Source organism: Anoxybacteroides tepidamans, assembly GCF_014201465.1.
In the GTDB taxonomy this organism is placed as follows: domain Bacteria; phylum Bacillota; class Bacilli; order Bacillales; family Anoxybacillaceae; genus Anoxybacteroides; species Anoxybacteroides tepidamans.
This window is the reverse complement of the sequence record NZ_JACHEP010000016.1, coordinates 1-57,671: the sequence shown is the minus strand read 5'-3', so window position 1 is coordinate 57,671 and position 57,671 is coordinate 1. Positions and strand designations below refer to the sequence as shown.

The 57,671-nt window shown below is 42.9% G+C and carries 50 protein-coding genes and 3 pseudogenes; 43 read left to right on the top strand and 10 right to left on the bottom strand.

Going from position 1 to position 57,671, the window contains the following annotated elements; genetic code table 11:
- The first annotated feature begins 145 nt into the window (after positions 1-145).
- The 7 genes from HNQ34_RS12555 to xylB all read left to right on the top strand — a co-directional run bounded on the left by HNQ34_RS12555 (position 146) and on the right by xylB (position 9,015).
- Positions 146-841 carry a GntR family transcriptional regulator gene (locus HNQ34_RS12555; protein ID WP_183255085.1) on the top strand — a complete coding sequence of 232 codons (696 nt, stop codon included), beginning with the start codon at positions 146-148 and terminating at the stop codon, positions 839-841.
- 55 nt (positions 842-896) lie between these two features.
- Complete coding sequence (gene uxaC, locus HNQ34_RS12550; RefSeq protein WP_183255083.1) at positions 897-2,300, top strand: glucuronate isomerase; 1,404 nt, start codon at positions 897-899, stop codon at positions 2,298-2,300.
- A gap of 18 nt (positions 2,301-2,318) precedes the next feature.
- Positions 2,319-3,434 carry a mannonate dehydratase gene (gene uxuA / locus HNQ34_RS12545; RefSeq protein WP_183255081.1) on the top strand — a complete coding sequence of 372 codons (1,116 nt, stop codon included), beginning with the start codon at positions 2,319-2,321 and terminating at the stop codon, positions 3,432-3,434.
- A complete protein-coding gene (locus HNQ34_RS12540) occupies positions 3,410-4,255 on the top strand; it encodes an SDR family oxidoreductase (RefSeq protein ID WP_183255078.1) in 846 nt (281 codons plus the stop codon). Before uxuA ends, HNQ34_RS12540 begins: the two co-directional genes overlap by 25 nt.
- Before the next feature lie 203 nt (positions 4,256-4,458).
- Positions 4,459-6,066, top strand: a complete 1,608-nt coding sequence (locus tag HNQ34_RS12535) for a glycoside hydrolase family 43 protein (protein ID WP_183255076.1) — start codon at positions 4,459-4,461, stop codon at positions 6,064-6,066.
- Positions 6,067-6,173: 107 nt separating this feature from the next.
- A complete protein-coding gene (xylA, locus tag HNQ34_RS12530) occupies positions 6,174-7,499 on the top strand; it encodes a xylose isomerase (protein ID WP_183255074.1) in 1,326 nt (441 codons plus the stop codon).
- 16 nt (positions 7,500-7,515) lie between these two features.
- Complete coding sequence (xylB, locus tag HNQ34_RS12525) at positions 7,516-9,015, top strand: xylulokinase (protein ID WP_183255071.1); 1,500 nt, start codon at positions 7,516-7,518, stop codon at positions 9,013-9,015.
- 162 nt (positions 9,016-9,177) lie between these two features.
- Here the strand turns inward: xylB and HNQ34_RS12520 are convergent, their stop codons facing one another.
- Entirely contained in the window at positions 9,178-9,555 is a 378-nt protein-coding gene (locus HNQ34_RS12520; RefSeq protein ID WP_183255069.1) for a MaoC/PaaZ C-terminal domain-containing protein, read from the bottom strand.
- Between the two features lie 159 nt (positions 9,556-9,714).
- On the opposite strand from HNQ34_RS12520, the gene HNQ34_RS12515 reads away from it, so the two are divergent.
- The 8 genes from HNQ34_RS12515 (at position 9,715) to HNQ34_RS12480 (ending at position 20,064) form a co-directional block, all read left to right on the top strand.
- Complete coding sequence (locus HNQ34_RS12515) at positions 9,715-10,110, top strand: DnaA N-terminal domain-containing protein (protein ID WP_183255066.1); 396 nt, start codon at positions 9,715-9,717, stop codon at positions 10,108-10,110.
- Between the two features lie 139 nt (positions 10,111-10,249).
- Positions 10,250-10,993 (top strand): uroporphyrinogen-III C-methyltransferase, encoded by a 744-nt coding sequence (cobA, locus tag HNQ34_RS12510; protein ID WP_183255052.1) that lies wholly within the window; start codon positions 10,250-10,252, stop codon positions 10,991-10,993.
- Between the two features lie 210 nt (positions 10,994-11,203).
- Positions 11,204-13,633 carry a nitrite reductase large subunit NirB gene (nirB, locus tag HNQ34_RS12505; protein WP_183255050.1) on the top strand — a complete coding sequence of 810 codons (2,430 nt, stop codon included), beginning with the start codon at positions 11,204-11,206 and terminating at the stop codon, positions 13,631-13,633.
- A gap of 12 nt (positions 13,634-13,645) precedes the next feature.
- Entirely contained in the window at positions 13,646-13,951 is a 306-nt protein-coding gene (nirD, locus tag HNQ34_RS12500; RefSeq protein WP_035019520.1) for a nitrite reductase small subunit NirD, read from the top strand.
- 15 nt (positions 13,952-13,966) lie between these two features.
- Positions 13,967-16,108, top strand: coding sequence for an assimilatory nitrate reductase catalytic subunit NasC (gene nasC / locus HNQ34_RS12495; protein WP_183255048.1), 2,142 nt, complete (start codon positions 13,967-13,969; stop codon positions 16,106-16,108).
- Positions 16,109-16,248: 140 nt separating this feature from the next.
- Positions 16,249-17,466 (top strand): nitrate/nitrite transporter, encoded by a 1,218-nt coding sequence (locus HNQ34_RS12490; RefSeq protein ID WP_183255045.1) that lies wholly within the window; start codon positions 16,249-16,251, stop codon positions 17,464-17,466.
- Between the two features lie 116 nt (positions 17,467-17,582).
- Positions 17,583-19,367: a sensor histidine kinase gene (locus HNQ34_RS12485; RefSeq protein WP_183255043.1), complete on the top strand. Its 1,785-nt coding sequence runs from the start codon at positions 17,583-17,585 to the stop codon at positions 19,365-19,367.
- Positions 19,345-20,064: a LytR/AlgR family response regulator transcription factor gene (locus HNQ34_RS12480; protein ID WP_221277415.1), complete on the top strand. Its 720-nt coding sequence runs from the start codon at positions 19,345-19,347 to the stop codon at positions 20,062-20,064. Before HNQ34_RS12485 ends, HNQ34_RS12480 begins: the two co-directional genes overlap by 23 nt.
- Positions 20,065-20,587: 523 nt before the next feature.
- Here HNQ34_RS12480 and HNQ34_RS12475 read toward each other — a convergent pair.
- Positions 20,588-20,770: a hypothetical protein gene (locus tag HNQ34_RS12475; RefSeq protein ID WP_183255113.1), complete on the bottom strand. Its 183-nt coding sequence runs from the start codon at positions 20,768-20,770 to the stop codon at positions 20,588-20,590.
- The gene (locus HNQ34_RS12470; protein WP_246364166.1) at positions 20,706-20,885 is read right to left on the bottom strand and encodes a Fur-regulated basic protein FbpA; all 180 of its coding nucleotides are present in this window, start codon (positions 20,883-20,885) and stop codon (positions 20,706-20,708) included. The genes HNQ34_RS12475 and HNQ34_RS12470 overlap by 65 nt, the downstream gene beginning before the upstream one ends.
- Before the next feature lie 187 nt (positions 20,886-21,072).
- Here HNQ34_RS12470 and HNQ34_RS12465 point away from each other — a divergent pair, with 187 nt between their 5' ends.
- The 18 genes and pseudogenes from HNQ34_RS12465 (at position 21,073) to HNQ34_RS17945 (ending at position 37,383) form a co-directional block, all read left to right on the top strand.
- Complete coding sequence (locus HNQ34_RS12465) at positions 21,073-21,372, top strand: MerR family transcriptional regulator (protein WP_183255039.1); 300 nt, start codon at positions 21,073-21,075, stop codon at positions 21,370-21,372.
- A gap of 92 nt (positions 21,373-21,464) precedes the next feature.
- A complete protein-coding gene (locus HNQ34_RS12460; RefSeq protein WP_183255036.1) occupies positions 21,465-22,949 on the top strand; it encodes a Na+/H+ antiporter NhaC family protein in 1,485 nt (494 codons plus the stop codon).
- 278 nt (positions 22,950-23,227) lie between these two features.
- Positions 23,228-24,682, top strand: a complete 1,455-nt coding sequence (locus tag HNQ34_RS12455) for a hybrid sensor histidine kinase/response regulator (RefSeq protein WP_312856131.1) — start codon at positions 23,228-23,230, stop codon at positions 24,680-24,682.
- Between the two features lie 218 nt (positions 24,683-24,900).
- Positions 24,901-25,617 carry an EAL domain-containing protein gene (locus HNQ34_RS12450; RefSeq protein ID WP_183255034.1) on the top strand — a complete coding sequence of 239 codons (717 nt, stop codon included), beginning with the start codon at positions 24,901-24,903 and terminating at the stop codon, positions 25,615-25,617.
- A 463-nt stretch (positions 25,618-26,080) separates the two neighbouring features.
- The gene (locus HNQ34_RS12445; protein WP_183255032.1) at positions 26,081-26,959 is read left to right on the top strand and encodes a hypothetical protein; all 879 of its coding nucleotides are present in this window, start codon (positions 26,081-26,083) and stop codon (positions 26,957-26,959) included.
- 605 nt (positions 26,960-27,564) lie between these two features.
- The gene (locus HNQ34_RS12440) at positions 27,565-28,290 is read left to right on the top strand and encodes a LytR/AlgR family response regulator transcription factor (RefSeq protein ID WP_183255030.1); all 726 of its coding nucleotides are present in this window, start codon (positions 27,565-27,567) and stop codon (positions 28,288-28,290) included.
- Positions 28,291-28,671: 381 nt separating this feature from the next.
- Positions 28,672-29,619: an endonuclease I family protein gene (locus HNQ34_RS12435; RefSeq protein WP_246364158.1), complete on the top strand. Its 948-nt coding sequence runs from the start codon at positions 28,672-28,674 to the stop codon at positions 29,617-29,619.
- A gap of 8 nt (positions 29,620-29,627) precedes the next feature.
- Positions 29,628-29,810 (top strand): annotated as a pseudogene (locus HNQ34_RS12430) (hypothetical protein); the annotation flags it as partial.
- Positions 29,811-29,828: 18 nt separating this feature from the next.
- The gene (locus HNQ34_RS12425; protein WP_183255028.1) at positions 29,829-29,981 is read left to right on the top strand and encodes a FeoB-associated Cys-rich membrane protein; all 153 of its coding nucleotides are present in this window, start codon (positions 29,829-29,831) and stop codon (positions 29,979-29,981) included.
- Positions 29,982-30,180: 199 nt separating this feature from the next.
- Positions 30,181-30,756 carry a DUF5317 domain-containing protein gene (locus HNQ34_RS12420; protein WP_183255025.1) on the top strand — a complete coding sequence of 192 codons (576 nt, stop codon included), beginning with the start codon at positions 30,181-30,183 and terminating at the stop codon, positions 30,754-30,756.
- 204 nt (positions 30,757-30,960) lie between these two features.
- Complete coding sequence (locus HNQ34_RS12415) at positions 30,961-32,769, top strand: diguanylate cyclase (RefSeq protein WP_183255023.1); 1,809 nt, start codon at positions 30,961-30,963, stop codon at positions 32,767-32,769.
- Positions 32,770-32,952: 183 nt separating this feature from the next.
- Positions 32,953-33,705 carry a DeoR/GlpR family DNA-binding transcription regulator gene (locus HNQ34_RS12410; protein ID WP_183255021.1) on the top strand — a complete coding sequence of 251 codons (753 nt, stop codon included), beginning with the start codon at positions 32,953-32,955 and terminating at the stop codon, positions 33,703-33,705.
- Entirely contained in the window at positions 33,702-34,613 is a 912-nt protein-coding gene (pfkB, locus tag HNQ34_RS12405; protein WP_183255019.1) for a 1-phosphofructokinase, read from the top strand. Before HNQ34_RS12410 ends, pfkB begins: the two co-directional genes overlap by 4 nt.
- 14 nt (positions 34,614-34,627) lie before the next feature.
- Positions 34,628-36,493: a PTS fructose transporter subunit IIABC gene (locus HNQ34_RS12400; RefSeq protein WP_183255015.1), complete on the top strand. Its 1,866-nt coding sequence runs from the start codon at positions 34,628-34,630 to the stop codon at positions 36,491-36,493.
- 146 nt (positions 36,494-36,639) lie between these two features.
- Positions 36,640-36,780 (top strand): annotated as a pseudogene (locus tag HNQ34_RS12395) (permease); the annotation flags it as partial.
- Between the two features lie 40 nt (positions 36,781-36,820).
- Positions 36,821-36,955 carry a hypothetical protein gene (locus HNQ34_RS17950; RefSeq protein WP_409978376.1) on the top strand — a complete coding sequence of 45 codons (135 nt, stop codon included), beginning with the start codon at positions 36,821-36,823 and terminating at the stop codon, positions 36,953-36,955.
- Positions 36,897-37,073 (top strand): DUF1980 domain-containing protein, encoded by a 177-nt coding sequence (locus HNQ34_RS17570; protein WP_312856130.1) that lies wholly within the window; start codon positions 36,897-36,899, stop codon positions 37,071-37,073. The genes HNQ34_RS17950 and HNQ34_RS17570 overlap by 59 nt, the downstream gene beginning before the upstream one ends.
- A 26-nt stretch (positions 37,074-37,099) precedes the next feature.
- Positions 37,100-37,383, top strand: a pseudogene (locus HNQ34_RS17945) (TIGR03943 family putative permease subunit).
- 26 nt (positions 37,384-37,409) lie between these two features.
- Here HNQ34_RS17945 and HNQ34_RS12385 read toward each other — a convergent pair.
- On the bottom strand, positions 37,410-38,360 hold the full coding sequence (locus HNQ34_RS12385; RefSeq protein WP_183255013.1) for an MBL fold metallo-hydrolase: 951 nt from the start codon (positions 38,358-38,360) through the stop codon (positions 37,410-37,412).
- Positions 38,361-38,449: 89 nt separating this feature from the next.
- On the opposite strand from HNQ34_RS12385, the gene HNQ34_RS12380 reads away from it, so the two are divergent.
- The 4 genes from HNQ34_RS12380 (at position 38,450) to HNQ34_RS12365 (ending at position 43,771) form a co-directional block, all read left to right on the top strand.
- On the top strand, positions 38,450-38,851 hold the full coding sequence (locus tag HNQ34_RS12380) for a secondary thiamine-phosphate synthase enzyme YjbQ (RefSeq protein WP_183255011.1): 402 nt from the start codon (positions 38,450-38,452) through the stop codon (positions 38,849-38,851).
- Positions 38,852-39,446: 595 nt separating this feature from the next.
- Positions 39,447-40,244, top strand: coding sequence for a uroporphyrinogen-III synthase (locus HNQ34_RS12375; protein ID WP_183255102.1), 798 nt, complete (start codon positions 39,447-39,449; stop codon positions 40,242-40,244).
- A 225-nt stretch (positions 40,245-40,469) separates the two neighbouring features.
- Complete coding sequence (locus HNQ34_RS12370; protein ID WP_183255008.1) at positions 40,470-41,483, top strand: 2-oxoacid:acceptor oxidoreductase family protein; 1,014 nt, start codon at positions 40,470-40,472, stop codon at positions 41,481-41,483.
- Entirely contained in the window at positions 41,483-43,771 is a 2,289-nt protein-coding gene (locus HNQ34_RS12365; RefSeq protein WP_183255006.1) for a thiamine pyrophosphate-dependent enzyme, read from the top strand. The genes HNQ34_RS12370 and HNQ34_RS12365 overlap by 1 nt, the downstream gene beginning before the upstream one ends.
- Positions 43,772-43,809: 38 nt before the next feature.
- Here the strand turns inward: HNQ34_RS12365 and HNQ34_RS12360 are convergent, their stop codons facing one another.
- Entirely contained in the window at positions 43,810-44,178 is a 369-nt protein-coding gene (locus tag HNQ34_RS12360; RefSeq protein WP_183255004.1) for a hypothetical protein, read from the bottom strand.
- A gap of 147 nt (positions 44,179-44,325) precedes the next feature.
- Here HNQ34_RS12360 and HNQ34_RS12355 point away from each other — a divergent pair, with 147 nt between their 5' ends.
- Entirely contained in the window at positions 44,326-44,862 is a 537-nt protein-coding gene (locus tag HNQ34_RS12355) for a hemerythrin domain-containing protein (protein WP_183255002.1), read from the top strand.
- 48 nt (positions 44,863-44,910) lie between these two features.
- Here HNQ34_RS12355 and narI read toward each other — a convergent pair whose 3' ends face one another.
- The 4 genes from narI to HNQ34_RS12335 are packed head-to-tail and all read right to left on the bottom strand — an operon-like array spanning position 44,911 to position 51,327.
- A complete protein-coding gene (narI, locus tag HNQ34_RS12350; protein WP_183254999.1) occupies positions 44,911-45,615 on the bottom strand; it encodes a respiratory nitrate reductase subunit gamma in 705 nt (234 codons plus the stop codon).
- A gap of 2 nt (positions 45,616-45,617) precedes the next feature.
- A complete protein-coding gene (narJ, locus tag HNQ34_RS12345; RefSeq protein ID WP_183254997.1) occupies positions 45,618-46,166 on the bottom strand; it encodes a nitrate reductase molybdenum cofactor assembly chaperone in 549 nt (182 codons plus the stop codon).
- A gap of 12 nt (positions 46,167-46,178) precedes the next feature.
- Positions 46,179-47,651: a nitrate reductase subunit beta gene (narH, locus tag HNQ34_RS12340; RefSeq protein WP_183254995.1), complete on the bottom strand. Its 1,473-nt coding sequence runs from the start codon at positions 47,649-47,651 to the stop codon at positions 46,179-46,181.
- Positions 47,641-51,327: a nitrate reductase subunit alpha gene (locus HNQ34_RS12335; RefSeq protein ID WP_183254993.1), complete on the bottom strand. Its 3,687-nt coding sequence runs from the start codon at positions 51,325-51,327 to the stop codon at positions 47,641-47,643. The genes narH and HNQ34_RS12335 overlap by 11 nt, the downstream gene beginning before the upstream one ends.
- A gap of 198 nt (positions 51,328-51,525) precedes the next feature.
- On the opposite strand from HNQ34_RS12335, the gene HNQ34_RS12330 reads away from it, so the two are divergent.
- The 3 genes from HNQ34_RS12330 (at position 51,526) to yidC (ending at position 53,188) form a co-directional block, all read left to right on the top strand.
- Positions 51,526-52,044: a metal-dependent hydrolase gene (locus HNQ34_RS12330; RefSeq protein WP_183254991.1), complete on the top strand. Its 519-nt coding sequence runs from the start codon at positions 51,526-51,528 to the stop codon at positions 52,042-52,044.
- Positions 52,045-52,123: 79 nt separating this feature from the next.
- Positions 52,124-52,405: a hypothetical protein gene (locus HNQ34_RS12325; RefSeq protein WP_183254988.1), complete on the top strand. Its 282-nt coding sequence runs from the start codon at positions 52,124-52,126 to the stop codon at positions 52,403-52,405.
- 21 nt (positions 52,406-52,426) lie between these two features.
- Positions 52,427-53,188 (top strand): membrane protein insertase YidC, encoded by a 762-nt coding sequence (gene yidC, locus HNQ34_RS12320; protein WP_183254986.1) that lies wholly within the window; start codon positions 52,427-52,429, stop codon positions 53,186-53,188.
- Between the two features lie 43 nt (positions 53,189-53,231).
- Here yidC and pepF read toward each other — a convergent pair whose 3' ends face one another.
- Complete coding sequence (gene pepF, locus HNQ34_RS12315) at positions 53,232-55,097, bottom strand: oligoendopeptidase F (RefSeq protein ID WP_183254984.1); 1,866 nt, start codon at positions 55,095-55,097, stop codon at positions 53,232-53,234.
- Between the two features lie 81 nt (positions 55,098-55,178).
- Here pepF and HNQ34_RS12310 point away from each other — a divergent pair, with 81 nt between their 5' ends.
- Complete coding sequence (locus HNQ34_RS12310) at positions 55,179-57,332, top strand: DNA topoisomerase III (RefSeq protein ID WP_183254982.1); 2,154 nt, start codon at positions 55,179-55,181, stop codon at positions 57,330-57,332.
- A 139-nt stretch (positions 57,333-57,471) separates the two neighbouring features.
- Positions 57,472-57,671: RraA family protein (locus HNQ34_RS12305; RefSeq protein WP_458294269.1), on the top strand; the 200-nt coding region annotated here is incomplete at its 3' end.

Sequence of the window (57,671 nt, the reverse complement as noted above, 5' to 3'; positions counted from 1 at the left end):
GTGTGCCCCATCGATCGACGATGTGATTGACAGGGAATATTTTCTTCATTACATTAAATATGGAGGCGAATATTGTTTCACTTGTTTTTGTTATGTTGCTACCATACTAGTATAACGGACGGATGAAAAGGAGAATTGAAGGACAATGTTTACTTCCCAACAAAGTCAGCAAATTAAAAGCTCAATTAGGGGATCGGCGCGTGATCAATTGTATGATTTGCTTAAGGAAAAAATTTTACGCTTAGAGCTAGAACCGGGTACGAAGATTTCGGAAAAAGAAATTGCCGAACAGCTTCATATTAGCCGAACTCCGGTCCGCGAAGCATTTTTGAAATTGGCCCAAGAAGAACTGTTAGATATTATTCCGCAAAGCGGTACGATCGTATCGCGAATTAATTTAGAACATGTGGAAGAAGGGCGATTTATCCGAGAAGTCGTTGAGAAGGAAGTCGCCGCGTTGGCATGTAAGAAATTTAGTGAGGAACACTTATTTCAGTTGGAAAAAAATATTACGATGCAAGAGTTGTGTGTAGAAAAGCGCAACTTTTTGGAGCTTTTTGAACTTGATGAGAAGTTCCATCAAGCAATTTTTGACGGCTGTCGCATGTCGCGTTCATGGAAGATGGTGCAAAACTTAAACAGCCATTTTAATCGTCTGCGCGTGCTTCGTTTATTTTCCGATTTAGATTGGGATATCATTATTTCCCATCATAAGCAAATTTACCGTTTAATTGCGAATAAGGAAGCGGAAAAGGTGCGACAAGTGATGGAGGAACATTTACAGCTTGTTGTCATTGAAAAAGACGTATTGAAAAAACAATATCCGCATTACTTTGTTTGAACAGGCAGGCGGATTCGAGGGGATCGAAAAATATGACGAGGGAGGGAGGAAGGCCGTGCAGCCGTTCATTCATGAGAATTTTTTGTTGCAAAATACGCACGCACAAATCCTTTATCACGAATATGCCAAGTCGCTGCCTATTATCGATTACCACTGCCATTTAAGCGCCAAAGAGATCGCGGAAGATCGACGGTTTGACAACTTAACGGATCTTTGGCTCGATGGTGATCATTATAAATGGCGGGTGATGCGAACATTAGGGATAGATGAAAAGTATATTACTGGTGATGCGACGGATTATGAAAAGTTCCAAGCATGGGCGAAAACGGTGCCCTACTGCGTCGGGAACCCATTGTATCATTGGACTCATCTAGAGTTAAAGCGGTATTTTCAAGTCGCTGCGCTGTTAAATGAAAATACATGTCAATATATATGGAATCATTGCAATGAACGGCTGAAAGGAGAAGGTTTTTCGGCTCGTTCCTTTATTTCCAAGTCAAATGTGGAAATGATCGGGACGACGGACGATCCGTTGGATGATTTGACATACCATAAGGAAATTCGACAAGACCGAACGTTCAACGTCAAGGTGATGCCTTCGTTTCGGCCGGACGCGATATTAGAGGTGAATCGTCCGACGTTTTTTGGCTATCTCGGTAAGTTAGGCGAGGTGACAGGCATCCGTATTACCGATTATGAGAAGCTGTTACAAGCGGTTGAGAACCGGGTTCACTATTTTCATGAAGCTGGATGCCGGATCTCCGATCATGGGCTGGAATATATGCCTTACGCGGAATGCGATTGGCATGAAGTATGCGCCATTTTCGAAAAAAGAAAAGACGGCTTTATGGTCAGCCGAGAGGAAGAAGAAAAGTATAAAACATTTACACTATGTTTTCTAGGGCGGTTGTACCGATCGTTAGGATGGGTGATGCAGATCCATATCGGTTCAGTTCGAAATACAAATGAGAAGATGTTCCGGTTGCTCGGTTCGAACGCTGGCTATGATTCGATTAATGATTTTCATCTTGCCAAGCCGTTAAACTCGTTTTTCAATGCGTTGGAAAAAGAAAATCAGTTACCGAAAGTCATTGTGTATACGTTAAATCCGGCTTACAACTACGTGTTGGCATCGGCAGTCGGCAATTTTCATGAAGTGGGGATCAAAGGAAAAATACAATTTGGGGCAGCGTGGTGGTTTAATGACCATAGAGATGGCATCGTCACCCAAATGAAAGATTTAGCGAATATCGGGGTATTGAGCGCGTTTATTGGTATGTTGACTGACTCAAGAAGTTTTTTGTCCTACGTGCGGCATGAGTATTTTCGCAGAATATTATGCAATTTAATCGGCACGTGGGTGGAGGACGGCGAGGCGCCTGCGGATTATGTCTTTTTAGGAAAAATGGTTCAAGATATATGTTATTTTAACGCAAAACAGTATTTTAATCTATCGTAAATGGGGGGATAGGACATCATGAAAATGACGTTTCGCTGGTTCGGAAAGGATAACGATACGGTCTCGCTGGACGATGTAAGGCAAATCCCCGGAGTTGAAGGAATTGTTGGGGCTTTATATCACATTCCGGTCGGGGAAGTGTGGCCGCTTGAAGATATATTAGAACTGAAAAGACAAGTGAACGAAAAAGGGTTTCACCTTGAGGTTATTGAAAGTGTCAATGTCCACGAAGATATTAAACTCGGGCTGCCTTCAAGGGAGCGGTATATTGAAAATTATAAACAAACGATCCGCAACTTAGCGAAGGCTGGCATGAAAGTGATTTGCTATAATTTTATGCCGATTTTTGACTGGACGAGGTCTGATTTGGCGAAAAAACGGGCGGACGGCTCTACTGTTTTAGCATATGAAAACGATAAAATCGAACAGATCGATCCGGAAAAAATGGTGCGCAACATTGAGAATGGGTCTAACGGCTTTTTATTGCCAGGATGGGAACGTGAGCGATTGAAAATGATTAAAACGCTTTTTGATCTGTACAAAGGAGTGACGGCAGACGACTTATTTGAACATTTGCGTTATTTTTTACAACAGATTATCCCAGTGGCTGAAGAATGCGGGATCAAAATGGCGATTCATCCCGATGATCCGCCTTGGTCCGTGTTTGGATTGTCGCGCATCGTGACCAATAAAGAGAACTTAGAGAAAATTGTCAAGATGGTCGATAGCCCAGCAAACGGGCTGACGTTATGTTCTGGATCATTGGGGGCGAATCCGAATAACGATATTCCAGAGATATTTCGATACTTTTTGAAAATGGATCGGGTTCCGTTTGTACATGTTCGAAATATCAAAATCTATGAAAATGGCGATTTCGAAGAAACTTCTCACCGTAGCTGTGACGGATCTCTCAATATATGCGAAATCATCAAAGTATTGCATGATGCCAACTTCCAAGGATATATAAGACCTGATCATGGTCGGATGATTTGGAATGAAAAAGCACGCCCCGGGTATGGATTGTACGACCGAGCGCTTGGCATTATGTATCTACTCGGCATTTGGGATAGTTTGGAAAATGAAAAGAAAAAACGGGAGGGGGAGAGTGCATGCTGCCAATCCATCCAAATTTAGAAGGGAAAGTAGCGGTTGTGACTGGCGGCGGCGGGGTGCTGTGCAGTTGCATGGCCAAAGAGCTGGCGAGACAAGGCATGAAAGTGGCTCTTTTGAACCGGACGTTGGAAAAAGCAGAGAAAGTCAAAGAAGAAATTGTGAGGAAAGGAGGGGAGGCTATTGCCGTTCAGTGCGATGTGTTGGATGTAGATAGTGTCAAAAAAGCGCGAGAAACAGTGTTACATACGTATGGTTCCTGCGATGTATTAATTAACGGTGCTGGCGGCAACCACCCACAAGGGATTACTACAAAAGAAATACTGGAGTATCAAGATCTTGAGAACCCTGATATTACGACATTTTTTGATCTCACTGCCGACGGGTTTAAATACGTATTCGATTTAAATATAATAGGAACGATCATTCCAACACAAATTTTCCTAAAGCGAATGGTTGGAAAGGGTGGAACGATCATTAATATTTCATCGATGAGTGCGCCACGGCCAATGACGAAAGTTCCAGCATACAGTGCGGCGAAAGCGGGGATTGAAAATTTTACAAAATGGCTGGCGGTACATGTAGCTGAAGTCGGGATTCGCGTTAATGCCATTGCCCCAGGATTTTTTTTGACGAAGCAAAACGAGCATCTTCTTAAACATGTGGACGGATCGTATACCGAACGAACAGAGAAAATTTTGGCGCATACACCGATGAGGCGGCTGGGAGATCCGAAAGATTTATTAGGGACGTTGCTTTGGCTTGTGGATGAACAAACAAGCGGATTTGTTACAGGGGTGGTCGTGCCCATTGACGGGGGGTTTTTGGCATATGCTGGGATTTGACCTGAACATTGGTCATCACCACAAAGTGTACTTGACAAGTATTAGACTTTGTGAAATTAGGATTATGCATCAATAAGCATTTTATTTTTATTGACTTTAAGGTGTCAGTAGAGCATAATCAAACTTTTATAAAAAATCAAACACAACTTTTGGTGAAGAGCTTGAACATTTAAAAAAATGGAAAATAAACAGGAGGAGACAAAATGGTAAAGATAAGAAATCCCATTTTAACCGGTTTCCACCCCGATCCATCCATCTGCCGGGTAGGAGACGATTACTATATTGCCGTTTCTACGTTCGAATGGTTTCCAGGGGTGAGGATTTATCATTCAAAAGATTTAAAAAACTGGCGGCTAATTTCAAGGCCATTAAATCGGCTGAGCCAATTGAACATGTTGGGCAACCCTGATTCAGGAGGGATTTGGGCTCCTCACCTGTCATATAGCGACGGGAAATTTTGGTTGATCTATACCGATGTCAAAGTCGTCGAGGGACAGTGGAAAGATTGCTATAACTATCTTGTTACTTGTGAAACGATTGACGGTGACTGGTCCGACCCGATTTATTTAAATAGCTCTGGGTTTGATCCGTCATTGTTTCACGATGATGACGGAAGAAAGTATTTGGTGAATATGTATTGGGATCATCGTGTCGGCAATCATTCTTTTTATGGCATCGTGCTTCAGGAGTATAGTGTTGAACAACAAAAATTAATCGGGAAGCCGGAGATTATCTTCAAAGGAACGGATTTGAAAATTACCGAAGGCCCTCATTTGTATAAAATCAATGGCTATTATTATTTATTGACAGCGGAAGGGGGAACACGGTATAACCATGCTGCGACGATCGCGCGGTCGACATCTCTCCGTGGACCATATGAAGTGCATCCGGACAATCCATTGATTACGTCTTGGCTATATCCGCGCAACCCGTTGCAAAAGGCTGGACATGCATCGATTGTGCATACTCATACGGACGAATGGTTTTTAGTGCATTTGACAGGGAGACCGCTTCCGAAAAAGGGTCAGCCTTTGTTAGAACATCGCGGTTATTGTCCGCTCGGGCGCGAAACGGCGATCCAGCGGCTCGAATGGAAAAACGGCTGGCCTTACGTAGTCGGGGGAAATCAACCTTCTTTAGAAATTGACGGACCGAATGTCGAGGAAGTCAAATGGGAAAAAGATTATGATGAAAAAGATGATTTTGACGGTGAAGTGTTAAACCATCATTTTCAAACATTGAGAATCCCATTAGGAGAAGATATCGCTACATTAAAAGCTCGACTCGGACATTTGCGTCTGTATGGGAGAGAATCGCTCACTTCTAGGTTTACACAGGCGTTTGTCGCGAGACGATGGCAGCATTTTAATTTTATTGCGGAAACAAAAGTCGCTTTTCGTCCAACGACCTTTCAACAAACGGCTGGATTAGTGAATTATTACAATACGCAAAACTGGACGACGCTGCAACTCACATGGCATGAGGAAAAAGGGAGAGTTCTTGAGTTAATGGCGTGCGATCATTTAGTTGTTGACCAGCCGCTGCGGGGACAGGAAATTGTTGTCCCTGATGACGTCGAATATGTGTACTTGCGGGTAAACGTACAGACGACAACGTACAAATATGCGTATTCATTCGACGGGATTCATTGGGTTGATTTTCCTATCACCTTCGAATCATATAAACTATCGGATGATTATATCAAAAGCAGAGCCGCTTTTACCGGCGCGTTTGTCGGAATGCATTGCCGCGACGGTTCTGGGCAAAATAACTATGCCGATTTCGATTATTTTTTGTATAAAGAGTTGTAAAATACTTTGTTTATATGATAGACAAACAAAGATGAAAGCGTTATAATTAAATCAAAAGCAAGTATTCTTTTTTTGACAATCTACTAAAAGTTAAGGAGGATTTAGATATGGCTTATTTCCCAAATATCGAGACAATCGCGTATGAAGGCCCAACATCGAAAAACCCGCTTGCGTTTAAGTTTTACAATCCGGAAGAAAAAGTCGGGGATAAGACAATGGAGGAGCATTTGCGCTTTTCGGTGGCGTATTGGCATACGTTTGTCGGGGACGGGTCTGATCAGTTTGGAGTTGGAACGATGATTCGCCCTTGGAAGCAGTACAGTGAAATGGATTCAGCAAAAGCGCGTGTAGAGGCGGCTTTTGAGCTGTTTGAAAAATTAAACGTTCCGTTTTTCTGCTTCCATGATGTTGACATTGCCCCGGAGGGAGATACGTTAAAAGAAACGTATCAAAACTTAGATACGATCGTGGATATGATTGAAGAATATATGAAAACAAGCAAAACGAAACTGCTTTGGAATACGGCCAACTTGTTTACGCATCCACGCTTTGTTCACGGTGCGGCTACTTCGTGCAATGCCGATGTGTTCGCTTATGCGGCGGCAAAAGTGAAAAAAGGGTTGGAAATCGCGAAACGGCTCGGTGCGGAAAACTATGTGTTTTGGGGCGGACGCGAAGGATACGAAACGTTATTGAACACCGATATGAAGTTGGAGTTAGATAACTTGGCCCGTTTCTTGCATATGGCGGTGGACTATGCAAAAGAAATCGGCTTTGACGGGCAATTTTTAATCGAGCCGAAGCCGAAAGAGCCGACAAAACACCAATACGATTTTGATGTCGCGACTGCGTTGGCGTTTCTTCAAACATACGGGCTACAGGATCACTTTAAATTCAATATTGAAGCGAACCATGCGACATTGGCAGGCCATACGTTCGAACATGAACTTCGGGTGGCGCGCATTCACGGAATGTTAGGCTCTGTCGATGCGAATCAAGGCGATACGCTGCTTGGTTGGGATACTGATGAATTCCCAACAGACTTGTACTCTACTACTCTTGCTATGTATGAAATTTTGCAAAACGGCGGTCTTGGCAAAGGCGGATTGAATTTTGACGCAAAAGTAAGAAGAGGATCGTTTGAACCAGAAGACTTATTCTACGCCCATATTGCCGGCATGGATAGCTTTGCGATTGGCTTAAAAGTCGCGCACCGTTTAATTGAAGATCGCGTTTTTGATGCATTTATTGAAGAACGGTACAAAAGCTATACGGAAGGAATCGGACGGGAAATTGTGGAAGGAGCAGCTGATTTCCATAAATTGGAGGAATATGCGTTACAGTTAGGCGACATTCGCAATCAATCAGGACGGCAAGAGCGGTTGAAAACGTTGCTTAACCAATATTTGCTTGACGTTTGCGCAGCGCGATAAGAAAAGAGGGATGGACTTGGAACACGTCATCGGTGTCGATTTAGGAACGAGCGCGGTCAAAGTATTACTTGTTGATTGGACCGGAAAGGTAAAAGCGGAATGGACGGAAATGTATCCGCTTTATCAGCCGCATTCTGGATATAGCGAACAAAATCCAGAAGATTGGGTCGAAAAAACGATTGTGGCATTACGAAAAGTGTTGGAAGCATCAAAAATTGACGCTCGCTCGGTCGTCGGGTTAAGCTTTTCCGGGCAAATGCACGGATTAGTATTATTGAATGAAAAAAATGAAATGTTGCGCAACGCGATTCTTTGGAACGACACAAGAACGACGGAAGAATGCCGGGAAATTGAGGAACGGGTCGGGAAAGGAACATTGCTATCTATTACCCAAAACCGCGCCTTGGAAGGTTTCACACTGCCAAAATTATTATGGGTCAAAAAACACGAACCGCATCTTTACAAACAAGCGCGTACGTTTTTATTGCCAAAAGACTATGTGCGGCTGCGGCTCACCGGCCATGTCGCGATGGAATATTCCGATGCGGCGGGGACATTATTGCTTGATATACGGAATAAAACATGGAGCGAAGAAATTTGTAAAGCGCTTGATGTAGATATTCGCTTATGTCCTCCGTTAGTCGAATCGACGGAATATGTCGGAACGCTTCTTCCGGAAATAGCAGAACAGACAGGACTACCTGTAAACGTGAAAGTGTTTGCGGGTGGAGCAGACAACGCCTGCGGGGCGATTGGCGCCGGAATTTTGGCGGAAGGGCAAACGATGTGCAGCATCGGCACATCTGGCGTCGTTTTAGCGTATGAGCAAACAGGAAATAAAAATTTTGCTGGGAAAGTGCATTATTTTAACCATGCGAAGCCGAACTCGTACTATATTATGGGTGTGACATTAGCAGCTGGGTACAGCTTCGATTGGTTGAAGCGAACGTTTTTGGCGGAAACATCTTTTTCGGAAATCGTCAAACGGGCGTATGAGTCTCCGATTGGCGCAAACGGATTGTTGTTTACGCCGTATTTAGTCGGAGAGCGAACGCCTTATGCCGATGCGGATGTCCGCGCCTCGTTTATCGGGATCGATTCGTCGCACACAAAATGGGACTTTGCCCGCGCTGTCATCGAAGGGATTACGTTTTCTTTAAACGAATCAATCGATATCATAAAAGCGAGCGGAAAACGTGTCGAAACGATTGTATCGATCGGGGGAGGCGCAAAGAGCGAAGAGTGGCTGCAAATCCAAGCGGACATATTCGATACGCCAATCGAAAAACTAAAAAATGAGCAAGGTCCTGGAATGGGAGCGGCGATGATTGCCGCGTGCGGCTGCGGCTGGTTCGAATCATTAGAACAATGCGCTCGTGCGTTTAAAGAAGTGGAACGGATCGTCGAACCGAGCAAAGAGGCAGCTGACCGATACCGTGAAATTTTCTCCTTATATCGTGATATTTACCCACACACAAAAGAGCTGACAAGCAAACTGAAGAAATTTCGGAAATGAAGCATGTTTATTCTCGTTTTTTCGTATTTTTGGCAGCTGGGTATGCCGTTTGTTGCTGTTACAATATATGTTTGCCAAGGGAGATTGAAACGAAACGATGGAAAGAAGGTCTGCTTTTTTGTTAGAGGCAGGCCTTTGTTTCGTGTTTGAAACGAATCGAACCTAATCTTTAATAATTCCTCGGCTCGTTCCGATTAATACTTCTTTTCCGTATTGGTTGCGATAGACCGATTTCATCGCTACCTTTTTGTATCCTTCCATCGGAACAACTTCGATAATAGTTAATTCGCACGTAATTGTATCACCGGTAAATACAGGGCGAATAAATTCACAATTCATTTCTCTAGCGATGTAGTTTAAATCCCCGCCGATTTTTGTGCCGATGCTAGCCGTAAATAACCCGTGAACCATCAGTCTGTCTTTTTCATCCCGTTCCATATGATGTCTTCCCATATCGCCAGAAAGCTGAGCAAATTGCAGCGTTTCTTCATCGGTAAACGTTCGCGTCCATGTGAATACATCGCCTACGTTAAGATTCACAGCGGCCTCTCCCTCCCGAAAAATATGAATTTTCTATATATTCTAACAAAATTATTATACAATTTTTTTAAAAACATAGACAACTTTCATTCGACAGCATTTTCCGAGAAAATGCGATATGATAGAATAATAGAAATGATAAGAAAGGGGTATGTTACGATGGAATTTCAAGCGAGATCATATTGGGATGAAATAAAAAAACTGCTTGCGGCAGAATTATCGGCTCACTCATTCGAACGATGGATCCAAGATACAACAGCGATCATCGACCATGACTGGATTGTGGTGAAATGCGCCGACGAACTCCAGCGGAATGTTTTGCAAACGAAATACGGCTCGCTCATTATGGAAGCTGTCCAAGCACTGTTCGGCGCATCGATGACGGTTGTGCTGGCTGTCGACGAAGAGTATGAACGGCTCGCCAAACGATATGAACCGATGAGTTTAAGGGAATATATATTGGCATTAGAGAAACGAATGCAACAACTGGAAGAGAGAGTTCAGCGTTGTGAACAACTCATTGATCAGCTGCAGGAACCAAATCTGTTTCATTAATGTCTAAACAAAGGCTCGTCCGTTTATAATGGATGAGCCTTTGTTTTTTAAAAAAAAACATGTAAGAAAATATAACATAATAGATTTCTGTTTTATTTTTATGTGAGATAATTTGACGTGAAAGGAGGGGAGGGAGCTGATGGGAAAAGTATATATCGTCGGAGCGGGTCCTGGGGATCCGGAATTATTAACGTTGAAAGGATTACGATGCATTCGAGAAGCGGACGTGATTTTATATGATCGGCTTGTTAACCCGTCGCTACTAAATTATGCTAAAAATGGAGCGGAACTCATTTATTGCGGAAAAGAACCGCATCATCATTCGTGTGATCAGGAAACGATTCATCAACTGCTTGTGCGGTATGCAAAAAGCGGAAAAGTAGTGACCCGCTTAAAAGGAGGAGATCCTTTTGTTTATGGGCGGGGGGCAGAAGAGGCGGAAGTACTGGCGAAACAACAAATTGAATTTGAGATTGTTCCCGGAATTACATCGGGGATTGCTGCCCCGGCTTATGCGGGAATCCCTTTAACTCATCGCCAGTACGGCTCGACCGTCGCGTTTATAACAGGTCATTTATGCAAAGAAAAAGAGTTGCCGTGGGAACATCTTGCGAAAATCGATACGGTAGTCATTTATATGGGGATTAGCCGTTTGGCGCATATTCAACAGCAGCTTCTTCGTTTCGGTCGTTCCCCGCAAACACCGGTAGCGATTGTTTATCAAGGGACGACAGCAAAACAGCGGGTAGTGACTAATACGTTAGAAAATTTAACCTCAATTGCTCAAAAAGAAGGAATAGAAAATCCGAGCATTGTCGTTATTGGGCATGTAGTTCGTTTGCACAATACGATTTCATGGTTTACTTCCTCATTAGTTGTGTGATTTTTACACAAAAACAATATTATATTTTTTTACATTATAGGTGATATAAACTAACAAAAATGGTAAGATGGTGATAACACCGCAACGAGGAGGAGAGGAATGATCGAGCAGAAAAGCAAAGAAGTCGGAATGTTAATGTTTATCTTTTTAGTATGCAAGATGTGGTTTCAGCGTTGAAATGAAATGGTTACGTCATGGAGGGATGGGTAGATGAAAAGAAAACAATTAGTGTTGATTGGTAATGGCATGGCAGGAGTGCGCTGCATTGAGGAAATTTTGAAAATTGATCGCGATGCGTTTGATATTACGATTTTCGGAAGCGAGCCTTATCCAAACTACAACCGCATTTTACTATCAACCGTGTTGCAAGGGGATACGTCAATTGATGATATTACGATGAATGATTGGGAATGGTACCGGAAAAACAATATTCGCCTTTTCGTTGGCGAAACGGTTGTGGATATCGACAAAGAGCAGCAGCTCGTACGGACAGACCAGGGGCGAACCGTTCCATATGACGAGTTAATCATCGCCACAGGCTCTAAGCCTTTCATTCTTCCGATACCAGGAGCGAACAAAAAAGGGGTCACCGCGTTTCGCGATATTAAAGACTGCGAAATGATGATGGAATATGCAAAAACGTATAAAAAAGCCGCAGTGATTGGCGGTGGATTGTTAGGTTTAGAGGCTGCGAGAGGTCTTTTGAATTTAGGGATGGAAGTTGATGTCATTCATATTTTTGACTATTTAATGGAACGCCAATTAGACCCAACTGCGTCGAAACTGTTGCAGCGTGAATTAGAAAAACAAGGAATGAATTTCCTGCTTAAAAAGGAAACAGCAGAGATTTTTGGAGATGGCCGCGTCGAAGGGGTTCGCTTTAAAGACGGAACAGAAATTGCAGCGGATTTAGTCGTCATGGCCGTAGGGATTCGTCCGAACGTTGATTTAGCGCGGGAAAGCGGAATCGCAGTAAACCGAGGGATTGTCGTGAATGATTACTTAGAAACGAGCGTTCCTCATATTTATGCGGTCGGTGAATGTGCGGAACATCGGGGAATTGTGTACGGTCTTGTAGCGCCGCTTTACGAACAAGGGAAAGTATTAGCCGAAGCGGTTTGCGGTATTAAGGGACGTCCATACGAAGGTTCGGTTGTTTCTACGCAATTAAAAGTTTCTGGCGTCGATGTGTTTTCTGCCGGAGAATTTATGGATGGGGAAGGAACGGCATCGATTAAAGTATATGACGAATTCCGTGGAATTTATAAAAAAGTTGTCATTCGTGACGGAAAAATCGTTGGTGCGGTTTTGTTTGGTGACACAAGCGAAGGGCGGAAACTGCTGGACATGATTAATAAGAATGAAAGCATTTCTAACTCGTTCCAATTATCGTTTTTCCAATCAACTGCGAATTCATCCAATAAAAGCATGGTGGCTGCAATGGCAGATACGGATGTCGTTTGCGGTTGTAACGGGGTAACAAAAGGAACGATTTGTAAGGCAATTGTCGAGCATGGGTTAAAGACGGTTGAAGAAGTGCGTGATTGCACGAACGCCTCACGTTCATGCGGAGGATGCAAAGGGTTAGTAGCCGAGTTATTAGAGTATACGCTTGGCGAGGAATTTGACAAACATGCGATGAAAGAAACGGTTTGCGGGTGTACAACATTAAGCCGCGATGAAGTGATTGCCGAAATTAAAGCGAAAAATTTGAAATATGTGAGAGAAGTGATGAACGTCCTCGGTTGGAAAAATGAAGAAGGTTGTTCGAAATGCCGCCCGGCGTTGAACTATTATTTAAGCATGTTGTATCCAAGTGAATACGTCGATGAAGCGGAGTCACGTTTTGTGAATGAACGGCTTCACGCCAATATTCAAGCAGATGGAACGTATTCGGTTGTTCCGAGAATGTATGGAGGGGTCACAACGGCGGAGCAATTGCGGAAAATTGCTGATGTCGCTGAAAAGTACAACGTGCCAATGATTAAGTTAACAGGTGGACAACGCATTGATTTATTAGGAGTGAAAAAAGAAGACTTGCCGCGCATTTGGGCCGAATTAGACATGCCATCTGGATACGCATACGCAAAAGCGCTTCGCACAGTCAAAACGTGTGTCGGCAAACAGTTTTGCCGTTTCGGAACGCAAGACTCCACGAAACTTGGCATCGACATGGAAAAGAAATTTGAACGGTTGAATACGCCGCATAAAGTAAAAATGGCCGTTTCTGCTTGTCCGCGCAACTGTGCAGAATCAGGAATTAAAGACGTCGGCATCGTCGGTGTCGATGGCGGCTGGGAAATTTACGTCGGCGGAAATGGCGGTACGCATTTGCGTGCAGGAGATTTGCTATGCACTGTAAGGACGGAAGAAGAAGTGATTGAAATGACAGGGGCGTTTCTCCAATATTACCGTGAGTCTGCTAACTATTTAGAACGCACATCCAAATGGGTCGAGAGAGTCGGGCTTGAGCATATTCGTGAAGTGATTTTTGATCAGGAAACTCGCCGGCAATTGCTGGATCGTTTGGAAGAAGCGCTAGCAGCCACGAAAGATCCATGGAAAGAGATAGTTGAAAATAAAGAGATGCAAGAAAAGCTGTTCACAAGTCTACAAGTCAAAGTGCCAGTGAATCGGTAGGAGGAGAGTTAGATGACACGAATGGAGATCGGAACAGTACAACGCCTTTCTGAAAGATTAGGAAAATGCGTAAAAGTGGGACAAATGGAGCTGGCGTTATTTCGGTTGTCAGACGGCCGTATTTATGCGCTTGAAAACCGCTGTCCGCACAAAGGAGGAGATTTGTCTCAAGGAATTGTCAGCGGGGAGTTTGTGTTTTGTCCTCTTCATGATTGGAAAATTTCCATAAAAGATGGGAAAGTGCAAGCGCCTGATCACGGTTGTGTGAAAACATATAAAGTAGAAATTGAAAATGGAAAAATATATATACAACTGTAAATAAGGTGAACGAATATGACAAAAGAATTGTTGCGTTATTTTCGACAAAAGCAAAAAGATCATGCGTCGGAAACGTTATTTGATACACAATGCCCGTTTTGCAGCGTTCAATGTGCGATGCAGCTCATTGAAGAACGCGTGGTCGGAAGAAATCGTTATAAAGTGGTCCCGAAAGACAATCCCACTTCAAACGGACGGCTTTGCATCAAAGGGCTTCATGCGCATCAGCATGCATTGCATACCGAGCGATTGCAATTTCCGTTGCTGAAAAGAAATGGTCGGTTTGTCCGAGTGAGCTGGGAGGAGGCGCTCTCTTTTATCCAAGTAAATTTTAAGAATATTCAAAAAGAATTCGGAAATGATGCTATTGGAGTATATGGAGGCGGCTCGCTAACGAACGAAGAGGCGTATTTATTAGGAAAATTTGCTCGCGTTGCTTTGAAAACGAAATATATCGATTATAACGGCCGCTACTGCATGTCCGCTGCAGCGGCGGCGATGAATGCTACATTTGGCCTTGATCGCGGGTTGACGAATAAACTGTCAGAAATCCCCCATGCTCGCTGCATCATATTAGCAGGTACGAATATTGCGGAATGTCAGCCGACGATTATGCCATATTTTCATCAAGCAAAGAAAAATGGGACGTTTTTCATTGTCATTGATCCGCGGGAAACGGCTACATGTGGGCTAGCTGATTTGCATATTAAAATCAAACCGGGGACAGATGCGGCATTTGTGAACGGCATGCTGAAAGTCATTTTTGCTGAAGGGTATGTTGATGAACAATTTGTTAAAGAAAGAACAGAAGGATACGACGAGTTAAAGAAACATATTGAGCAAATTCAGCTAGATGAAATGGCGGAGATGACAGGAATTGCTCCGGAAGTGATTCAGTTTGCGGCAAGGCAGTATGCCACGGCACCAACAGGTATGATCTTTACCGCAAGAGGCGTTGAGCAGCAAACAAACGGATATATGACTGTCCGTAATTTTCTAAATTTGGCGCTTGTAACAGGAAAAATTGGGAAAATTGGCTGCGGCTATGGGGCGATTACTGGGCAAGGCAACGGACAGGGGGGACGGGAACACGGGCAAAAGGCTGACCAGCTTCCTGGCTACCGTTCGATCGAAAATCCGGAGCACAGGAAATATATTGCAAGCGTTTGGGGAGTTCCTGAAGAAGAACTGCCGAGAAAGGGGGTTTCCGCCTATGAAATGATGCAAAAAATAGATGAAGGGGAAATTAAGGGCTTGTTTGTGATGGGTTCCAACCCCGTTGTATCCAGTCCGAACGCTCGCTTTGTAAAAAGAGCGTTAAAAAAATTGCAATGTTTAGTCGTCGTCGATCTATTTTTATCGGAAACAGCGGAACTCGCTGATTTAGTATTACCAACCTCGTCTTATTTAGAAGATGAAGGAACGATGACGAACCTAGAGGGCCGCGTGACGTGGCGTCCGGCTTCGCGGAAACGTCCGGGGGAGGTGAAGCATGACTGGGAAATTCTTTGTGAGATTGCCCGAGTGCTAGGAAAAGGCGACTATTTCCGTTTTTCGTCAGCGGAAGAGATTTTTCATGAACTGCGAGTTGCCAGCCGCGGCGGTTTGGCAGATTATTATGGCATTACGTACGAACGTTTGCGAAACGAGCGTGTGTATTGGCCTTGTCCTTCGCCCGACCATCCCGGCACCGCAAGACTGTTTGAACAATCGTTTGCTCACCCAGACGGCAAAGCACGTTTAGCGGTTGTAGACAATGAATATCAAAAAGAACAAACGACGGAACAATATCCGATTTATGTGACGACAGGACGAGTGTTGTCTCACTATTTAAGCGGAACGCAGACGAGAAGAAGCCCAGCGCTTGCGTCTCGACAAATTGAAGCATTTATGGAAATTCATCCGAATACAGCGAAAAAATATAAAATCGAAAACAACGCATTAGTGAAGCTTGAAACAAAACGAGGAGCTGCGGTTGTAAGAAGCAAATACTCCTATAAAATTCGGGAAGATACTGTATTTGTTCCGTTTCATTGGAGTGGAAAACAAAATATTAACCAAATTACAGACGATGCACTAGATCCTCATTGCAAAATGCCGGGATTTAAAATTTGTGCTGCACGAATCAGTTCGATCGTAGATTTAGAGAAAAATTAAAAAAGCACTTCCTATTCAGTATAGAAAGTGCCAAATGAAAATACTTTCATTGTCATCATAACACATATGAGACATTCAGTGTATATCATTTTTCGGATTATTTGCAACATTTTATGAAATAAAAGAAAGGAGAATATGTCGTGAATCAAAAAAGTTTCTTGAAAAGTGGTCATATTCCTACGCTGTTTAGCGCGTTTTTATATTTTGATGTCAGTTTCATGATATGGGTGTTGCTTGGACCGCTTTCGGTTATTATTATGAACGATTTTCAGATGAATGCAGCGCAAAAAGCAAATCTCGTCGCTTTGCCGATTTTAGGTGGTTCTATTCTCCGAATCGTTCTCGGATTGTTAACTGACCATATAGGACCGAAAAAGACAGCGCAAATTGGCATGATCATCACGCTTGTTCCGTTAATCTGGGGCTGGAAGTTTGCAGATCAGTTGTCGGAACTTTACGTGGTTGCGTTGCTGTTAGGAATTGCTGGAGCGAGTTTTGCGGCCGCTTTGCCGCTTGCGAGCCGCTGGTATCCTCCGCAATACCAAGGTCTTGCGATGGGAATTGCGGGGGCAGGAAACAGTGGGACGGTGCTTACGACCCTTTTTGCCAACCGGATTGCCCAATATTACGGAGACTGGCATATTGTGTTCGGATTGGCTCTTATTCCGGTTCTCGTGACGTTTATCCTCTTTTCCATATTAGCGAAAGACAGTCCGAATCAGCCGGCACCGCAAAAACTTATCGACTATATGAACGTGTTAAAACAACGGGATGCGTGGCTGTTTTGTATCTTTTACAGCGTGACATTTGGCGGTTTTGTCGGCATGTCGAGCTATTTGACGATTTTTTTCAATACCCAGTACGGGCTTGATCCCGTAAAAGCGGCTGATTTCACGACGATTTGCGTCATTGCAGGAAGCTTTTTCCGGCCGGTTGGTGGTTGGTTAGCGGATAAACTTGGCGGAATTCGTATGCTAATCATTTTATACAGTATTGTCGCAATCATGATGGCGCTTCTTTCTTCTCTTCCGAGTTTAACGATCGCTACTTTGTTATTATTTGTCGCAATGATGAGTTTAGGAATGGGGAACGGTTCGGTGTTTCAATTAGTTCCTCAACGCTTCCAAAAAGAGATTGGTGTCATTACGGGAATCGTCGGAGCTGCAGGAGGGCTTGGAGGTTATTTTCTGCCAAAAATCTTAGGAAATATAAAATTAGCGACAGGTTCGTTTACTGCTGGGTTTCTTATTCTAAGTGGCATTGCCATTTTATGTATGTTACTCATTACGATGGTGCAAAGACAATGGAAAAAATCATGGATCGGCGCTGGCGGAAAAGCGAGAGCAGAACATGTTTAAAAACAAAAATCCGATCATCAGGATGGCCTTTTTTAGGTCATCCTTTTTTTGTTAAAGAGTAAAAAATAAGTGAGCCATTTGTCCGATCATGGTAAGATAAATGAGAGGTGAGGATGATGTGGGAGCTTTGTCTTTCGATGCTTGAGAGGCTTGGAATCATTGTGATGGTAGCGTTTTTATTTACTCGTCTGCCTTATTTTCGGCGGCTGATTTATCATCAAGAAGTAAATTGGATGCAGCGGTTGATTATTATGGTTATTTTCGGAATTTTCGGCATTGTTGGAACGTATACTGGTTTAACGGTTCGCGTCGAAACATTTGAAGTATCAAAATGGGCATGGTCATTGAAAGAAGGGGAAGCGCTTGCAAATTCACGAGTCATCGGAGTGGTGATCGCTGGTCTCCTTGGCGGATGGCAAGTCGGGCTTGGGGCAGGATTGATCGCAGGGGTTCATCGCTTGTTTCTCGGCGGATTTACAGCGGTGGCTTGCGGGGTGTCAACGATCATTGCCGGCGGGATTGCTGGGATCGTTCACCATCGCAAAAAAAGAGCGTTCGCCCTTTCTCCTAAGGTGGCGCTTGTTGTAGGAATGGCAGCGGAAGCGTTACAAATGTTAGTCATTTTGTTGGTGGCCAAACCGTTTGGCCGCGCGTGGTTATTAGTGGAAGAAATCGGTATACCAATGATTGTGGCAAACGGGTTAGGAAGTGCGATTTTTATTTTAGTGATTCGCAACGTGTTTCAAGAGGAAGAAAAAGCGGGGGCTGTGCAAGCGGAAAAAGCGATGCGACTGGCAGAAGCGACCGTTCATCATTTGCGGAACGGACTAACGCCGCAATCCGCTAAAGCGATATGCGAGCTTTTTATCAAAGAAGTTCCATCAGTAGCAGTAGCAGTGACTGATCGAACTCGTATTCTTGCTCATGTCGGGGCTGGAAGCGACCATCATTTGGCGAATGAACCGATTCAAACCGAAACGACGCGGCAAGTAGTGGAAACAGGAGAAATGCTGATTGTGCGCGACCGGGTCATTTGTCACGATCCGCATTGTCCGCTGCATAAAGCGATTATCGCTCCATTGAAGCGAAAAGATGAAACGATTGGTACGCTCAAGTTTTATTTTCAATCAGAGGCGGATTTATCGTCGATTACGTTTGAATTTGTCAAAGGGTTATCGTCTCTTTTAAGTTTGCAGTTAGAAATCGCAGAAGCGGAAAAATATTATCAATTAATGAAAGAAGCACAAATTAAAGCGCTTCACGCCCAAGTGCATCCACATTTTTTATTTAATGCACTCAATACGATCGTTTCTTGTGTTCGTATTGATCCGAATCGGGCAAGACAGCTACTCGTTTCGTTAGCGTATTATTTTCGAAAAAATTTAGCGAGTGCAACGGAAATGTTGTCGACGTTAGAGGAAGAGATTAGACATGTGAAGGCGTATTTAACGATCGAAGAAGCGCGATTTCAAGATAAATTACGCGTGCGGTATGAGATTGAGGAAGGGTTTGAACAAGTGACGTTACCAACAATGACGTTGCAGCCGCTGGTGGAAAATGCCGTTAAGCATGGCTTGAAATATATGAAAAAAGGTAGCGAAATTGTCATCTCGGTCAAAGCAGACGGGGATATGGTGAAAATTACAGTTTCGGATAACGGCAAAGGAATGACGGAAGAGCAAGTATCGCAACTACTACGCACGCCAGTTACTTCACAGCAAGGAGCTGGAATCGGTTTATATAATGTGTACGAGCGAATGAAGTCATTGCTTGGAGACGAAGTGAGGTTTGCGATTGTATCGGCAAAAGGAAAAGGAACGACGGTCCAATTAATAGTTCCGTATAAAAAGGAAGAGAAGGAGGGGTATACGGTTGCGTATGCGAGTCATGGTCGTGGATGACGAGCCGTTAAGCCGCGAAGAGCTGAAGCATTTATTGTGCGTATATGAACAGATTGAGATCATCGGGGAAGCAGACTGCGGAGAAAGCGCTTTAGAAAAAGTTGTCACACTTCAGCCGGATGTGGTGTTTTTAGATATTGAAATGGCAGAAATGTCCGGGCTCAGCCTCGCAAAGATGCTACAACGATTGAAACAGCCGCCAAGCATTGTGTTTGCTACGGCATATCCGAATTATGCGGTAGAGGCGTTTCGTTATGAAGCGGTCGATTATTTGTTAAAACCGTTTGATGAGGTTCAAGTAGGAGAAACGGTTCTTCGCCTCGTTCGCAAATTCGAAAAAGAACGACCTGCATCTTCTGAAGACACCGTTCGCAAGTTAGCGATTGAGGAAGAAGACGGAATTGTTTATGTCTCTCCGCATGATATTTTATATTGTTGCCGGGAAATTAAAGATACGCTAATCGTGACGAAACAAAAAACGTACTATACAAAAATTCCTTTGAAAGAACTAGAACAAAAGCTAAAAGGGAATTTGTTTTTCCGCCCGCACAAAAGCTATCTTGTGAATGTGGAAAAAGTCGAGCAGCTCACCCCATGGTTTAACGGTGCTTATCAGTTGACATTAGCGGGAACGCTCGAAAAAATCCCTGTCAGCCGCAATTACGTAAAAGCATTGCGGCAACGATTAGAATTATAAAGAGGAAGTGTTGTTTGCGTGTTATAATTTTCAGTAGTAATCATTTGATTGCTCATAAAAAAATCGTCCTTTCTGTAAAGGTTGGTTTGGTCACCTTACATTTTACTATATAAGTTGAAATTTTGTTTTACATCCAGCTGATTACCTTCCACAGTTATACCATATCGGCTTGTATTGAGATGAAAACGGAAATGAAAAATCGGAAATTCTTTATTGCAACTTATATAGATTGGACGATTTTTGTGTGCTCTTTTTTTGAACGAATCACAGAGAAGATCGGTTGATTGAAGGGAAGGGGGCGGGGACTCCTGCGGGAACAGCACGAGCCGAAGACCCCACAGACGAGCTTGCGAGTCGAGGAGGCTGAGGCCGTGCCCGCGGAAAGCGTCCGCCACCGGATGAAGTCAACCGAATTTAACTTACGACGAAAAAGGGGCTGTACTTTTTGGACAGCCCCTTTTACTGTTTTTTTATAAGAGAATTAATGGAGAAAACCGCTATGTCCATGGCTTTTGTTCCTAAACTATCCTTGGTTTTGTACAGCTCGCAGCAATTCGTAAGCCCGTTCACCAACGAGAACGATGAGCTGTTCGAACACGGCATCGCGCTGCAAATCTAATTCCACAATTCGCTTCGCTAGTTCAAGAGCTTGCGGATTCAAAATGATCCCCCCGTTTCCTTTTTCGTCGCCCAACACTTCGTTCATACTCGTGTCGCAATTCGCTTATTGTCCATTGGTAAAGCGAATCGGAGTCAAAAAAACCTGTTTTTATCAGTTCGTAAATATAAAATTGCTTTTGTTTCAATATCGCTCTTCGCATAAGATTGCCCATTTTTTCCACTCCTTTTTATTTCCATTATACTCGACCTTTGAAATTTTCAAATATTTTTGTTATATTCACTTACATAAAAACGGATTTTGTGTCATGTTTTTTTACAAATATATAACATATTTTGATTAATTTTTTTATACTTATGTTAGAAAAATTACCATAGAGGTGGAGTAGCATGGAGCATAAGGACGATTCGTACAAATTCAAAAAAGTGATTTCAATTGGAGTCGTAAGTGAGCTAACTGGGTTGTCACAAAGACAAATTCGCTATTATGAAGAGCGAAAGTTGATTTTTCCTGACCGTTCCAAAGGAACACGAAAATATTCGTTTGATGATGTAGAACGGTTAATGGATATTGCGAATAAGCGGGAAGAAGGAGTCACGACTCGAGAAATTCGCAGAGAGTTGACAAAAGAGTTACGTGAAAAAATGTTGAAAGGACAGATGAATGCGCATTTTCGGTTTCGGGGCTAATGGACAATAAAAATGGGAGAGAGAATACATTTTATGCATGTGAATCATACTACATGCTAGACGATGATTTTTGACAAAGGAGCGATTGAAACATGGAACCTTCTTGGAAAGCTCTTCTCCCATTTTTAGTTGTCATTCCGTTATCAATATGGACGAGGCAAGTGATTCCGGGGTTGTTTGTGGCATTGTTGCTTGGCAGTTATTTAACGGAGCCTACGTTGCTTGGTGGTTTAAAAACGATGCTTTCCTACCTCGTTCATAATCTTATGCAAACAAACAATATCCGGATTATTATTTTTCTTTATGTGTTTGCCGGCCTTATCAGCATTGTCAAATACACAGGGGGAATTAAAGGATTTGTTCATCTCGTCAGCAAAAAGATAAAAACTGCAAGAAGCGCCTTATTGTTAACATGGATTTCGACGATGGTGACGTTTAGCGATCCGGATTTTCGGATTGTGACCGTTGCACCGATTATGAAAGCGTTAAAAAAACGGTTGCATTTATCATCCCAGCAAATCGGATTTACGATTGAAGTGACATCCAATCCTGTTGTAGCGCTTATTCCACTGGCGACAGCATTCGTCGGGTATATGGTATCGGTGATTGATAAAGCGCTCAAAACAGCGGGCATTCACGAGAAAGCGTACACGGTTTATGTCAAAAGTATTCCGTTTAATTTTTTTTCGTTTACGATTCTTTTGGTCGGTCTGTATTATAGTTTTTTTAAGTATTCTAAAAAGGCTCGTGCAGGCAGCATGCAATCTGAATGGAATATAAGAAAACAAAATCGGGCTGTGATGGTCGAAGCGGCGAGTGAAGCATTAGAGAGCCCAAACAAACAGCAAGGGGAAGAAGGATTGGAGTCGTGTCCAGAAGCGTTTGAACAAGAGACGCCGGTTAAGCCGTGGAATTTGATCGTTCCGCTTTCGTTTGTGTTAGTGTTAACGCTGTTTCTTAGCTGGTGGGACGGTCATCAAGGAGCGACTAGCTTTTTCGATGCGTTTCTCCGCAGCGATGCGCTCGGTGTTATGTTAGAAGCGTTAATGATTACCGTCATTTTAGCGGTTGTCTATTTTTTGCTTCAAAAATTTAAGTTGGCCGATCTGTTGACGCATTTTGTCAAAGGTGGAAATGAGCTCATGTCCGTCATCTTAATGCTGGCGCTGATTTGGGCGGTGTCGGCAATCTCGGAAGATTTAGGGTTTTCCGCATACATTACCGATCATGTGAAAGGGTGGATTCCTCACTACTTTGTTGCTCCTGCATTATTTTTGTTAGGCGCTCTTATTTCATATTTTATTGGCTCATCGTGGGGGACATGGGGATTGTTGATGCCTCTTGGTGTAACGCTTGCCCAAGAGTCAGGAACGAACATCTTATTAGTCATTGGCGCCGTATTCGCCAGTGGGACATTTGGAGCGTTCGCCTCGCCGCTGAGCGATAATACGGTTACATTATGCACCATTTTAGATTTGCCGGTTATCGAATATGCTCGGACGAAACTGTTGCCGTCGCTGATTGCTGCTGGACTGGCGGTCGTTTTGTTCAGTGTGATGTCATTTGTGATGAGATAAGGAAAAAGGGTATCCCTAATCGGGCACCCTTTTTTTTCTGTGAAAATAACGGCTCCATGAACGGTTATTTTCATACATCGACGGGGAGCAAGCCTTGCTCATCGATGTTTATTTTATATACGCGCAGAATATTTGCAAAAATTGGTATATTGTACACTGTTTGAAGCAAATTTTTTACCAATAAATCACAATAAAAACTGTATATACAAATTAAAATTGTATAATTAGACTAGTAGGCAGAAAATAAAAAACATCCGATTTATGAAAGGGGGATCATAGTGGGGAACGAAGAACTTTTGACAGGAGTTTTAATCGTGGATTATGAACAAAAAATCGTTGCGATCAACCAGTCATTTTGTGATATAGCAGGCATTCACGAACCTCCTCACTTGCTGATCGGAAAAAATTGTGAAGAGTATGATTCGTATTTGCAGCATTTAGGAGTGTCGGCTGAAGCGGCCGATAAAGTGATAATATCGAACGGAAAAATGTTCGAGAGAAAACATATTCCTTGTTATATAGGGAATAATCGAGGGAGTTTGTGGGTTTTTTCGAATATTACAACGCCCCAAAATACAGAACCGTCTGGCGTAAAAGGAGAAACAGAAAAAGCGGCCCAATCCTATTCAGAGTTAATTTCTAAAATGAGCCACGAACTTCGAACGCCGCTTAACGGAATATTAGGATTTGCACAATTACTGGATATGGACAGCACGTTAAGCAGCCAGCAGCGTGAGTTTGTTCGCGAAATATTGAGCGGCGCTCGACATTTGTTAAATTTGGTCAATGGAATGTCAGATCTTGCTCGGGCTGAAGCAGGGAGGCTAAACGTAACGTGCGATGTTGTAAAGATCGATTCGATCGTAGAGGAAAGTATAAAACTTGTACAACCGCTAGCCGAGCGAAAAAAGATTCGAATCGTGAACGAAATGAATAGCAGTTGTTATGTATTAGTCGATCCGACGAGGATAAGGCAAATTTTATTCAATTTATTAGAAAATGCAGTAAAATATAACAAAGAAAACGGTGTGGTGAAAATTATGAATACATATGACGAAGAAAAGATTAATATACACGTACAAGATACAGGGATTGGGATTCCGGATGAGGAATTTGAAAACATTTTCAAGCCGTTTTATCGAATCAAAGGAACAAATGCCGACGGAACAGGGATTGGTTTGTCGCTTGTCAAACAATTTGTTCAATCGATGGGTGGTACGGTTGGAGTTAATAGCAAAATAGGAGCAGGAAGTGATTTTTGGTTTAGTCTTCCGATTGTGCAAAGGGCTCGCCATGATCATTTGCAGCGTGACGATATCGCCCCTTATATCGAAAAAGTAAAGCAAATAGGACCGAAAAAGATTTTATATATTGAGGATCGCTTGTCGAACATAAAGTTAATGGAAAAAATATTAGCGCCATTTCCTGAGCTATTGCTTTTTTCTGCTACATGTGGGAAAGAAGGATTAGATATCGCTTCAGCTGAGCAGATTGATTTAATTTTTCTTGATATGAATCTTCCAGATATGAATGGATATGAGGTGCTAGAACAGCTAAAAAGAAATGAGAGAACAAGTTCCATTCCTGTCATCGCTTTAAGTGCGAATGTGATGCCTACAGACATTGAAAAGGCGTTGAGCAAAGGATTTGAAGGGTATTTGGCAAAACCGCTAGATTTGAAACGATGTTTCGAGAAAATTCAACAAGTTTTGACGCGGAATAAAAAAGCTTAAAACGATAGATTTTGACAACTTTTATGCACAAATAACATAAAAAGTCGTAATTTATACACAACATGTCCCTTTTTTGTTCTGATTGGTGTCGAAAAATGTCCGAAATGTTTGTAAAGAGTTAGACAAACTACCACAAAACAGGTATATTTTTACACAACAACTTTTGTTATTAAGGAAACAACGAGAATAAAAATTTTAGATCGATCGAGGGATTGTTGATGAAAGTGTGTGTGCGGGAATTGTTGGAGGAAAAAAGATTTGGACACGTTTACCAACCAATATGGGATTTAGTGAATTGGGTTCCATTCGGATACGAAGCGTTAATGCGCGTGTCGAATTCAGAAATTGAAAACATAGAGCAATTGTTTCAACAAGCGAGACAAGAAGGGTGTTTATACGAATTGGATACGAAAGCAATCGAAAATTCTATCGATCATTTTCCATTTTCGCACTTTCATCAACGATTGCTGTTTGTAAACATTTACCCTTCCACCATTTTAGATGAGCGGTTTGCCAGCTTTTTAGATCAGTTGCTTACAAAATACCCGGCGATAAAGCAGCGTGTAGTCTTTGAAATAAGCGAAACGGACGACGAGAAAGAGATTTGGGCAACCGATGCTTTCAAAGAGAAATTACAAACAATAAAAACGCACGGATTTTATGTTGCAATCGATGATGTCGGGGAAGGCGCGTTTACCTTCGAAAAAATGATAGAAATTCAACCAGATTATATTAAGCTTGATCGACAGTTTGCGAAAGAGCTGGCAATGGATCGAGATAAACAAAAACTTATTTCTTTGTTTGTAAGTTATTGTCAACCAAAAAAAGTATTAGTGCTTGAAGGGATTGAAAAAGAAATAGATTTAGCGCAAGCGAAGCTCCTTCAAGTGTCCATCGCGCAAGGGTATCTTTTAGGTGAACCGGAAAAATTATAAAAGTAGAGAGCGTTTCTTCGCCGTTAATGAATGACGATACGGTCATACCGTTTTTTTTCACTGCACACGGCGAAGAAAAAGAATTAGAAAATCTTCTAAAAATGTACAAATTCAAATTATCATTCTGCAAACTCATATTCAATAGTACGAAAGCAAGGTTTTTACAGAGTTTTTGGAAAATTTAATTAGAGGTAAATAGGAATATAGACTTATTAAAATTAGTTCTTAAGTTTTAGTTCTCAAAAAAAAACGCATGGGGGGTGGGAGGTGGGTTACGAATTTTTAGTAGGGGAGAGAGAACCATGCGAGGATTGTACCGCTGGATTTTTGAAAATGAAAAATTAGACAGGAATAAGAAAATTTTAAAAACAGAAACGGGAAGCTATTCATTGTACGATATTCAAAAAAGCATAGAATCCTACACAACTCTGTTAAGACAAGTTGGAGATATTTATGGAAAAAAGTGGCATTACTTGTCCCGAATGTTTTTAACTTTTTAAGTTTATTGTTAGCTGTCAATCGACTTGGCGGAACGGTAGTACCTATTAACCCGTTTTTAGAAAAAGAGGAACTAAAGAACATTTTATCATTGGTGGATCCGCATATCATTTTTGCGGTTAAAAAATATGATCGTTGTAAATGTTTCAAAGCTGTATATGAATGGGCGCACTCGATTCGAGAGGAGACGGTGATTTTTGAAACGGAAGATTATTGCCATTGGAGTACGTTAGTGATTAAAGGCTCTCCGAAAGCTGTGGGAGAGTACGACGCCGATATCATCGACTGTGCGTATGACGATGAAGGTGTTTTGAAAACAGCCGTGATGGATATGGCGCTTATCAAACATATGGATGAGTCATTGTCAACAGTGATGGCACTATCAAAGGATGACAAAGTGTTTGGACTGGCATCGCTGATGAGTGATGGGCTAGGAGCTTGTTTATTGTTGACGTTGCTCAAAAAACAACTGCAGTTTGTAGTGGTGGAATCACGTAATTGGCAAGAGGTTATATCGTTCATTAAGAAAAATCGTTGCAACAAATTACTTACTACTCTTTCTTTATTTAAAAAGTTGAAGGTATTTGCAAAACACGACCAAAATCTAGACTTAGAGAAACTAGAATTCATTGGATTCATAGATCGTATGGCACAATCCGATTTGTTCAAAATAAAATCCACATCATCATCAGCTGCGATTATGCCAAAAATGACAAGTATATACTGTTTGTCAGAGGACGGAATAACCATGTTTCATGTAAATGCTCATGAAAAAATAAAAATGAAATGGATGTTAGCATGGCGAGAAAATAGATGGTTAATATTACCGAAAGAAAATAGGTAGCTTATTTGCTAAAATTTTGTGTAAACATGACAGGATCGTTGACTTCTCGATGATTCGCTCATTCAAAGACGTTGGATCAGTTCTATATAAATACAACTGGAAGGTTTAACTTATGGATAAGGAAAAAGCAGACTTCCTATTTTTTCGACTGTCGGAGGCAAGTCTGTGACTTGCTTCCGTCACGCCTCGCGTGACAGAGGACCGAACAACCAACCGCTTCACCGACAAATGTATTTGTCTGGAAGCGGTGTTGTTCGGTCACCCGACAGTCGAAACATACCGATTACTCCATAAAAGACGAAAACGTTAAAGTTCCAAATGGCATCTATATAGAGCCGGAATGTCGAAGAAACCGTTTATATCGGATTCGCTCTTTTACGAGTACGAGCCACACGTGAAGCAGAGGGGCTTGTCCATATTGCATTGCGTCTATAGTTCTGCATGACCAATGATTCAAAAGCACATGATTGGGAAGGAAAAATCATTCAAAATTAGGAAAAGCAAGATGCTGTTTCCAAAAAGAACAACGATGGGTGAAAGCAGCGTTAGAGGAGCAAGGGAAAGTTACTTTGCTTAATAAATGGACAACAAAGAAGGGAAAACAAATGGAACCGTTAAAAATTGTGATTGCCGATGATCATGATTCGTCAAGAACTCTTTTGCGCCATTTTGTTAGTTTGCTGCCTCACTATTGCATTGTTGGGGAAGCAGCAACTGGCGAAGAGTTGGTTCAGCTCGTATTAAAAGAAAAGCCTGACATTGCTTTAGTTGATATTAATATGCCGAATTTAGACGGAATGGAAGCAGTAAAATCTTGTAAAGAACTGCTTCCTTCCTTACAAGTGATATTTACAACCGGCTGTGATGAGTTCGCGGTGGAAGCGTTTAAAATTGCTGCTGTTGATTATATCGTAAAGCCAATTGAACCGACCCGCCTGTTTAACGCCTTAGAAAAAGCGAGAAAATTTATTCAACTATACGATCAGCCTGAAAAAAGGAAAAGCAAAAGATTAGATATAAAATTGCAAAATTCGATTCTTTTTATTCCGATGGAAGACATTTTATTTATTGAAAAAGAAAGCAGAAAAACCGTTATTCATACACAAGCTGAAAAATATGAAACGAATGAACCGTTAAATGAGTTAGAAACTCGGCTGGATCATTATTTTTTAAAGACTCATCGCTCATATATCGTCAATTTAAAAAAAGTGATTAAAATCGAAGCAGTCGGAGAAACGTATTGGGCGCGCTTTTCTAACAGCGATAAAGTCGCCTATATTTCCAAATTAAAAATCAATGATGTTCAAAAAAAGATTATACACCTGCATTAAGTATAATTGCCGATATACCTCCCGCTAATAAGTGGGAGTTTTATTATGAATAAATTGGCAAAAACATTATTCCCGTGAAGAATTAGCAAGAGTGATCGCATATTCGACAATGCTGTTTCCCGTCATGATTCCTTGGAGCATTCTTGCGATTATAGTACCTACACGGGTTTCGGTTATTTCGTATGTCCCATATGCCGTATTTTTATGGAGCTTGCCTCTGATTAGCTTGCTCGTTTTTTTTGGCAAACAACTTCGCATAAAACGTCAATCGTCTATAGCGCATTTTTTAGAGGAAGTAAAAAGAAACTCTTTTTGATATAATAATGGTATATCCACTGCATAAATAGTGGATAGAGCTCCTAAAGGGCGGTGGGGAGACATATGGCAGCTGAAATGAACTTGTTAAAAAATGTTCAAGAGCTTGAACAATGGCAGTGTGAAGATTGCGATACACAATTAATGATATTAAGAGAAAACCAGCAAAAAATCCAAACAAATTTAGATGTATATTACAACGAACAAGAAGATCGAAAGGTGATTGAACGATATTATCGACATGTCATCAACGAGCAAGACGGGCTAGCTCTTTTTATAAAATATCATGAACTGGTGAAGCGGACGCATAAGCGGCGGCTCCCTTATTTTTTCAGCAAAGATGAATATTTGTATACGTGGGTTGATCTTTATCCGGATGGTTCAGTAAGAAGCATTTATTCTGGAGAACGGAAAGACCCGGAAACATTAATTGTGCAAGATTATGAGATTGTAAAAAAACGATATGAAGAGTTCCGGCAATTGTTGAAAAAAGCGAGAAAAAAGGAATTTAACGTCGAGCAAAAGTTGCGGGGAATTGAGCAGCAGCTGAAATTTAATACAGAGCACGTCGTTCCACAGTCGTGGTTCGGGGCAAGGGAGCCGATGAAAGGAGATTTGCACCATCTGTTCGTTTGCCAGCCTGAATGCAATACTGTTCGTTCGAATTTTCCGTATGCCGATTTTCCGTTTTATGAACCGGAATCGCCGGACGAGCGAATTCAAAATCATTGCGGCGTGGCCGATAACGGCTGGTTTGAACCGGAGCACGGAAAAGGAACGGTTGCGCGGGCGATGCTGTATTTTTTATTGCGCTATCCAACCGAAATCGCCAAATCGTTTCGCAGAAAAATCGACATTCCGCTATTAGTTCGCTGGCATAAGCAGTTTCCCGCGACAATTTATGAGAAGCACCGAAACCAAGCGATTTTTCTGATTCAAGGAAACCGAAACCCGTTCATCGATTTTCCGAAACTGGCAGAGCAAATGGCATTTTCTATTAAATCGAAAGAATAAAACTGGCTGTTTCAGCCGGTTTTTTTATGAAATTTCTTCTTTATGTTCCATGCTTGGCAACGGTCGCGACGATTCGAAAGGAAACCAGTTCTAATAAATGGACGTTTTTCTCGATTGGATACGCGTTATGCATCGCTTATTTAGTTGCGTTTTCGATTTATGAAGGCGGAAAATTATTAGGATTTTCATAGAAAGAAGGCTGGGAAAGCATGATTGCCAATATCATTATCGGTGGTGCGATTTTCGTTTATGCAGGTTGGACGCTCGTTCGATATGCGAAAAAAAGCTCGAAAGGAAAATGTGCAAGTTGCTCGGTAGCAGATGTCTGCTCTTCTTGTGACATGCACAATCAGGACCGATGAACCATCTTTAGCACATGAAGAAAAAAGGTCAAGCATGCAAGGTGTTTGCCCTTTTTTGTTGAATTAGGTATAAAGACCTATTTACAAAATAGTAGAAAAATAGATTTAATAAACGTGAATGACATAATTTTTGGTATATATAGAAAACATTAAATTTCACGAACAATCTAGGTTATGGACGACCAAGGGAGAACGACAAATGGTCTATGATGGCATTATTTTATCATTATTAATCGGCTTTTTTCGCGGCGGAAATTTAAAAGGAATCGCGGAGATGAAGCTGCGCGGCGGCTGGCTGTTTCCGATCTTATTAGTGATTGAAATTTTCATTTTTATATTGCAAAATAAAATAGAGATCGTTGCAAAATTAAGCAATGGCATGTTTATAGCGATTTATGCAACTGGGCTCGTTTTTCTATGGTTGAATCGCCATCAACCAGGGTTTATGGTCATCTTTGCCGGCGTGTTACTAAACTTTATCGTTATGGTACTTAACGGTGGAAGAATGCCTGTTTCGGTCGAAGCAGCGCAATTTCTTGGCCGTGAGTATATAGAAGCGCTCAAGGCAGGGGTATACGGAAAACATGAAGCGATTACATCATCGACATGGCTTCCGTTTTTAGGCGACATCATTCCACTATCGCCACCATACCCGCGCCAACAAGTCATCAGCATTGGCGATGTTGTGATGAACGTAGGAGCATTCCTCTTTGTGCAGCATCTAATGGTAGGCGCAACAAAAGATGAAACAAAGGCTGTTCCTGCGAATCAATAAAAATTATGATAATATGAGGAGGAAAAAGAAATGAAAGTAAAAATGAAACAAGTATTGATCAATCTGTTTATTATCGGTTCGGTGATTGTGGCATTGACGTCGGGATATAAAATCCAATAATCAACTTAACCGATATAAAGTGTGAAAAAAGATTCCTTTATGTATTGGTTATTGGTACGATTTTAGACTGAGAGTGATTTGATAATGAAAACTAATTTAAAATTGTATTTAACAGCCATATCATCCATCGGATTAACGGTTTTTTTTATTAAAAGTAACTTCAGAACTCAATCCCTTGAGGATTGGGTTTTCATTTATATTATGTCTGGATCTGTTATTCTACTGAACAAATTTTTGATTACTCTTCCTCCGAAGGATAATTCATTTTCAATGGACTCAGCAATTTTTTTAGCTATTTTATTTTTATATGATATCGATTTGGCACTAAATGTTTTATTTATTAGTTGTTTTGTTGAATTTGTTTATAAGCGAAAGATGCTATGGTGGAAACATCTTTTTAATTTTTCCATGTATTCTATTATGATTGTAGGTGCCTATTACTCATTTGTATTTTTTGGTGGTCGTATAGGGGAAGTGGATGTCTATAATTTGTTTCCTTATATGGTAAGCTTAGTTGCATACTTTTTGATAAATATTGGATTAATGTTTTTACTTTTTGTTTTTTTAGGTAGTAAATTTGAAACATTTAACATGGGAGTTCTTCTGGAATCATTTGTTGGGTATTTAGTTACTTTATTGTTATCGCTTGTTTTAGCGATTTTATTATATGAGCAAAGATATTTTGGATTATTTTTATTTACAGTTTTGGTAGTGATTTTATCTATCATATTGCGAAAGTTTCTTTATTTGTATCAAGAGGCATCAGAGCGAGCGAACAAAGATTATCTTACAGGGTTATATAACCATGGATATTTCAAGGAATTATTAATTGATTATTTTCGAAATTCTAAGTTGTCAAATCTTTCCCTCTCCCTTGCTATGTTAGATTTGGACGATTTTAAAAAATATAACGATTGCAACGGCCATCTTCAAGGCGATGAGTTGTTGAAATTTTTTGGTGATTTGCTGCAGGCGGAAACGAAAGGGACGAACTATGTGGTGGCGCGGTACGGTGGCGAAGAATTTGCCATTTTAATGCCAAACACAACGAAAGAAGAAGCGTTTTTGTTCTTGAACCGATTGCGTAAGCAAGTGAATGATACATATTTTACTGGCGTTGAATATATTCCTTACCGTTGTCTTTCCTTTTCATGCGGGATTGTTGAAGCGGAAAGGGGAATGTATGATAGCGGTGAGTTAATTCATAAAGCAGACCAAGCGCTTTATTATGCGAAAGCACAAGGGAAAAACAACGTGCAAATTTTTGATGAACATAACATTTCGTTAAGCGTACTAGAATTTAAAGAAGATTTAGATGCGCTGGAACAACAAGTCAAAATTTTTTTATCCAAAGATGTCTATACGTATCGCCATAGCAAGCGCGTGTTTACGTATGCGCTTGAAATGAGTGAACGGCTCGATTTAACCGATCATGAAAAACAAACATTAATTTTAGGAGCGCTTATTCACGATATCGGAAAGTTGGAAATCCCGCGTGATATTTTGAATAAAAAAGGAAAATTAGAGCAACATGAATGGGAGATTATTAAAAAGCATGTGATTTGGGGAAAGGAAATTTTATCGACAGAAAAGCGATTTGAAGATGTACTCCCGCTTGTTGAATTGCACCATGAACGTTATGATGGGAAAGGCTATCCGTACGGACTAAAAGGTGAAGAGATTCCGAAATTAGCCCGCGTGTTATGTGTCATCGACTCGTTTGATGCGATGACGACCGAACGGCCGTACCAGCGCACGAAAACGTTCGAAGAAGCGGTCGTTGAATTGCGGCGCTGCGCAGGCACGCAGTTTGACCCTGTCTATGCGGAAAAGTTTATTGAATTGATTGAATCGAGATATTTGCCGCGTATAAAGGAGCAAATGTTCGGTTAAACGGTGAAGCACTTGCCGATGGCAGGTGTTTTTATTTTTATAGAAAACGATCGTTTTTGAACGTTTTTTTAATAAAAGTGATATTTTTTGATTGTAAATGAATGTTTTTGATTGATTTTTGAAAACTATTACGATATGATAAGGATGTAAACGGTTCACTCTATTGGATGAGGGGGTGACAAGGTGCTGACGGAGGAACGGCATCGCCTCATTTTAGACTTATTGGCGGAAAAAAAAGTGGTGAAATTGCAGGAATTAGTCGAGGCAACTTCTTCTTCGGAATCGACGATTCGTCGTGATTTAAGCCAGCTGGAGAAAGAGAAAAAGCTGCGTCGCGTTCACGGTGGTGCCGCTTTATTACATCAAAAAAGGGAAGAGTTAAGCGTTCTTGAAAAATCAACGAAAAACATTCAAGAAAAACGAATGATTGCGCAGTATGCAGCTCGTTTCGTTCAAAATGGCGATTGCATTTATTTAGATGCAGGAACGACGACGCTTGAAATGATTCCGTATTTGAATGCCAAAGATATTGTTGTCGTTACAAACGGAGTTACCCATTTAGAAGCGTTGTTGGAAAAAGATATTCCGACATATTTGCTTGGCGGATTTATTAAAAAGAAAACGAAAGCGTTAATTGGCCGTGGAGCATTGAATTCATTAGAAAATTATAGTTTTGATAAATGTTTTATCGGTGTTAACGGCATTCATCTTGAATATGGATACACGACGCCAGATCCAGAAGAAGCGATGGTCAAAAGTTTAGCCATTAAACTTTCGCGGCAAGCATATGTGTTAGCTGATCATTCGAAAATGAATGAAAGCACGTTTGCCAAAATTGCGGATTTGCAAGATGCGACGATTATTACGGACGAATTAGATAATGAACTATTAGAACTATATGAAGCCAAAACAGCAATCGAGGTTGTGAAAAAATGATTTATACATGTACACTCAATCCTTCTGTTGATTATGTGATGAAAGTCGATGATTTTCGAATTGGCGAATTGAATCGAGCAACTCATACCGTTATATTTCCTGGAGGAAAAGGAATTAACGTATCCCGTGTGCTGAAGCGACTCGGAGTCGACAACACCGCTTTCGGATTTGTCGGCGGGTTTACAGGGGCGTTTATTGAACAGGAATTAAGCCGGGAAAACATTCGGTTTGATTTTGTCAAAGTACTTGGAGATACGCGAATTAATATTAAATTGAAATCTGGGGAAGAAACGGAAATTAATGGGCAAGGGCCGACGATTTCTCCGGAGTTTGCCGACGAATTAATGGGAAAGATTCAGTCTTTGCAGCCCGATGATGTTCTTGTCTTAGCAGGAAGCATTCCTTCATCGCTTCCAAGCGGTTTTTACGGTAAAATCGTCAAAACAGCGAAAGAAGCAAATGTCAAAGTGGTAGTGGATACGAGCGGTCCGGCTTTAAAACAATTGATCGAAGCAAAACCGTTTTTAGTTAAACCGAATCATAAAGAGCTGGGGGAATTGTTTGATACAGTTCTTCATTCAAAAGCGGACGCGATTGTATACGGACGCCGGCTCGTCGAGTTAGGCGTAGAAAACGTGATTGTTTCGATGGCAGGTGACGGCGCCTTCTTTTTTAACAAAGAAGTCACGTTGTTTGCCGAAGCGCCAAAAGGAGTGGTCAGAAATTCGGTCGGTGCAGGCGATTCGATGGTTGCAGGATTTTTAGCGGCGTATACAAGCGGCAAAAGCGTTGAAAAGGCATTTGCTTATAGCGTCGCTACAGGCAGTGCTACCGCATTTTCTGAAGATTTATGCACGAAAGAAAACGTAGAGCAATTGCTTCATGAAGTCAAAGTCACTCGCGTATAAGGAGGGCCATGCATATGAAAATAACGGATTTATTAACCAAAGAAACGATCGTTCTCGATATTAAAGCGAGAACGAAAGAAGAAGTGATTGATGAACTTGCCCAAAAGTTTGAGCAAGCGGGCGTATTGAATGATTTGAAAGCGTTTAAAGAGGCGATTTTTGCCCGCGAAGCGCAAAGTACGACAGGAGTTGGCGATGGGATTGCGATTCCGCACGCGAAAACAGCAGCGGTGAAACGGCCGGCTGTGGCGTTCGGCCGCTCCAAAAGCGGAATTGATTATGATGCGCTAGACGGAAAACCGAGCCACTTGTTTTTTATGATCGCAGCGCCTACGGGAGCAGATAATACGCATTTAGAAGCGCTCGCTCGCCTATCATCGATGTTGATGGATGCGTCGTTTCGTGCACGGATTGAAAGCGCTTCAACCGAAAAGGAGCTGCTTGATATGATTCGCCAAAAAGAAGCGGAAGTACAAAATGAAAATAACGAAACAGTTTCTTCGGCGAAAAAGAAAATCGTCGCGGTGACAGCTTGCCCGACCGGAATTGCACATACGTATATGGCTGCTGATGCACTAAAAGCAAAAGCAAACGAAATGAACGTCGACATTAAAGTTGAAACGAACGGTTCAAGCGGTGTGAAAAATGAATTAACTGCCAAAGATATTGAAGAAGCGGTTGCGGTCATTGTGGCGGCCGACAAACAAGTGGAAATGGAACGTTTCCGTGGGAAACATGTCATTCAAGTGCCGGTGGCGCAAGCGATTCGTAAACCAGACCAGCTGATTGAACAAGCGTTAAAGCAAGAGGCACCAATTTATCAAGGAAGCGGGACGAAAATCGAAACACCGCAAGCGAAAGGGCGCACCGGGTTTTATAAACATTTGATGAACGGCGTATCGAACATGCTTCCGTTCGTTGTTGGTGGCGGGATTTTAATTGCAATTTCGTTCATTTTCGGTATTAAAGCGTTTGACCCGAAAGATCCGTCGTTTAATCCAATTGCAAAAGCGTTGATGGACATTGGCGGTGGCAGCGCGTTTGCATTAATGGTTCCTGTGCTTGCAGGGTTTATTGCGATGAGCATTGCGGACCGGCCGGGATTTGCACCGGGGATGGTTGGCGGATTTATGGCAGCGAATGGTGGCGCCGGCTTTTTAGGAGGGTTAATTGCCGGATTCCTAGCAGGTTATTTAGTCGTTGGGTTAAAGAAAGCGTTTAGCGGGTTGCCGCAATCGCTTGAAGGAATTAAACCGGTACTTATTTATCCGTTATTCGGTGTGTTATTGACAGGTCTTGTGATGATGTATGTCGTCATTGACCCGGTCAAAGCATTAAACGACGGAATGAAACAGTGGCTTTCCAATATGGGGACAGGAAACCTCGTATTATTAGGCTTAATTCTTGGCGGAATGATGGCGGTCGATATGGGCGGTCCAATTAATAAAGCAGCCTTTACATTCGGTCTTGCGATGATTGATGCCGGAAACTATGCGCCGCATGCAGCGATTATGGCGGGCGGAATGGTGCCGCCGTTAGGGTTAGCGCTAGCGACGACATTCTTCAAAAATAAATTTACAAAAGCAGAGCGTGAAGCAGGAAAAACGTGCTACATTATGGGAGCGTCGTTTATTACCGAAGGGGCGATTCCATTCGCAGCAGCCGACCCAGTACGTGTCATTCCTTCGATCATTGTCGGTTCTGCCATTGCCGGAGCGTTAACGATGTTGTTTGGCATCGGTCTCCCAGCACCGCACGGCGGCATTTTCGTCATCCCGATCGTCAAAGGAAGTGCATGGTTATACGTGCTTGCGATTTTAATCGGTTCGGTTGTCACAGCACTTATGGTCGGATTATGGAAAAAAGAAGTGAAAGAATAATAGATGAAGAGAAAAAACGGGGCAGAGAATGCTCCGTTTTTTTATGGCAAAATTTCATCAATTTCTCATGAAAACAAATGATAATTCATGATAACATGAACGGTTGTAGCTCCTATTTTCATCACTTAAAGGAGAATGTGGGCAAGATGAAGTCCTTTCTGCAGCTGAACACGATTTTTGTTAGTATTTTGATAGAATCGATGCCTTTTGTATTAATCGGTGTATTTATTTCAGGAATCATTCAAATGTTCGTGACGGAAGAAATGGTGCAAAAGTGGTGCCGAAAAATAAAATGTCGTATTTATCTTTTCCATTGTATCGGCGCTATTGTTTCCGATTACGACGCTTGACTCGGATATTGTGAAGGCGAAAGGATTTCATATACCCGGATTCGATGCGAAAAGTGAACAATCCGTTTGTACAGCGCCAATTTCTTCGTCCAGATACAAGCATTTATTGTAGCAAAGACGGATATGATGATTTAATGCAAAAAGAATTGGTGCGGTTTTCCAAACAATCTCGGCTTGTTTTAAACGATCGAAATGATTTAAAGGGATTGAAACGATTTATCAATTTCTAGGCGAGTTCAGCGATAAAGAAGTTGAGATGGACGGCTTCGTTTATCACGATGAAACGACGAGCAAAAACGAGTTGTTTCTGTTGCGGTTCGGCACATTCATTGCATCGCTGATTCGGGGGTATATGGGCTGTTGATGCCATTTCCAGAAGCGGCGAAGCTAAAAAACGATGATAGGATTCATATTAAAGGAAAATTGTCAACGATTTATTATCAACCGTACAACGCGATGATTCCGTACGTGCAAGTCGAGTCGTGGCATTCGATTAAACAGCCAGAAGAACCGTACGTCTTTTGCGGTTACGATAACTAGAGGCAAATCACCTTATGAAAAAGCACCTAAAAAATAGGTACTTTTTCACGCAAAGACGAAAAGCTACAATCGAGCACTTCGCCCAGTTTTAAGCATTTTAACCGCTCAGGTTCGAGTTGGCGGCGTTGCCATTCCGCCATCAAGCGGACAAGCGCTTCTTTCGGCGTATCGTCAGCAAGGCGAAAGGCGCCGTAATGCATCGGAATGAATGTTTTAGCCCTGCAATCAAGAAAAGCTTGTACCGCTTCTTCAGGAGTGACGTGCTGCGGACCCATAAACCATTCCGGTTCGTAAGCGCCAATCGGCAAAAGGGCATAATCAATGGAAAATCGTTCGCCAATCTCGCGAAAGCCACGAAAATAGCCGCTGTCGCCCACAAAATAAAACGTCGGCTGTCTTTCTGCTTCAATGACCCATCCGCCCCAATGGGACGTGTTCATATCAAACAGCGTCCGTCTCGTCCAATGCTGCGCAGGCACAAAAGTGAATGTCACCCCTTTATACTCCTTTTCTTCCCACCATGAATATTCCGTAACATTTTTATATCTTCTTCGCCGGAATAAGCGGCCAAGTCCAACCGGAACAAAAAAGCGGGGGTTACCTTTGAGTTTTTTTATGCTCGCAAAATGTAAATGATCGTAATGTCCGTGGGAAATGAGCACGACATCTACATTTGGCATATCGTCGATTGCAATCCCCGGTGCAGTCAGTCTCTTAGCTGTTCCCATTCGCATCGCCCAAACGGGATCCGTGACGATCGTGATACCGCCTAGTTGAATCACAAATGTCGAATGGCCTATCCATGCCAACAACGGGTGTGACCGATTCGTATGAAGTTGTTTATATTCCGGCGGATCAACGTGCGGAACTTGGTATGAAAGATCTTTTTGCTTATGTTTCCGTTCCTGTTGCCAGCGCCGAAAATCGGCAAACGTTTTTTTCGTCGAAACATGATCTAAATTTTCATATCGTTTCATTGCTCGTCCTTCCTTTTTCCTTTGAGTTATAATGTAAGAGTAACAAAAACCGCTTTTTTCTGACAAACGATTGATTCGGAGGGAAGAATATGTTGCAAGCTTTTTCATTGCGCACAGCGAAAAGGGATGAAATGATTGAGATTACGCATTTCGTCGAAGAAGTGGTACAAAAATCAGGAATAGAAGAAGGTGTCGCACTCGTTTACTGCCCGCATACAACGGCGGGGATTACGATTAACGAAAATGCTGATCCAGATGTGAAGCGGGATATGATGCGGCGTTTTGATGAAACGTATCCGTGGGAGCATCCGCTTGATCGCCATGCGGAAGGAAATACAGCGGCACATATGAAAGCGAGCACGGTCGGCGCTTCTCAGCACATCATTATTACAAATGGAAAACTTCTTTTAGGAACATGGCAAGGCATTTATTTTTGCGAGTATGACGGACCGCGCCAACGAACGTTTTTTGTGAAAGTATGGAATGGATAAATGAAAAAGGGATGAACCGTCGATCATCCCTTTCACTCCCCCTCTGCTAATTGATTCCATTGTCATTGGAAACAAACAAGCTGTCAAATGTTAAGCGGGAATCATTAGAGTTGTTTTGACATAAACCTCACTTTTTCAACGCGATTCATCTTAACGACACCATTCGCCTTTTTTTGATGGGAATTTGTTGATTTTTTTTCATTTATTGTTTACGCCCGTTTTTTTATAATTTTAGTGTAACGAAATGGAAAAGGGGGAGTCGACAATGACGGGGGATCAATACAGACAGCTACTTAAATGGATTCAACAAAAACAACCTGTCAAGATTAAGACGCAGCAAGGGGAAGCAACATTTTTACCAGTGAAGCTATATAAAGATGTGAAGAAACTATTTGTGTATAACCGGAACATGCAGTTAATGAACATTGCTTTAGACGAAGTTGTATCCATTCAACCTACCCGCATTTACGGTTCGTTTGATAGAAGAGGGGAACAGTATAAGCGACAAAGAGCGGCTTCATCGCCGTTCTTTTTTAGTTGCCGAACGATTGCTTCCTATTTTAGAATGGAACAAAAAGATAAGGGGGCTTATCCGTTGAAAGGAAAACGAATTGTATTATGCGCATCAAGAAAATTGGACGAAATGACAACACTTATTGAGAAGCAAGGTGGGATTCCGCTTGTACGTCCGGCGCAAGGGACAGTATTTTCTAAAGAAGAAGAGCTTACACAAGAAATTCGCGACATCATCCGTATGAAACCGGATTGGATGATGTTTACGACCGGTATCGGTGTTGAAACGTTATTAGAGGCAGCAGAACGAGGCGGTGTGAAAGAACAATGGCTGGAAACGATCCAGCAAGCTAAAATTGCTGTCCGAGGATATAAAACGGTAGCGGCGCTAAAAAAAATCGGCGTATCGTTTGTTGCGGAAAGCGATGACGGAACGACAAGAGGGCTGATTCGTTCACTTCAATCGTTTTCTTTTACAGGTAAACGCGTTGTCGTCCAATTGCACGGGGATACAGCGCCAACGTTGAAACAATTTCTTTTAGAATGTGGCGCTCTATATACAGAGCTGCTTCCTTACCGGCATGTTGCTCCGGATGATGATGTTCTTGAAACGTTATATGACGAAATTGTTGAACAACAAGTCGATGCCGTTTGTTTTACAACGGCGATGCAAGTGCGCTTTTTCTTTTCGTTTGCGAAGGAGAAAAAAGATGTTGAACGATTGCGCCGCGCTTTCTCCGAAAAAGTAGTCGCTTGCGCCGTCGGAAAAGTGACCGCAGAAGCGCTTTCAGAAGAAGGAATCGACCGTATCGTTTCTCCAGAGTTAGAACGAATGGGAGCGATGATTGTTACGCTCGCAAAATATTTTGAACAACGATAAAACTTAGAGAGCATTTTGTTCTCTAAGTTTTTTATTTTTGAAATCTGTTATAATACAACAAAAGCTCTGTTATATAATCAAAATCCTTATAAAATGAAGAGATTTTTTCTAGTGTACTATTAATAAAATTCTAAATGTTTGATTTTTGTCACATCTTTTTTACGGTTTTTTTATTAAAATGTGAAAAAGGGGGGCATACAAGTTCTATTCCATAGGGGGGATAACATGTCGATTTTACCGAAAAAAAATGAACTCGGTTTTTTTGAAATTCGCCTTGAATCGATTGGGGGGCTCGGGGCGAATTTAGCAGGAAAAATGCTTACGGAGGCAGGTGTATTAGGGCTTGGCTTGAACGGTTCTAACTTTTCTTCTTATGGTTCCGAGAAAAAAGGATCGCCAGTGAAAAGTTTTATCCGTTTCTGTGACCCAGACGTAGAAATTCGCGCCCATAGCCCGATTGAAGAACCGCACGTCATCGGCGTATTTCACGAAGCGCTTTATAAAATGGTCGATGTCGTAAGCGGTTTAGCACCAGATGGCATTGTTTTAGTCAACTCGACAAGAGAGTTTGATGAAATTAAGCGCGATTTGCGTTTAGAATACGGAACGCTTGCCGTTGTTGATGCGCTTGGTATTGCCGTTGAAGAAAAAACGAAAGTCAATACGGCGATGCTTGGTGCGCTATTCCGCGTCTGTGATTTCCTAGATGCGGAAGCAATGAAACAAGTCATTCGCAAAACGTTTGAAAAAAAATACCCTCACTTAGTCGAATCAAATATTCGCACGTTTGAAAGAGGCTATCACGAAGTTCGTTTTAAAACGTATGAAGCCCCTGAATCTGCGCGCGGAAAAACGTTTTCACGCCCAGAGCCGCTTTTAGGTTATGAAACGCAAGAAATCGGCGGTATCATCTCCGCTAACGCCAATAGCATTTTGAAAGATTTAAGCGGCTCGCGCCAAGGATTTTTGCCGAAATGGGAAGAGGAAAAATGCATTCATTGCGTCGCCTGTGATACTGTTTGTCCAGATTTTTGCTTTGTTTGGGAAGAAGGGGAAGACAAAAAGGGACGCAAACAAATGTTTTTGCGAGGGATTGACTATCAATATTGCAAAGGCTGTTTAAAATGTGTCGAAGCCTGTCCAACTTCCGCGCTAACGGCGGAAAGAGAACAAATCGGATTTGCGGAACAACATCGGGTGAAACAAAAATTCCCATTCGTGGCAGGGGGGATATATTGATGGCGATGCTAGAAGAAAAAGTGACAACAAAAGCCGAACAAGTCACAACATTTGAATCAGGAAACGAAATGGCGGCATTGGCGGCTGCACAAATTAACTATCATATTATGGGCTATTTCCCAATTACACCTTCTACTGAAATTGCCCAGCTGTTGGACCAAATGAAAACGCGCGGCGAGCATCATATTCAACTTATTGCCGCTGATGGCGAGCACGGCTCGGCCGGCATTTGTTACGGAGCATCTGTCATGGGCGCGCGCGTGTTTAATGCGACAAGCGCCAACGGGCTCATGTATATGCTCGAGCAGCTGCCGGTGCAATCAGGAACGCGGTTTCCGATGGTCATGAACTTAGTCACTCGCTCGATTAGTGGGCCGCTTGATATTCGCGGAGACCATTCCGATCTTTATTTTGCGCTAAACACCGGTTGGGTCATTTTGCTGGCACGCACACCGCAAGCCGTCTATGATATGAACATTATGGCATTGAAAATCGCGGAGCATGCGGACGTCCGTCTGCCGGTTATCGTTGCTTACGATGGCTTCTTTACGTCTCACCAAAAACGAAAAGTACAATATTTTAAAGACCGCAGTGTTGTCCAAGCGTTTGTCGGCGAGCGCCCAACGGAATTTCCGAACGCGGCCGATCCGAAAAATCCGATTACGATCGGAGCGCATATGAACGGCGACGATTTAATTAATAACAACTATCAGCAGTCCGAAGCGCTGTATCGTGCAGGAGAAGTATTTAAACAAGTGGCACGCGAATACGCCGCTTTATCGGGCCGCGAGTATTCTGTGCTTGATTTATATCAAATGGACGATGCCGAAGTAGCGCTCTTTTTATTAAATTCTGCTGCGGAAACAGCAAAAGACGTAGTCGATAAATTGCGGGCGAAAGGCATTAAAGCAGGCGTTATTAGCCCGAATATTATTCGTCCGTTCCCAGCGGAAGAAATTCGCCAAGCGTTAAAACACGTGAAAGCGCTGTTGATCGGGGAACGTGCCGATTCTTACGGAGCGCACGGGCCAAATATGACGCATGAAGTAAAATCGGCGTTGCAAAGCGATCCGGAAAACAAAACGATCGTGTTAAGCCGCGTCTTCGGTGTCGGTGGGAAAGACTTTTATGCGGATGAAGCAGAAGCGTTTTTCCAAATGGCGATCGACGCGATGGAAAAAGGATACGCCGAAAAACCGTTCGACTATTTCGGCCATATGCCGGGCCGTCCAGAGCAAAAGTTACAGCGAGTGATCGAACCGATGCACGGCGATGCCTTTAAAACAGGCCTCATTCAAGTAACCGAAGATGAAGAAACGAAACGGTTAAAAGTGAAAGTTCCGCCGTTGCGCGCATTAACGGCGAAACCGAAACGGCTTGCGCCGGGTCATGGGGCTTGTCCAGGGTGCGGTATTTTCCCAGGGTTAGAGCTGTTTTTTAAAGGCATTGAAGGCGATGTTGTCGTGTTATTCCAGACAGGCTGCGCGTATGTCGTGACAACTGCTTATCCGTACAGTTCACATAAACAGACGATGATTCACAACTTGTTCCAAAACGGGCCGGCGACGTTGTCAGGAGCGGTCGAAGCGTTTTTCGAGATGAAGCGCCGCGGGGAAATTCAAGTATCCGATGACGTCACATTTGTGATGGTTACCGGTGACGGCGGAATGGATATCGGCATGGGGTCAGCCATCGGTACAGCGCTTCGCAACCATAAACTGATTATGCTTGAATATGACAACGAAGGGTATATGAATACCGGTTCGCAAATGTCTTATTCGACGCCAATGGGGCATATGACAAGCACAACAGGGGTTGGGAAAACGCAAAAAGGAAAAGCGTTCCATCATAAAGATACGGCGCAAATTATGGCGGCGACAAACATTCCATACGTATTTACCGCAACCGAAGCGTTCCCGCAAGATTTAATTAAAAAAGCGGCAAAAGCGCAATGGTATGCGCAAAACGTCGGAACGGTGTATGGAAAGTTGCTTATTACATGCCCGTTAAACTGGAAATCAGAAGAACGGTACGGGGAAAAAATTATGGAAGCGGCTGTCAACTCTTGCTTCTTCCCGCTCTATGAAGTCGAGCGCGGCATTACGACAATTACGTATGACCCTGAAGAGAAAAACAAACGCATTCCGTTAAGTGAATGGTTAAAATACATGGGCAAAACAAAACATTTACTAAAAGAAGAAAATCGTGATCTTTTACTCGAGTTTGAACAAGAAGTTGAGCGGAGATGGCGCCGTCTAAAAGCGAAACATGAACATCCGGATTTATAATGTGAAGAGGTAGGTCCGTTTGCGGGCCTGCCTTTTTCTTATATGTATGTATTTTCACAATCAGCGGCAAAAAAGGGGAGAAAAAGTTGTTTTTTTGTTAAAAATTCATCGGTTTTTATTTGTGTTTTAATATCGTTCGCTAACAATGCTGCTTCATGGAACGAGCAAAGCGGTGGGGAACTAAAGCGCAAGTAGTCAAAATAAAAAACAGTGGTATCATTCGCTGGATATACGATGACGTTCCAGTGGTATATTCCGAGGTTCGTCGACGTTCCTTCTAGCGCTATAAGCCAATGGGTGGCGGTCGTTTCTTTATTATTAGAAAACGTTTCGATAAATGTCGCATGATCGTTTTCTCCCATTGGAACAACGGCGATTGGATAAAACTCTTCGAAATTTGGCAACATACGATCCCTCCTTTAGTTTTATATATATGAAACAGCATTATAAATAGCCTTCTTTTCTTAGAAAAAAGTAAACAAGTGATTCATATCACAACGCTTGTAGACGCATAGCGGTAAAATAAGAGATGGAATGAGAAGGAGGGATAGTAAATGGAATTGTCACCTTGTATGATGGCGCATGACGGCGATGTGCAACTATGCCCAGCGCTGCAACAATTAAAAGACGAACACGGACCGTTAAACGAACAAAAACAACAATTAGTGGACATGGCGCAACAAATTGGCCAAAACGACGAAACAGCGGATTGGAAAGAAGCGTTGCTCACCTTGCGCGAAAACGTCCAATCGTTTTTGGAGCAATTAGATCCGCATTCGCAACGGGAAGAAGGCGTATTGTTTCCGATGATGGCGCAATATATCGGCCGAACGTCAGGACCGATTGCGGTCATGGAATACGAACACGACCAAGCAAAGCGGAACATCGCAACGTTTTTAGAGCAAACCGCTCACCTTTCCGGCACAGTCAATCGTGAAGCGGCGAAGCAACTAGCGTTTTACGTCATCAATGCGTACCACATTTTGACGGAACATTTTATGAAAGAAGAACACGTCTTATTTCCGATGGCGGAAAAACTATTGTCAAACGATGAAAAAGAGGAACTCGCTCAAAAAATTCAGGCGATTTAAAAAGAAAACGACTTTCCTCACTTGGAATGAGGAGAGTCGTTTTCTTTATTATCGAATTTGGTTAGAAGTGTTGGCTTGTTTCGGCATTCGTTTTCTATACACGACATAGCTGCGGTTGAGGTAGCGAAGCGGAAGGCTAAATACGTGAACTAATCTTGTAAACGGCCATACCGCAAAAATGCCGAACGCCGCTAAAATGTGAATTTTAAACCATACCGGCACATTTTCCATATACGCCGGGTCCGGTTGGAACATGAATAAACTTCTAAACCATGGACCAATCGTTGTACGATAATCAAATCCATCTGAATCAATGTTTAAAAATGTAGAGGATAATCCAGTTAACACAACTACTGCAAGGAAAAACAGTGCAAGAAAGTCACCACGGCTGCTCGTCATGATGATTCGTTTAATTGTTAGACGGCGGTGAATTAAAATAAGTAAACCGATTGCTGCTGCAATGCCTGCTGGAATCCCAAAGATAAGAGCAATGAAATGATACGTTTCTTCTGAGATGCCAATCGCTTCATAAACTCCTCCCGGGATTAAAATGCCCATAACGTGGCCGATGAACACGAAAATAATCCCCCAGTGAAACAGCAAGCTACCAAGCCGCAACTCTTTTTTCTCCAACATTTCGCTTGATTTCGACGTCCAGCCGAACTGGTCATGGTTGTAGCGATAAATGTGACCGCCGATAAAAATGGTCAAAATGATGTAGGGGAGAGTGCCCCAAAGAAATTGATTCAACATGCTCACACACTTCCTTTCGGCAATGGTTTCACACCGATTTCTTCTAACGCCATGAAAATGATGTTAAAGACGGCAGTATAGTAATTTTCGCTGGCGATCAGTTGGTTGCGAATTTCTTCGATGTTCCGCCAATATTTTTGAAAAATAGGCACGACATATTGCTGCTCTGCTTGTGAAGCGAATTCAAGCATTAATGGCAAATAGTCCGGCAACTCTTTGTCCGTAACATCGAATCCTGCGGCTTTATATTGTTGTTTCAACGCAAGCAGCTCTAACCCGCGTTCCCGTTGTTCGCCTGTATTCATATACGTGACGTATAAATTCGTTTTTTTGCCGAAATCAAACGTATAGACGTATGTTTCGATTCGTTCACGTGCCGGCAATGTTTGAATATATTCAATAAACTTTTTTATATTTTGGACGATTTGCCGATGTGGCAAATCGTCGATCACTTGTAAACAACCGTCTAACTCGCGATACCATTCGTCATCTGGATAAGATAACAAATACGAAGCGCATTGGAAAACGGTTTGTGCTTGTTCGTAGTTCATAACAATCCCCCGTTATGAGAGTGTTCCGCAAGAACCAGGGCCGCCGGCAAACGACAAGCCGCAGCTGCCTTGTTCTGCGGATAAATTCGCGACTTCTTCACGGTGCGATGCCGGAATGACGAAACGGTCATGATATTTGGCAATCGCGAGTAAACGATACATCTCTTGAATAGCTTGCTCGCTTAAACCGAGTTCTTCCATGACTTTCACATTTGGTTGTTTATTCGTTTGCACCGCGCGCATATATTGGCGCATCACCGCCATTTTTTTCAACGTTGTGCGAATATGTGTTTGATCGCCCGCGGTTAATAAGTTCGCTAAATATTCGATCGGGATGCGCATTTGCTCGATGGCAGGGAAGATGTCATCTTCCGTTGCATCGCTTCCTTTGCCTTCGATCATGTTCATGATCGGGCTGAGCGGTGGAATATACCATACCATTGGCATCGTGCGATATTCAGGATGCAACGGAAGGGCGATTTTCCAATCGATAATCATTTTGTAAATCGGCGATTTTTGCGCTGCTTCGATCCACTCTTGTGGAATGCCCGCTTCTTTTGCTTTCGCAATCACTTCTGGGTCATGCGGGTCTAAGAAAATGTCAAGTTGTGCATGATACAAGTCTTTTTCATTTTCTACGCTAGCCGCTTCTTTTACTTTGTCTGCGTCGTATAACATGACGCCGATATAACGGATGCGGCCAACGCACGTTTCCGAGCAAATCGTCGGCATGCCGGCTTCAATGCGCGGGAAGCAGAGCGTACATTTTTCTGCTTTATTTGTTTGCCAGTTAAAATACACTTTTTTGTACGGACAGCTCGTGACGCAATAACGCCATGCGCGGCATGCGTTTTGGTCCACTAATACGATACCGTCTTCGTCTCGTTTATACATGGCTCCGGATGGACAGCTAGACACGCATGGAGGGTTGATGCAATGTTCGCAAATGCGCGGCAAATACATCATAAATACATGTTCAAATTCCGTTTTAATCGATTCTTCCATTTTCAATACGTTCGGGTCTTGAAGACCGGTAGTGTGAGCGCCGGCTAAATCGTCTTCCCAGTTTGGCCCCCACGAAAGCTCCATAAATTCGCCGGTAATCGCTGATTTTGGCCGAGCGACGGGCTGATATTTTTTCTGAGGGCTGTTCGTTAATGTTTCATAATCGTAATTCCATGGCTCATAGTAATCATCGATCGTCGGTTGGTACGGGTTATAAAACAAGTTGAGCAGGCGGTTGACTTTTGAACCGGATTTTAAATGAAGTTCGCCGTTTCTTAATTCCCAGCCGCCTTTATATTTTTCTTGGTCTTCCCATTGTTTTGGATAGCCGATGCCAGGTTTTGTTTCGACGTTGTTGAAGTACATATACTCGGCACCTGGACGGTTCGTCCACGTGTTTTTGCATGTGACGCTGCACGTATGGCAGCCGATGCATTTATCTAAATTCATGACCATGCCGACTTGCGCTTTAATCTTCAAGCCAATCAACCTCCTTCAATTTGCGGATAATGACGTTCAAGTCGCGCTGGTTGCCGGTCGGGCCGTAATAGTTAAAGCCGTAGCTTAGCTGCGCGTAGCCGCCGATCATATGGGTCGGTTTGACATGGATGCGTGTCGGGCTGTTATGCGTACCGCCGCGGTTGTTTGTTAATTTCGTACCAGGCACGTTAATATGACGATCTTGTGCATGGTGCATAAACGCCATTCCTCTTGGCATCCGATGTGAAACGACTGCGCGTGCCACGACGACACCGTTTCGGTTGAAACATTCGATCCAATCGTTATCTTTGATGCCCGCTTCTTCCGCATCGTCTTTGTTCAACCAAATCGTCGGTCCGCCGCGAAATAGGGTAAGCATTGGCTGCGAATCGAAATACATGCTATGGACAGACCATTTATTATGCGGTGTTAAATAGTTCAACGTAATTTCTTTTCCTTCTACTTGCGGACGGCCTTTTTTGAACGGCTTATGCTGTAAAATCGGTTTAAACGTTGCCATCGTTTCGCCAAACTCTTGCATTAATTCATGATCGACATAGAACGATTGCCGTCCTGTTAACGTCCGCCACGGAATGAGCCGCTCGACGTTCGTTGTAAACGGTGAATAACGTCTACCTCCTTTTTCCGAACCGCTGAAAGCAGGGGAGGTGATGACGGGCTTTGGCTGTGCTGTAATTTGTTCAAACGTGAAGCATTCTTCTTCGCGCTCGCTTGCTAAGTCTTTTAATTCAAGACTTGTTTTCTTCTCTAGTGCTTCCCATGCTTTCACCGCGACTTTTCCGTTTGTGGTAGATGACAATGTTAAAATTGCTTCTGCGACTTTTTTCGCTTCGCTCATATCCGGGCAGCCATCGGCGATGCTCGCTTTTTGGACAGTTCCTAACACTTTTTTCAACTTTTCATATTCTTCTTGCGCCGACCAGTTAATGCCTTTAATGCCGTATGGCAGTTTGGCGATGTTCGGGCCAAGTGCTGTCATTTTGTCGAACAGCTGCGTATAATCGCGTTCGACGACGTGGATTTGCGGCATTGTCTTTCCTGGAATCGGTTCGCATTCGCCTTTGCTCCAATCTTTTACTTTTCCGAGCGGTTGCGCCAATTCTTGCGGTGTATCGTGGAGAATCGGCGTTGCGACGACTTCTTTAATCGGTTTCATATTTAGTTCTTTCGCCAGCTCCGACACCGCTTTGGCGAGCGATTTGAAAATTTCCCAGTCAGACCGCGCTTCCCATGGCACCGAAATCGCCGGATTAAACGGATGAATAAACGGATGCATGTCTGTGCTGCTTAAGTCGTGTTTTTCATACCATGTAGCAGCAGGTAAAACGACATCTGAATAAAGAGCCGTTCCAGCCATGCGGAAATCTAAGTTAATAAGTAAATCGAGTTTTCCTTCCGGTGCTTGGTCGCGCCATGTAATTTCTTCCGGGCGCAAGCTGTCGTAGTCATCGTTCATAAGACCGTTTGTCGTGCCAAGCAAATGTTTTAAGAAATATTCGTGACCTTTACCCGAGCTTGAGATTAAGTTGGCCCGCCAAACGATTAAGTTTCTCGGGAAGTTTTTCTCGTTATCTGGGTCTTCAATCGCAAAGTGCAATTTTTTCTCTTTCAATTGGGTGGCGATATATTTACCGACTTCTTCCGGTGTTTTCGCTCCCGCTTGCACTGCTTCGTTGTAAAGGTCAATGCCGCTCTTTTCAAACGTCGGGTAAGACGGCAGCCAGCCAAGGCGAGCAGCAAGCACGTTATAGTCCGCATAATGTTGGTAGCGAGCTTCTTTTACAACTGGCGATACAAGTTCGCCTACCGGCGTTTCTTCATAGCGCCATTGATCGGTTGCGAAATAGAAGAACGACGTTCCGTTTTGCAGTTTCGGTGGCATTTGCCAGTCGCGGGCAGTGGCGATGTTTTGCCATCCTTCTGCTGGTCTTAGTTTTTCTTGGCCGACGTAGTGAGCCCAGCCGCCGCCGTTGACTCCTTGCGCTCCGACGAATAAGACAAGGTTCAGTACGGCGCGGTAAATTGTATCGGAGTTAAACCAGTGGTTAATTCCAGCTCCGACGATAATCATCGACCGACCGTTTGTGTCGATGGCGTTTTGCGCAAATTCACGGGCGATTTTGATGGCGAGTTTGCGTTTGACGCCGGTGATCGCTTCTTGCCATGCCGGAGTGAACGGAATCGGGTCGTCGAACGTTTTGGCGACCGTTCCGCCGATGCCACGGTCAACACCGTAGTTGGCAAGAATTAAGTCATAGACGGTTGTGACATATAATTCACCTGTTTCTGTCTGCACTTTTTTCATCGGAACAGCCCGTTCGAGAATTTTATTTCCGTCATGAGAGAAGTACGGAATTTGCACCGTTGCAATTTCGTCTTCGATTCCTAACAACGAAAGGCGAGGATCGATCGGTTCTTCTGTTTGTTCGTCGACTAAATGCAAGTTCCATTTTCCTTTATCTTCCCAGCGAGAACCTATCGTGCCGTTTGGAACCGCAAATGTATTCGTGGCATCGTTCCAAAGCGCCGGTTTCCATTCGCCGTTTGTTGTTTGGCGGCCGATATCGTTCGCGTTTAAGAAACGGTCGGCAACGAATTGGCCGTTTTCTTGCTTTTGCAATGTGACAAGGAACGGGAAGTCGGTATATTGTTTTGCGTAACGGATAAAGTAGTCGACTTGACGGTCAACGTAAAATTCTTTTAAGATGACGTGTCCCATTGCCATCGCGAGGGCACCGTCTGTTCCTTGTTTAACGCTCATCCAGTCATCCGCAAATTTAGTCGATTCTGCGAAATCAGGGCTGATCGAAACGACTTTTGTGCCTTTGTAGCGCACTTCCGCTAAGAAGTGGGCATCTGGTGTGCGCGTCATCGGAACGTTTGAGCCCCATGTAATAATGTAGCCGGAGTTGTACCAGTCGCTCGATTCAGGAACATCGGTTTGATCGCCCCATATTTGCGGCGAAGCAGGAGGCAAGTCGGCATACCAATCGTAAAAACTTAAAATCGGCCCGCCCATCAATGACATAAAGCGTGCCCCAGCTGCATGGCTGACCATCGACATCGCCGGAATCGGCGAAAACCCAACGTTGCGGTCAGGACCGTACTTCATGACCGTATATAAAAGAGAAGTTGCGACAAGCTTTAATGCTTCGTCCCATTCGGCGCGAACGAATCCGCCTTTTCCGCGCGCTTGTTTATAACGCTTTGCTTTTTCCGGATTTTCGACAATGCTTTTCCATGCATCAAGCGGATTTTTATGCTCTTTTAATGCTTCTTTCCACATATCCATCAACACGCCGCGTACATATGGATATTTGACGCGGAGAGGACTGTAAATGTACCATGAAAAGCTTGCGCCGCGAGGACAGCCGCGCGGTTCAAAATCCGGCATGTCAGGTCCTGTCGACGGATAGTCGAGCTGTTGGCCTTCCCACGTAACGATGCCGTCTTTCACGTAAATATTCCAGCTGCAAGATCCTGTACAGTTGACCCCATGTGTCGAACGAACGACTTTATCGTGCTGCCATCTGCGACGGTAAGCGTTTTCCCAATCACGGTCGCCATACGTCACTTCACTATGGTTGTTCGCATACCGTTCAATTGGCTGAATATATTTGAAACGGTTGAAAAACGGAGATTTTTTCTTGTTCACATCGTTTCACTCCTTGAAAATCAATTTGTATAATTTTACTATAAACATATTGAAAACGAATCGATGTTAACTTCATCACACTTTGCGTGATTGTCACAAATCTGTCAAAAGGTGACGAAAAATTAAACAATGTTAAAAAAACGAACAAATATTCTTTTTGTGATATAATAAACAAAAGTATGTTGCAGGTGATGAAAATTGCGTTATCATTCACATATTATGACGTCGCTCTGTATTGGAGCGGTAACGGCAGCATACACGCCCTTGCCGTTTACCGCGAGCTATACGGCGGGAATCATCATAGGGAGTTTGCTTCCAGATATTGATGAGCCGAAGTCGTATGTCGGACGGCGTTCGCTCGGAATGTCTCATAAAGTGAAGGAAGCGTTTGGGCATCGGGGCATGACGCATTCGCTGTTTGTATGGGCAGTCATTGCTTTCATTGTGATGGTTGAATCGTCTTCTACATTTTCGATCGGATTTGTGTTAGGATATTTGTTTCATATTATCGCGGACTTTTTGTCGGTTCAAGGGGTGCCGCTTTTATGGCCGTTTCAAACAAAACGTTATAAAATTCCGCTCTATCGAACGGGAAGTGCGTTAGAAACCGTGTTGTTTTACGGAGCGTTTGCGCTGTTGATTTACATAGGAAGCCAATATCATTTGTTTTATGAATGGTGGCGATCGTTTCTATTACTGCTGCGCCAATGGATGTGAGTGGATAGATTCTTCTTTTCTTTGCTGATGGAATCTGTTATGTTTATGTATGTAAGTTGAATGAAGAGAGGTGGGGCTGATGGAAACGCCCTTCGATTTATTGCCGTATTTATTTTTGTTTAGTGCGTTTTTCGTAGCGATGAAATGCTACATGAATCAATATAGAAAAAATAAAGCATTTCTTGGCCACGTTACGTTTTATGATGTTAAACGATTTGATCATCATCAATACGATTGCGTTGTATTGTTTCCAATTCATCGCTTGTTTACATCGCAACAACGGAAAATCCCTGTGCGGGAACGATCGAACGTTTCCGATGAAGAAGGAAGGCCACTCCTTGTTCGTTTCATCAGTCATTGAACAAACAAGGAGGATCAAAATATGAAGAAAAAATGGGTTTTCGTTTTACTGACGCTGGCAGCGCTGTTAAGCGGTTGCAGTAACAATGCACCGATTAATGAACATAGCCAAGGAATATGGGATCATTATTTTGTTTATCCGATGTCAAAATTGCTTTTGATGCTCGGAAGCGGATTTGGCGGAAACTACGGGTTAGCGATTATTGCTGTGACGCTAATCGTTCGCTTTGCGTTATTGCCGTTAATGTTAAAGCAGTTCAAAGCGTCGCTGGCGATGCAAAAACTTCGTCCAGAAATGCAAAAGTTGCAAGAAAAGTATAAAGGAAAAGATATGGAAACACAACAAAAGCTACAGCAAGAAATGATGCAGCTGTATCAGAAGCATGGGGTCAATCCGATGAGCGGCTGCTTACCGGCGCTCATTCAAATGCCGATTTTTATGGCGCTTTATTACGCCATTCGGCGTACGGAAGAAATTACGACGCATTCGTTTTTATGGGTGGAGCTTGGCCATCGTGATCCGTATTTTATTTTGCCGGTTTTAGCGGCGGTGACGACGTTTATTTCAATGAAGCTGTCGCCGTCGATGACGGAGCAGCAAATGCCGCAAATGGCGATGATGATGTATATTATGCCAATTATGATTTTTATGGGGGCAAGCTCTGTTCCGTCCGCTTTATCGCTCTATTGGGTCGTCGGCGGGTGCTTTTCGATCATTCAATCATTGATTTTGCGAATGCAGTTGAAATCGGTAAAGGGAGTAGAAAACGAACAGGTGTCGTAAAAAATAAGCCGCTTCCGTATAATGGAAGCGGCTTATTTCGCTTTTATAATTTCCCTTGTTTGTGCAAAAGTTGTTCCATTTCGTTGACGAGTGAGTCGAAGTAGGTGAGAAGGTTGTTGAGCGGCTTCGGTGACATCATATCGACTCCGGCTTTTTTTAATAATGGAATCGGATCATCGGATGTACCCGCGCGTAAAAACTGCAAATAACGCTTTGTCGCCATGCCTGTTTGGTCTTCTTTGATTTGTTTGACGAGCTCAAACGACGCAGCAAGTGATGTGGCGTATTTGTAAACATAAAATGCGTCGTAAAAATGCGGAATGCGCAGCCAGCCGAGCGCTGTTTCCGAATCGGCGGCATACGCAGGTCCGTAATATTTTTTCAGCAAGCGAAGCCACATCTTATTCAGTTCTTCAGCGGTTAAACTTTCCCCGTTGCGCACTTTCTCGTGAATGGCCTGTTCAAATTCGGAATACATCACTTGCGTATATAATGCGCCACGAATTTGGTCGATTTGTTGGTTCAGTAAGTACAGTTTTTCTTCATCTGTTTTCGCCTGTTTTAGTAAGTAATCCATCATGAGCCATTCGTTCGCTGTTGACGCGACTTCGGCCGTAAAGATCGACTGGCCGGAATAATGGTACGGCTGCGTTTTATTTGTAAAGACGGAGTTCATCGCATGGCCGATTTCATGGGCGATCGTCAGTACCTCATCTAGCGATTGATCGTAGTTTAATAAAACGAACGGGTGCGTATCATACGCGCCTGTATTATACCCGCCTGTATATTTTTTTGGCCGCGGATAAACGTCAAGCCAGCGATGGTGAAAAGCATATTGGACTTGTTTTACATATTCGTTTCCTAGCGGTTTTAATCCTTCCAGAATAAGCGCCTGCGCTTTTTCGATCGGAAATTTCATTTTGTTAGCGACAGATGGCGACACAAGCGGAACATATAAATCGTAGTTATGAACTTGTTCCAATTGTAACGCCTTTTTTCTCAGTTCGATATAGCGGTGCAGCGACGGCAATCGATCGTTGACGGTGGAAAGCAAATTGTCAAACACTTGCTTTGGCACGTCATCAGCGGATAACGCCGCATCGAGCCCCGATTTGTACCGCCGCGCTTTTGCGTATAGTTCGTCTGCTTTTACAGAGGCGTATAATGTGGCGGCCGCCGTGTTTTGTATCCTTTCAAAGCTGTTAAAAAATGTTTGAAACGCTTGTTTGCGATACGCGCGGTTAGGATGTTCCAACGCTTTTAAAAAGTTTCCTCCGGTCAAAGATACCGCTTTTCCATCCGCACCTTTCATCGTTGGCGGAGTGTAATCGCCGCGCGCAGCATGGTTATAAATGTTTTCTGCCTCATCAGCGAGCGGTGAAAGCTTAGCGAGTAGTTGTTCTTCTTTTTTCGATAATGTATGCCGCTTTCGTTCAAGTAGTTCGGCAAAATAGCGTGCATATGGCTTTAACCGATTGCTTTTTTGCCATTTCACTAGCGTTTCTTTTGGAAGCGATAAAAGTTCTGGTTCGATAAAGGCGGTCGCTGTGGCGTAATCGGCAGCGAGCGTTTCGACTTTTGCTTTTAAATGAGCCGCTTGCTTGTCTTCGATGTTCAAATCTTGTTGCAGCTGGGCGTACAGAGATAATTTATCGAGCGTGCGCGCTACTTTTTCATGTGCTGCAAATAGTTGAGCGACAGTGCTTTCTTTCTTTAGCTTTCCTTGATACGATGATAGTAGTGGAAGCGTGTCGGCAACGAATGTATAATCTTTTGTAAATTCGCGTTCGGAACGGTAAATGTCAGCAAGATTCCATGTGTATGCCGAATCGTTTTTTATTTCTGCCGCTTTCGTTTCGCTAGGCAAGATGATCGATAGCGCAAGAGCGATGGAACATAATCGTTTCATGTGGCAGCTCCTTTCCTTATTTTTCTATTGTACAGGTAGTATGCACAAAATGATCATGTTTATGAAAGGAAGAAAAAATAGATGAAAGTCATTATCGCGGAAAAGCCGGATCAAGGCGCGACGTTGGCGTCGATTTTTCAAACAAAAAAGCATCAAGGTTATATCGAAATTTTTCCGAATGAGCTTTTTCCAAAAGGGGCGTACATGACATGGGCGGTCGGGCATCTTTTGCAGCTTGCGCCTCCTGAACGGTACCGTCCGGAATGGAAGCAGTGGAAGCTTGAAACGTTGCCGATTATTCCTGATCGCTTTCAATATGAAGTCGAAAAAGCGAAAGCCAAACAGTTTCAGATTGTGAAAGAATTGTTGCGAAAGCCTGAAGTGACGGAAATTATTCATGCGGGTGACGCTGGGCGTGAAGGGGAGCTAATCGTCCGCAACATTATCCATATGTGCGGCGTGAAAAAGCCAATGAAACGGCTTTGGATTTCGTCGTTGACACCAAAGGCGATCGAAGCGGGATTTCGCGCCCTTTTAGAGGAGAAAGCTACGCGCCCGTTATACGAGGAAGCGTATGCGCGCGCCTGCGCTGATTGGCTCGTCGGCATGAACGCCTCGCGCATTTACAGCATTTTATTAAAACAAAAAGGCATGAACGACGTTTTTTCCGCCGGACGGGTGCAAACGCCAACATTGGCGTTGATTGTGAAACGGGAAAAGGAAATTGAACGATTTCAGCCGGAGCCGTTTTGGGAAGTCATCGCCACGTTCGATATCGGGGGCAAGCGCTATGAGGGCAAATGGGTAAAAGATGATGAGTCGCGGGTGAGCGATCCAGAATTGGCGAAAAAAATCGCCGCGTTCTGTGAACAAAAGCAGGCAGAAGTGAGCGAAGTGAAAACAGAGCGAAAAGTATTTCAGCCGCCGCTTTTATTTAATTTATCTTCGCTTCAAGCAACGGCGAACAAGCTGTACCAATTTTCGCCGAAAAAGACGTTGGATATTTTGCAAAAGTTATACCAAAAAGGAATCGTATCGTACCCGCGGTCGGATTCGAACTATGTGACAAAGGGAGAAGCGGAAACGTTTCCTGAGATTTTGCAAAAATTAAGCCAGTTTGCGGAATACCAATCGTTTTTTCCGTTACCTAACGCAACCATTTTACATAATAAACGTTATGTTAACGAAAAGAAAGTAACGGACCATTACGCGATCATTCCGACCGAGCAAGTGACTGATCCAGCGAAATTATCAGCAGAAGAGCGAAACATTTATGACTTAGTCGTCAAGCGTTTACTTGCGGCGCATCATGAAGATGCTATTTTTGATTACACGACGGTGACGACGCTTGTGGATGGACGGGCGACATTTATTTCAAAAGGAAAACAGCAAATTCAAGAAGGGTGGCGAAAAATTATTGTTCAGCGTGATGAAGACGATGCCGCGATTCTTCCGCCTCTTGCCGAAGGGGAGCACGGACATGTCGTAAACGTTCATGTGAAAGAGGGAAAAACACAGCCGCCGAAGCGATATACAGAAGGGCAGCTCATTACGCTGATGAAAACGGCCGGAAAATTTTTAGAAAACGAAGAATTGGAAAAAGTGTTGGCGAAAACGGAAGGGCTCGGCACGGAAGCAACGCGGGCCGGCATTATTACGATGCTGAAAGAACGAAAGTATATCGAGGTCAAGAAAAATCAAGTATATGCGACCGACAAGGCGAAAGTATTGATCGAGGCGATCGGCGATAAAATTTTAGCGTCACCGGAAATGACGGCGAAATGGGAACAGCGTTTAAGCGAAATTGGCGAAGGGAAGGCGTCGGCTTCCGTGTTTATGGAACAAGTCAAAAAATTATCGGCGAAAATCGTTGCCGATGCGCTGGAAATGTCGAAAGACTGGAACTTTTCCGGTCTTGATACGGCATCGATTCAGCGGACGACGTCAAAAGCAACGCTCGGAAAACCGGTCGGCACATGCAAATATTGCGGCGGCACGATGATCGATAAAGGCGAGTTTTACGGGTGTGCGAACTACGGCAAAACGAAATGTACGTTCACAATTTCGAAAACGATTCTCGGCAAAAAAATCTCGCAAACGAACGTAAAAAAGCTGTTGCAACACGGCAAGACCGATTTAATCAAAGGATTTAAAAAAGGCGAAAAAACGTTTGATGCGTATCTTGTATGGGATGACAACGAGAAAAAGATTACCTTCTCATTTCCGAAAAACTAACGTTGCTTCTTTGTAGGGTAACGTTAGTTCTATATCATAATAATGTTATGTAAACTTAAAAAATCGTACATTTTAGCAGGATTTTGCCGATCCGTGTCAAATAGTAACAAAGAAAAGAAAATAGGGGAAGGGGATTTTTGTGAAAACGGCGGATTTATGTGATCAGTATTTAGAAAAGTTACAAGTTTGTCAATTGTCTCTCTATTCTTACGGAGGGAAAAAAGAGTTTACCGGACCGATTGCGACGGTCGATGTATTTGAAGATAATGTGCTCGTCCGCGAGGCGCTTGAAACGGTTCCAGCAGGGACGGTTTTAGTCGTCGACGGAAAAGGATCGCG

Excerpts from the sequence above, each read along its gene's own strand:
- nirB (WP_183255050.1), top strand. The coding sequence starts at position 11,204 with ATGAAAAGAAAACAATTAGTGTTGATTGGTAATGGCATGGCAGGAGTG.
- HNQ34_RS12370 (WP_183255008.1), top strand. The coding sequence starts at position 40,470 with ATGTCGATTTTACCGAAAAAAAATGAACTCGGTTTTTTTGAAATTCGC.
- HNQ34_RS12420 (WP_183255025.1), top strand. The coding sequence starts at position 30,181 with ATGGTCTATGATGGCATTATTTTATCATTATTAATCGGCTTTTTTCGC.
- HNQ34_RS12460 (WP_183255036.1), top strand. The coding sequence starts at position 21,465 with ATGGAACCTTCTTGGAAAGCTCTTCTCCCATTTTTAGTTGTCATTCCG.
- HNQ34_RS12450 (WP_183255034.1), top strand. The coding sequence starts at position 24,901 with ATGAAAGTGTGTGTGCGGGAATTGTTGGAGGAAAAAAGATTTGGACAC.
- HNQ34_RS12380 (WP_183255011.1), top strand. The coding sequence starts at position 38,450 with ATGTTGCAAGCTTTTTCATTGCGCACAGCGAAAAGGGATGAAATGATT.
- HNQ34_RS12325 (WP_183254988.1), top strand. The coding sequence starts at position 52,124 with ATGGAAACGCCCTTCGATTTATTGCCGTATTTATTTTTGTTTAGTGCG.
- HNQ34_RS12400 (WP_183255015.1), top strand. The coding sequence starts at position 34,628 with ATGAAAATAACGGATTTATTAACCAAAGAAACGATCGTTCTCGATATT.
- HNQ34_RS12440 (WP_183255030.1), top strand. The coding sequence starts at position 27,565 with ATGGAACCGTTAAAAATTGTGATTGCCGATGATCATGATTCGTCAAGA.
- HNQ34_RS12540 (WP_183255078.1), top strand. The coding sequence starts at position 3,410 with ATGCTGCCAATCCATCCAAATTTAGAAGGGAAAGTAGCGGTTGTGACT.
- narJ (WP_183254997.1), bottom strand. The coding sequence starts at position 46,166 with ATGAACTACGAACAAGCACAAACCGTTTTCCAATGCGCTTCGTATTTG.
- HNQ34_RS12310 (WP_183254982.1), top strand. The coding sequence starts at position 55,179 with ATGAAAGTCATTATCGCGGAAAAGCCGGATCAAGGCGCGACGTTGGCG.
- uxuA (WP_183255081.1), top strand. The coding sequence starts at position 2,319 with ATGAAAATGACGTTTCGCTGGTTCGGAAAGGATAACGATACGGTCTCG.
- HNQ34_RS12465 (WP_183255039.1), top strand. The coding sequence starts at position 21,073 with ATGGAGCATAAGGACGATTCGTACAAATTCAAAAAAGTGATTTCAATT.
- HNQ34_RS12360 (WP_183255004.1), bottom strand. The coding sequence starts at position 44,178 with ATGTTGCCAAATTTCGAAGAGTTTTATCCAATCGCCGTTGTTCCAATG.
- nirD (WP_035019520.1), top strand. The coding sequence starts at position 13,646 with ATGACACGAATGGAGATCGGAACAGTACAACGCCTTTCTGAAAGATTA.
- HNQ34_RS12555 (WP_183255085.1), top strand. The coding sequence starts at position 146 with ATGTTTACTTCCCAACAAAGTCAGCAAATTAAAAGCTCAATTAGGGGA.
- HNQ34_RS12385 (WP_183255013.1), bottom strand. The coding sequence starts at position 38,360 with ATGAAACGATATGAAAATTTAGATCATGTTTCGACGAAAAAAACGTTT.
- HNQ34_RS12425 (WP_183255028.1), top strand. The coding sequence starts at position 29,829 with ATGATTGCCAATATCATTATCGGTGGTGCGATTTTCGTTTATGCAGGT.
- cobA (WP_183255052.1), top strand. The coding sequence starts at position 10,250 with ATGGGAAAAGTATATATCGTCGGAGCGGGTCCTGGGGATCCGGAATTA.
- pfkB (WP_183255019.1), top strand. The coding sequence starts at position 33,702 with ATGATTTATACATGTACACTCAATCCTTCTGTTGATTATGTGATGAAA.
- HNQ34_RS12355 (WP_183255002.1), top strand. The coding sequence starts at position 44,326 with ATGGAATTGTCACCTTGTATGATGGCGCATGACGGCGATGTGCAACTA.
- nasC (WP_183255048.1), top strand. The coding sequence starts at position 13,967 with ATGACAAAAGAATTGTTGCGTTATTTTCGACAAAAGCAAAAAGATCAT.
- HNQ34_RS12470 (WP_246364166.1), bottom strand. The coding sequence starts at position 20,885 with ATGCGAAGAGCGATATTGAAACAAAAGCAATTTTATATTTACGAACTG.
- HNQ34_RS12535 (WP_183255076.1), top strand. The coding sequence starts at position 4,459 with ATGGTAAAGATAAGAAATCCCATTTTAACCGGTTTCCACCCCGATCCA.
- HNQ34_RS12515 (WP_183255066.1), top strand. The coding sequence starts at position 9,715 with ATGGAATTTCAAGCGAGATCATATTGGGATGAAATAAAAAAACTGCTT.
- yidC (WP_183254986.1), top strand. The coding sequence starts at position 52,427 with ATGAAGAAAAAATGGGTTTTCGTTTTACTGACGCTGGCAGCGCTGTTA.
- HNQ34_RS12485 (WP_183255043.1), top strand. The coding sequence starts at position 17,583 with ATGTGGGAGCTTTGTCTTTCGATGCTTGAGAGGCTTGGAATCATTGTG.
- narI (WP_183254999.1), bottom strand. The coding sequence starts at position 45,615 with ATGTTGAATCAATTTCTTTGGGGCACTCTCCCCTACATCATTTTGACC.
- HNQ34_RS12365 (WP_183255006.1), top strand. The coding sequence starts at position 41,483 with ATGGCGATGCTAGAAGAAAAAGTGACAACAAAAGCCGAACAAGTCACA.
- HNQ34_RS12415 (WP_183255023.1), top strand. The coding sequence starts at position 30,961 with ATGAAAACTAATTTAAAATTGTATTTAACAGCCATATCATCCATCGGA.
- HNQ34_RS12480 (WP_221277415.1), top strand. The coding sequence starts at position 19,345 with ATGCGAGTCATGGTCGTGGATGACGAGCCGTTAAGCCGCGAAGAGCTG.
- xylA (WP_183255074.1), top strand. The coding sequence starts at position 6,174 with ATGGCTTATTTCCCAAATATCGAGACAATCGCGTATGAAGGCCCAACA.
- pepF (WP_183254984.1), bottom strand. The coding sequence starts at position 55,097 with ATGAAACGATTATGTTCCATCGCTCTTGCGCTATCGATCATCTTGCCT.
- HNQ34_RS12475 (WP_183255113.1), bottom strand. The coding sequence starts at position 20,770 with ATGAACGAAGTGTTGGGCGACGAAAAAGGAAACGGGGGGATCATTTTG.
- HNQ34_RS12435 (WP_246364158.1), top strand. The coding sequence starts at position 28,672 with ATGGCAGCTGAAATGAACTTGTTAAAAAATGTTCAAGAGCTTGAACAA.